At 43.5% G+C, this 57,671-nt stretch carries 47 protein-coding genes and 1 tRNA gene (1 of these 48 running past the window's edge); 27 read left to right on the plus strand and 21 right to left on the minus strand.

What is annotated here, in order from left to right; translation table 11 throughout:
• A partial coding sequence (locus tag Q1A18_RS05175; RefSeq protein WP_299577863.1) for an MBG domain-containing protein occupies positions 1-2,305 on the minus strand: 2,305 nt, incomplete at its 3' end.
• 604 nt (positions 2,306-2,909) lie between these two features.
• The gene (locus Q1A18_RS05180; protein ID WP_299577864.1) at positions 2,910-5,828 is read right to left on the minus strand and encodes an FAD-binding and (Fe-S)-binding domain-containing protein; all 2,919 of its coding nucleotides are present in this window, start codon (positions 5,826-5,828) and stop codon (positions 2,910-2,912) included.
• A gap of 465 nt (positions 5,829-6,293) precedes the next feature.
• Here Q1A18_RS05180 and pta point away from each other — a divergent pair, with 465 nt between their 5' ends.
• From pta to Q1A18_RS05230, 10 genes are all read left to right on the plus strand, one after another.
• Positions 6,294-7,298, plus strand: a complete 1,005-nt coding sequence (gene pta, locus Q1A18_RS05185; RefSeq protein WP_299577865.1) for a phosphate acetyltransferase — start codon at positions 6,294-6,296, stop codon at positions 7,296-7,298.
• Positions 7,299-7,310: 12 nt separating this feature from the next.
• The gene (locus Q1A18_RS05190) at positions 7,311-8,282 is read left to right on the plus strand and encodes a 3-hydroxyacyl-CoA dehydrogenase family protein (RefSeq protein ID WP_299577866.1); all 972 of its coding nucleotides are present in this window, start codon (positions 7,311-7,313) and stop codon (positions 8,280-8,282) included.
• Positions 8,283-8,311: 29 nt separating this feature from the next.
• The gene (locus Q1A18_RS05195) at positions 8,312-9,523 is read left to right on the plus strand and encodes an acetate kinase (protein WP_299577867.1); all 1,212 of its coding nucleotides are present in this window, start codon (positions 8,312-8,314) and stop codon (positions 9,521-9,523) included.
• 186 nt (positions 9,524-9,709) lie between these two features.
• A complete protein-coding gene (locus Q1A18_RS05200) occupies positions 9,710-10,615 on the plus strand; it encodes a phosphate acyltransferase (RefSeq protein WP_299577868.1) in 906 nt (301 codons plus the stop codon).
• Positions 10,616-10,619: 4 nt separating this feature from the next.
• Complete coding sequence (gene buk, locus Q1A18_RS05205; RefSeq protein WP_299577869.1) at positions 10,620-11,708, plus strand: butyrate kinase; 1,089 nt, start codon at positions 10,620-10,622, stop codon at positions 11,706-11,708.
• 517 nt (positions 11,709-12,225) lie between these two features.
• Positions 12,226-14,340 carry an amino acid permease gene (locus tag Q1A18_RS05210; RefSeq protein WP_299577870.1) on the plus strand — a complete coding sequence of 705 codons (2,115 nt, stop codon included), beginning with the start codon at positions 12,226-12,228 and terminating at the stop codon, positions 14,338-14,340.
• A 152-nt stretch (positions 14,341-14,492) separates the two neighbouring features.
• Positions 14,493-15,773: a cation:proton antiporter gene (locus Q1A18_RS05215; protein ID WP_299577871.1), complete on the plus strand. Its 1,281-nt coding sequence runs from the start codon at positions 14,493-14,495 to the stop codon at positions 15,771-15,773.
• Positions 15,774-15,918: 145 nt separating this feature from the next.
• Positions 15,919-17,229, plus strand: coding sequence for a hypothetical protein (locus tag Q1A18_RS05220; RefSeq protein ID WP_299577872.1), 1,311 nt, complete (start codon positions 15,919-15,921; stop codon positions 17,227-17,229).
• Between the two features lie 76 nt (positions 17,230-17,305).
• Positions 17,306-18,772: a rhamnulokinase gene (gene rhaB / locus Q1A18_RS05225; RefSeq protein WP_299577873.1), complete on the plus strand. Its 1,467-nt coding sequence runs from the start codon at positions 17,306-17,308 to the stop codon at positions 18,770-18,772.
• A 489-nt stretch (positions 18,773-19,261) separates the two neighbouring features.
• On the plus strand, positions 19,262-22,063 hold the full coding sequence (locus Q1A18_RS05230) for a M16 family metallopeptidase (RefSeq protein WP_299577874.1): 2,802 nt from the start codon (positions 19,262-19,264) through the stop codon (positions 22,061-22,063).
• Between the two features lie 105 nt (positions 22,064-22,168).
• Here Q1A18_RS05230 and Q1A18_RS05235 read toward each other — a convergent pair whose 3' ends face one another.
• On the minus strand, positions 22,169-22,912 hold the full coding sequence (locus Q1A18_RS05235) for a nucleotidyltransferase family protein (RefSeq protein ID WP_299577875.1): 744 nt from the start codon (positions 22,910-22,912) through the stop codon (positions 22,169-22,171).
• A gap of 178 nt (positions 22,913-23,090) precedes the next feature.
• Here Q1A18_RS05235 and Q1A18_RS05240 point away from each other — a divergent pair, with 178 nt between their 5' ends.
• Positions 23,091-23,501, plus strand: a complete 411-nt coding sequence (locus tag Q1A18_RS05240) for a Spy/CpxP family protein refolding chaperone (protein ID WP_299577876.1) — start codon at positions 23,091-23,093, stop codon at positions 23,499-23,501.
• A gap of 248 nt (positions 23,502-23,749) precedes the next feature.
• Here the strand turns inward: Q1A18_RS05240 and ribH are convergent, their stop codons facing one another.
• Both ribH and Q1A18_RS05250 read right to left on the minus strand, forming a co-directional pair.
• Positions 23,750-24,244, minus strand: a complete 495-nt coding sequence (ribH, locus tag Q1A18_RS05245) for a 6,7-dimethyl-8-ribityllumazine synthase (protein WP_299577877.1) — start codon at positions 24,242-24,244, stop codon at positions 23,750-23,752.
• A gap of 75 nt (positions 24,245-24,319) precedes the next feature.
• Complete coding sequence (locus Q1A18_RS05250) at positions 24,320-25,009, minus strand: tetratricopeptide repeat protein (protein ID WP_299577878.1); 690 nt, start codon at positions 25,007-25,009, stop codon at positions 24,320-24,322.
• Positions 25,010-25,256: 247 nt separating this feature from the next.
• Here Q1A18_RS05250 and Q1A18_RS05255 point away from each other — a divergent pair, with 247 nt between their 5' ends.
• Together Q1A18_RS05255 and Q1A18_RS05260 are read left to right on the plus strand one after the other, a co-directional pair.
• Positions 25,257-26,366 carry a DNA replication/repair protein RecF gene (locus Q1A18_RS05255; protein WP_299577879.1) on the plus strand — a complete coding sequence of 370 codons (1,110 nt, stop codon included), beginning with the start codon at positions 25,257-25,259 and terminating at the stop codon, positions 26,364-26,366.
• On the plus strand, positions 26,363-26,653 hold the full coding sequence (locus tag Q1A18_RS05260; protein WP_299577880.1) for a DUF721 domain-containing protein: 291 nt from the start codon (positions 26,363-26,365) through the stop codon (positions 26,651-26,653). The genes Q1A18_RS05255 and Q1A18_RS05260 overlap by 4 nt, the downstream gene beginning before the upstream one ends.
• Here the strand turns inward: Q1A18_RS05260 and ndk are convergent.
• Entirely contained in the window at positions 26,650-27,075 is a 426-nt protein-coding gene (ndk, locus tag Q1A18_RS05265) for a nucleoside-diphosphate kinase (protein ID WP_299577881.1), read from the minus strand. The two genes, Q1A18_RS05260 and ndk, sit on opposite strands and share 4 nt — an antisense overlap.
• Before the next feature lie 73 nt (positions 27,076-27,148).
• On the opposite strand from ndk, the gene Q1A18_RS05270 reads away from it, so the two are divergent.
• Genes Q1A18_RS05270 through Q1A18_RS05285 form a run of 4 tightly spaced genes read left to right on the plus strand, consistent with a single transcriptional unit; the run spans position 27,149 to position 30,366 of the window.
• Complete coding sequence (locus tag Q1A18_RS05270; RefSeq protein ID WP_299577882.1) at positions 27,149-28,231, plus strand: bifunctional oligoribonuclease/PAP phosphatase NrnA; 1,083 nt, start codon at positions 27,149-27,151, stop codon at positions 28,229-28,231.
• Positions 28,232-28,239: 8 nt separating this feature from the next.
• Positions 28,240-28,743 carry an FKBP-type peptidyl-prolyl cis-trans isomerase gene (locus Q1A18_RS05275; RefSeq protein ID WP_299577883.1) on the plus strand — a complete coding sequence of 168 codons (504 nt, stop codon included), beginning with the start codon at positions 28,240-28,242 and terminating at the stop codon, positions 28,741-28,743.
• 17 nt (positions 28,744-28,760) lie between these two features.
• Positions 28,761-29,267 carry an FKBP-type peptidyl-prolyl cis-trans isomerase gene (locus tag Q1A18_RS05280; RefSeq protein WP_299577884.1) on the plus strand — a complete coding sequence of 169 codons (507 nt, stop codon included), beginning with the start codon at positions 28,761-28,763 and terminating at the stop codon, positions 29,265-29,267.
• Between the two features lie 37 nt (positions 29,268-29,304).
• Positions 29,305-30,366: a septation protein IspZ gene (locus Q1A18_RS05285; protein ID WP_299577885.1), complete on the plus strand. Its 1,062-nt coding sequence runs from the start codon at positions 29,305-29,307 to the stop codon at positions 30,364-30,366.
• A 104-nt stretch (positions 30,367-30,470) separates the two neighbouring features.
• Here the strand turns inward: Q1A18_RS05285 and Q1A18_RS05290 are convergent, their stop codons facing one another.
• Complete coding sequence (locus Q1A18_RS05290; RefSeq protein WP_299577886.1) at positions 30,471-31,172, minus strand: SAM-dependent methyltransferase; 702 nt, start codon at positions 31,170-31,172, stop codon at positions 30,471-30,473.
• Between the two features lie 79 nt (positions 31,173-31,251).
• Between Q1A18_RS05290 and Q1A18_RS05295 the strand changes: the two genes are divergently transcribed.
• Positions 31,252-32,031 (plus strand): MBL fold metallo-hydrolase, encoded by a 780-nt coding sequence (locus Q1A18_RS05295; protein WP_299577887.1) that lies wholly within the window; start codon positions 31,252-31,254, stop codon positions 32,029-32,031.
• 1 nt (position 32,032) lies between these two features.
• On the opposite strand, the gene Q1A18_RS05300 is transcribed toward Q1A18_RS05295, so the two are convergent.
• Positions 32,033-33,205 (minus strand): MFS transporter, encoded by a 1,173-nt coding sequence (locus tag Q1A18_RS05300; RefSeq protein ID WP_299577888.1) that lies wholly within the window; start codon positions 33,203-33,205, stop codon positions 32,033-32,035.
• Between the two features lie 203 nt (positions 33,206-33,408).
• Here Q1A18_RS05300 and asnA point away from each other — a divergent pair, with 203 nt between their 5' ends.
• Both asnA and Q1A18_RS05310 read left to right on the plus strand, forming a co-directional pair.
• Positions 33,409-34,443, plus strand: a complete 1,035-nt coding sequence (asnA, locus tag Q1A18_RS05305; RefSeq protein ID WP_299577889.1) for an aspartate--ammonia ligase — start codon at positions 33,409-33,411, stop codon at positions 34,441-34,443.
• Positions 34,444-34,532: 89 nt separating this feature from the next.
• A tRNA-Arg gene (locus tag Q1A18_RS05310) sits at positions 34,533-34,606 on the plus strand.
• Positions 34,607-34,720: 114 nt separating this feature from the next.
• Here Q1A18_RS05310 and Q1A18_RS05315 read toward each other — a convergent pair.
• The 3 genes from Q1A18_RS05315 to Q1A18_RS05325 all read right to left on the minus strand — a co-directional run bounded on the left by Q1A18_RS05315 (position 34,721) and on the right by Q1A18_RS05325 (position 38,347).
• On the minus strand, positions 34,721-35,827 hold the full coding sequence (locus tag Q1A18_RS05315; RefSeq protein WP_299577890.1) for an MBL fold metallo-hydrolase: 1,107 nt from the start codon (positions 35,825-35,827) through the stop codon (positions 34,721-34,723).
• Between the two features lie 97 nt (positions 35,828-35,924).
• A complete protein-coding gene (locus Q1A18_RS05320) occupies positions 35,925-36,785 on the minus strand; it encodes an RNA polymerase sigma factor RpoD/SigA (RefSeq protein WP_159519064.1) in 861 nt (286 codons plus the stop codon).
• Positions 36,786-36,901: 116 nt separating this feature from the next.
• A complete protein-coding gene (locus Q1A18_RS05325) occupies positions 36,902-38,347 on the minus strand; it encodes a Do family serine endopeptidase (RefSeq protein ID WP_299577891.1) in 1,446 nt (481 codons plus the stop codon).
• 306 nt (positions 38,348-38,653) lie between these two features.
• Here Q1A18_RS05325 and Q1A18_RS05330 point away from each other — a divergent pair, with 306 nt between their 5' ends.
• A complete protein-coding gene (locus Q1A18_RS05330) occupies positions 38,654-40,696 on the plus strand; it encodes a cache domain-containing protein (RefSeq protein ID WP_299577892.1) in 2,043 nt (680 codons plus the stop codon).
• A 22-nt stretch (positions 40,697-40,718) separates the two neighbouring features.
• Here the strand turns inward: Q1A18_RS05330 and Q1A18_RS05335 are convergent, their stop codons facing one another.
• The 5 genes from Q1A18_RS05335 to Q1A18_RS05355 form a co-directional block, all read right to left on the minus strand.
• Positions 40,719-41,252 carry a TlpA disulfide reductase family protein gene (locus tag Q1A18_RS05335; protein WP_299577893.1) on the minus strand — a complete coding sequence of 178 codons (534 nt, stop codon included), beginning with the start codon at positions 41,250-41,252 and terminating at the stop codon, positions 40,719-40,721.
• Positions 41,253-41,352: 100 nt separating this feature from the next.
• Positions 41,353-42,300, minus strand: a complete 948-nt coding sequence (locus Q1A18_RS05340; protein WP_299577894.1) for a phosphoribosylaminoimidazolesuccinocarboxamide synthase — start codon at positions 42,298-42,300, stop codon at positions 41,353-41,355.
• Positions 42,275-43,294, minus strand: coding sequence for a PhoH family protein (locus tag Q1A18_RS05345; protein WP_299577895.1), 1,020 nt, complete (start codon positions 43,292-43,294; stop codon positions 42,275-42,277). Before Q1A18_RS05345 ends, Q1A18_RS05340 begins: the two co-directional genes overlap by 26 nt.
• Before the next feature lie 84 nt (positions 43,295-43,378).
• On the minus strand, positions 43,379-44,860 hold the full coding sequence (gene dacB / locus Q1A18_RS05350) for a D-alanyl-D-alanine carboxypeptidase/D-alanyl-D-alanine-endopeptidase (protein ID WP_299577896.1): 1,482 nt from the start codon (positions 44,858-44,860) through the stop codon (positions 43,379-43,381).
• A 16-nt stretch (positions 44,861-44,876) separates the two neighbouring features.
• Positions 44,877-45,014 (minus strand): hypothetical protein, encoded by a 138-nt coding sequence (locus Q1A18_RS05355; protein ID WP_299577897.1) that lies wholly within the window; start codon positions 45,012-45,014, stop codon positions 44,877-44,879.
• 251 nt (positions 45,015-45,265) lie between these two features.
• On the opposite strand from Q1A18_RS05355, the gene Q1A18_RS05360 reads away from it, so the two are divergent.
• Together Q1A18_RS05360 and Q1A18_RS05365 are read left to right on the plus strand one after the other, a co-directional pair.
• The gene (locus tag Q1A18_RS05360; protein ID WP_299577898.1) at positions 45,266-45,592 is read left to right on the plus strand and encodes a hypothetical protein; all 327 of its coding nucleotides are present in this window, start codon (positions 45,266-45,268) and stop codon (positions 45,590-45,592) included.
• Positions 45,593-45,783: 191 nt separating this feature from the next.
• Positions 45,784-47,124 carry a sigma-54 dependent transcriptional regulator gene (locus Q1A18_RS05365; protein ID WP_299577899.1) on the plus strand — a complete coding sequence of 447 codons (1,341 nt, stop codon included), beginning with the start codon at positions 45,784-45,786 and terminating at the stop codon, positions 47,122-47,124.
• A gap of 11 nt (positions 47,125-47,135) precedes the next feature.
• On the opposite strand, the gene Q1A18_RS05370 is transcribed toward Q1A18_RS05365, so the two are convergent.
• Positions 47,136-47,507: a hypothetical protein gene (locus Q1A18_RS05370; protein WP_299577900.1), complete on the minus strand. Its 372-nt coding sequence runs from the start codon at positions 47,505-47,507 to the stop codon at positions 47,136-47,138.
• Between the two features lie 299 nt (positions 47,508-47,806).
• Between Q1A18_RS05370 and Q1A18_RS05375 the strand changes: the two genes are divergently transcribed.
• Together Q1A18_RS05375 and eno are read left to right on the plus strand one after the other, a co-directional pair.
• Entirely contained in the window at positions 47,807-48,172 is a 366-nt protein-coding gene (locus Q1A18_RS05375) for a DUF190 domain-containing protein (protein WP_299577901.1), read from the plus strand.
• Positions 48,173-48,450: 278 nt separating this feature from the next.
• A complete protein-coding gene (eno, locus tag Q1A18_RS05380) occupies positions 48,451-49,752 on the plus strand; it encodes a phosphopyruvate hydratase (protein WP_363322880.1) in 1,302 nt (433 codons plus the stop codon).
• A gap of 148 nt (positions 49,753-49,900) precedes the next feature.
• Here the strand turns inward: eno and Q1A18_RS05385 are convergent, their stop codons facing one another.
• The 3 genes from Q1A18_RS05385 to Q1A18_RS05395 all read right to left on the minus strand — a co-directional run bounded on the left by Q1A18_RS05385 (position 49,901) and on the right by Q1A18_RS05395 (position 53,710).
• Positions 49,901-52,009, minus strand: coding sequence for a tetratricopeptide repeat-containing sensor histidine kinase (locus tag Q1A18_RS05385; RefSeq protein ID WP_299577902.1), 2,109 nt, complete (start codon positions 52,007-52,009; stop codon positions 49,901-49,903).
• Positions 52,010-52,140: 131 nt separating this feature from the next.
• Entirely contained in the window at positions 52,141-52,488 is a 348-nt protein-coding gene (locus tag Q1A18_RS05390; RefSeq protein WP_299577903.1) for a hypothetical protein, read from the minus strand.
• Positions 52,489-52,774: 286 nt separating this feature from the next.
• The gene (locus Q1A18_RS05395) at positions 52,775-53,710 is read right to left on the minus strand and encodes a formylglycine-generating enzyme family protein (RefSeq protein ID WP_299577904.1); all 936 of its coding nucleotides are present in this window, start codon (positions 53,708-53,710) and stop codon (positions 52,775-52,777) included.
• A 201-nt stretch (positions 53,711-53,911) separates the two neighbouring features.
• On the opposite strand from Q1A18_RS05395, the gene Q1A18_RS05400 reads away from it, so the two are divergent.
• A complete protein-coding gene (locus Q1A18_RS05400; protein WP_299577905.1) occupies positions 53,912-54,520 on the plus strand; it encodes a hypothetical protein in 609 nt (202 codons plus the stop codon).
• Positions 54,521-54,557: 37 nt separating this feature from the next.
• Here the strand turns inward: Q1A18_RS05400 and Q1A18_RS05405 are convergent, their stop codons facing one another.
• Complete coding sequence (locus Q1A18_RS05405; RefSeq protein ID WP_299577906.1) at positions 54,558-56,024, minus strand: aminotransferase class V-fold PLP-dependent enzyme; 1,467 nt, start codon at positions 56,022-56,024, stop codon at positions 54,558-54,560.
• 193 nt (positions 56,025-56,217) lie between these two features.
• Here Q1A18_RS05405 and htpG point away from each other — a divergent pair, with 193 nt between their 5' ends.
• Positions 56,218-57,671 carry the 5' portion of a molecular chaperone HtpG gene (gene htpG, locus Q1A18_RS05410; protein WP_299577907.1) on the plus strand. The gene runs 598 nt beyond the window's last position, so 1,454 of the gene's 2,052 nt are visible here — the first part of the coding sequence; it begins with the start codon at positions 56,218-56,220; its stop codon lies off the right edge, out of view.

Here is a 57,671-nt window from a genome sequence, read left to right on the forward strand (position 1 = left end):
AGGCAGCCGGATCGGCTTCTCCATACACTTTGGTTTGTCCGGCATCGGCTGTAATGGTGATTGGCCGTGCTGTAATGCTAAAGTCATCTGAGATGTAAGTTACCGTGTAGTTGCCTTCCTTGTTGGTAGCTGCATCCACAATGGTGAGCGTTCCCTGGTTGATGGCATAGCTGCCGACTGTTTCACCAGCATCACGGCTTAGTGCTCCGTCAAAAGAATCACCAGTTGCGAGACCATCACCTCCAACCGTATAGGTAAATGCTGCCGGATCAGTTTCTCCATACACTTTGGTTTGTCCGGCATCGGCTGTGATGGTGATTGGACGTGCTGTAATGGCAAAGTCGTTTGAAACGTAAGTCACGGTGTAGTTGCCTTCCTTGTTGGTAGTTCCTTCCACAATGGTGAGCGTTCCCTGGTTGATGGCATAGTTGCCGACTGTTTCACCAGCGTCACGGCTTAGTGCTCCGTCAAAAGAATCACCAGTTGCCAGACCGTCACCTCCAACCGTATAGGTAAAGGCAGCCGGATCGGCTTCACCATACACTTTGGTTTGTCCGGCATCGGCTGTGATGGTGATTGGACGTGCTGTAATTTCCAGCGTTACCTCTGTCCGCTCTGCACTCACGCAGCCGGTTGTTGTATTTCGGGCTTGAGCCCATGCGGTGTAGGTGCCAACATTGATACCGGCAGGCGCAGTCGTTGTTTCTGATCCGGTTTCGGTGGTGTACCAGTCGATTTCGATACCGCTTGGAGCACTGGCGGAGGCCGATTGCTCATTACCATTATAGCTTGTGTTTACATTGTTGGCAGTTGGGGCAGCAGGCAGTTCATTAATGGTAACTGTTACTAAAGTGCGGGTTTCACTTTCGCATCCTCTTAAACTATTTCTTGCTGCCGCATAGGCTGAATAAGTTCCTGGTTCAGTTCCTGATGGAGCGGAGATTATCGTGCCATTGCTTACTTCTGAATACCATACTATTTCTTCGCCTGTGCCTGCAGAGGCACTGCCTGTATGTATTTGTCCGTCGTAGCAAACGTTCATGTCTGTAGCCGTCGGAGCTTCCGGTAATGCATAAACGGTAATTTGCGCGGTTGCATCCATTATGTCCTCTGTTCGTAAGCAGCCGTTTCCGTTGGTGATTGAGACAAGGTTATACTTCGTAATTATAGTAGGATTAACTTCAACATCAAAGGTAAATTCTCCGGGATCTGTTATTTCCTGTGACCAGGTTGTTGCCCCATCGGTATATTCAATGATGTAGGGCATTGAGAAACTGGCGTCCAATGCGTTGAATGTAAGTTGGCCAATTTCTCCGACGCATATTAAGTTGCCTTTAAATCCTCCCGAAGTATTATTAGGTGGCGTATCTATGGTTACGTATCTAGAGCTGGGGCTTCCGGTTCCACATCCATTGGTTGGAGTAACTTTTATATTGCCGTTGGTTTCCCCGAAATCAACCAGAATACTCGGAGTGCCCTGTCCTTCTGTTATTGTTGCCCCACTTGGCACGGCCCAGGTGTAGGTTAGTGCCCCATCGATGGGCGCAACAGAATAAGCTATTCCTGTTGCATTGGCACAAACATTTGTTTCGCCACTAATGGGACCTGCATCAGCTACTGTGCTTGTGACAAGGATTGAAATTGATTCATTTTCTTTTTGCAAAGCGGTGTTTTCACTTCCCGAACCTGCATAATCTACTTCCAATTCGGTGGGGGCCGGGTTTGGAATTGTCATGGTGGTTGTTGCAATCCCATTGGCATCAGTAATGGCGGGTGCTGTCGTTGAGCCGAGAATGAATGTTAGTGTTTCTCCAGCAACATTTTGCCAGGAGCCTCCGCCTTGCTTATATTGAAGCTGTGCAGTGACTTCAATGTTTTCACCACAAATTCCTTCCGTAGGACCCAAATTGATTAGTTGAGTCTGATAGGCATCGGTAAAAAAGGTTTCTGCAAACCAGCCGGTGTTGTAGCCCAAGGCCGTAAGTTGAAAGGCAGTTCCCAATTCTTGTTCCAGGACGTACCACTCATCGTAGATGTCGCCGTTGGCATCGGGAATAAGGTACCAGGGATCATGCGTATGAGACGGAATGTTGGGATCGATGTGCGTAAGTGTTACCAGTACACTGTCGTCGTCAACCCAGCCGGAGCCGGTGATGATAACCCATTCGCCGGGCCAGTAGTCGTCTTTGTCCGTAAAGATCGTTACCTCCTGTGCAGTACCTATGAGGTTGAGCATCAGAAAAACGAAGGAGAAGAACACAAAGCGCAAAAACGCTGGGAGTTGAGGTAAAGATTTTTCTTTCATAAGTATTTTGTTTTTTAGTTTATCATTCAGCAGTTTGTTTTTTAGAAAGCACTTGGGCGTATTGGCAGATTGTTTTATTCGACGGTCAACCGTCTGTTGTGGAGTGCGTAGATATAAATGATCTGATCTTTTATCAGATTCAGTATTTCATCTTTATAATGAGTTGGTACTCATTATAAAGATGTCTGCAAGGCACTTTTTCAGGGAGTAAGGATGGTGGCTTCACCTTTGCAAGGTGCGTTTAACTTCCCTGAAAAACGGGCAGGTCCTTCATCGTTCATGGTTAGTTCCTTGTTTGCAGGAAAAGCATTGAACGTGATTAAAAACAGAATAAAAAGTTATGACAATTTTTAGTTAGGGGCAATGGCCTGTTCGTGATGTTGTTAAAGAGCGTGCTGGAATGCCATGATTAGTTTTCAAACAGGCTTTTTAGATGAGCGAATGGTTGTTTCTACTGTTCGAGTAGGATGGAAAATTCCGCCTTAACTTTTAGGTTATAAAGTGTTTTAGGGGCTGCAGCTTGTTGTGGCAGGGCAAAAAAAAGAATCAGGAAGGTGAATTCCTGATTCTTACGGTTTCTGATCGTTTATTTCGTATGCCTTCCTTATTTTATCAAGGCGTCGTAAAGTATTTCTATCGGATGCATGGCTTCGCGTCCGGTTCCTTCAGCAATATGATGACGGCAGGATGTTCCTGGAGCAGCAATCAGCTCGTCGGACTGGGCTTCGCGCACAGCAGGAAACAAGACCAGTTCGCCAATTTTCTGGCTGAGTTCGTAATGCTCCTTTTCATAGCCAAACGAGCCGGCCATGCCGCAACAGCCGCTGGCAATTTCGCTAACGGCATAGTTGGCGGGTATTTCCAGCATCTTCTTTGTACTGGTAGTTGAGGCTACTGCTTTTTGTTGGCAGTGTCCGTGCAGTTTTACCTGTTTTTTCTCCGGGGTAAACAGTTCCGGATTGATGTGTCCTTTTTCAAATTCAGCAGCAATAAACTCATCCAGCATGAAGGTATTTTGGGCCAGCGCTTTGGCTTTTGGTTGTAATTCTTTGGTCACCAGTTCCGGATATTCGTCTCTGAAAGCGAGGATGGCCGAAGGCTCAATACCCAGAAGAGGAGTTTGTTCAGTCACGAGTTGATGAAGCAGCTCAACATTTTTACAGGCAATTTTCTGAGCCGTTTTTACCAAACCTTTTGAAAGGAACGTTCGTCCGCTTTCACGGTGCGTGGGAATGGCGACTTCATAACCCAGTTTATTCAGCAACAAAATGGCTTTTACTCCAATGTGGCTTTCATTGTCGTTGGTAAATTCGTCGGCAAACAGGTAAACTTTGCCTTTGGCTGAGCCATTGAGCTGAATCGGTTTTTTGTACCACTGGCGCAGGCTGAGCTTCGACAGTTTAGGAACCTGCCGTTCGGGAGCAAAGCCCACCAGCTTTTTAAAGGTGGTGGTGCCTGTTAACCAGTTGCTCATGGGAAGTGCCAAACGGGCGAGTCGGTTCAGTCGGGGAAGATAGGCAATAAGCCATGATCGAAACGGAATGCCATGACTTTCATAATAGTGCTGCAGAAACTCGGCTTTTAACTTCGCCATATCGACACTGGACGGACATTCGGACTTGCAGGCCTTGCAGGAGATACACAAGTCAAGCACTTCCTTTATTTCTTCATGGTCAAAAGGATTGGGCTTTTCGGATCGGGTTAAAAATTCGCGGAGGATATTGGCTCGCCCACGCGTCGTTTTATCTTCGTCCTTGGTGGCCATAAACGTTGGACACATGCTGCCGCCAATAGCTACACTCTTGCGGCAATCGCCTGACCCATTGCATTTTTCCACGGCCCGTAACAGGCCTTTTTGTTCCGAAAAGTCGAAGGTGGTTTCCAGCTTACGGGTTTCACCAAGCAAAAAGCGCAAGTTCTCGGTAATTGGAGGGGTGTCCACAATTTTTCCCGGGTTCAGAATCTGATGCGGATCCCAGGTTTGTTTCAATTCTTTGATCAGTTGGTAGTTGTGTTCGCCCAGCATGAAAGGAATGAATTCCCCCCTGAGCCGGCCATCGCCATGCTCCCCGCTTAATGATCCTTTGTATTTTTTGACCAGAGCTGCTATTTCGCGGGCAATGGTATGATAAAGCTGGACGTCAGTTTCTTCTTTTAAATTCAGAAGTGGGCGCAGGTGAATTTCGCCTGTGGCAATGTGTGCGTACTTCACACAACTTAGCCCGTAATTGGCCAGAATTTCGTCGAATTCACGCATGTAGTCCGGCAGGTATTCGGGTGCAACGGCTGTATCTTCAATCACGGTTACGCTGCGTTTGTCGCCCGGAATGTTGGAGAGCAAACCCAGTCCGGCTGTGCGCAGTGCCCACACGCGTTTGATGTTGTCGGCTCCCTGAACCAGCGGGAAATGGTAGCCAAGCTTGGCTGAACGAAAATCCGCCTCCAGTTGCTCGGCAATTGCATGAATTTCAGCTTCTGTTTCCCGGGCAAATTCAATCATCAGCATGGCTTTCGGATCGCCCTGAATGAAAAAACGGTTTTTGCGCTGCTCAATATTTCCTTTGGTGCAATTCATAATGATGTCATCCATTAATTCAATGGCACCAGGATTGTGTTTCAGGGCAATCAGGTTGCCGTAGTAGGCTTCCTGCAGGCTGCTGAAATGAGCGCAAACCAACCCTTTGTGTTTGGGCGGAAGCGGAATAAGGTTGAGCTTTAGCCGGGTGGAGAAGGCCAGTGTTCCTTCACTTCCGGCCAGTAACTTACAGAGGTTTATTTGTTCGCCATTGCCGGTAAACGGATCGGTTTCAAGAAGCACATCCAGGGCATAGCCATTGTTGCGGCGCTTTACTTTTGGGTCAGGGTATTCTTTTCGGATGTTTTCCTGGTTGACCGGATTGGACAGAATGGTGTTGATGTTTTGGTAAATCCGGGTTTCCAGGCTTTCGGGATTGCCGGCACATTTCGCCTGAAATTCTTCGGTGCTCAATGCTTTGAAAAGGACGGAGGAGCCATCGGCCAGCAAACAGTCCGCTTCCAGGATATGATCGCGGGCACTGCCATAAATGAGCGAATGCAGTCCGCAGGAATTGTTGCCCACCATGCCACCAATACAGCAACGGTTGGCTGTTGAGGTTTCCGGTCCGTATTGCAAACCATGAGGTGCCAGGTATTGGTTGAGTTCAGTCAGGTTAACACCCGGTTCAACGATAACCCATTTTTCCCCGACATTCAATTCAAGGATTTTATTCAGGTACTTTGAAATATCCACAACAATCCCTTTTCCTACCACCTGGCCGGCTAGTGAGGTGCCGCCTGCACGCGGAATGACCGACGTTTGATGCTTATGGGCAAAAGCAATAATTTTTTGAAGGTCGGCCTTCGACTTGGGCTTACATACCGCCTGTGGGATTTCCCGGTACGACGAAGCATCGGTTGCGTATATGATGCGTTGAACGTTGTTGGTATAGATTTCTCCTTCCAGGCTTTGCTTGAGCGGGTAAAACAGATCGGATTCCTTCATGGCTGATTGGTGTTTGTAAACGAACAAAAATATCAATTTATTTGGTGAGTTGAAGCCTTGCTTTCATGTTTTAGAAAAGCAGGATCATTCGTTTTTTTCCTTCGATTATTTCCAGGTAGAATCAACTGGGAAAATCCGTGCAATCGATTGTCTTGTTTTCGTTTGAAGCTTAAAAACAATGGGTTCAAAAAATGACGATTTCAGAAGATTAACAAATAATTATCCTTGCCGAGGGGTTTAGACAGGTTATTTTCGCTACTTTTGCATTTTGAATCTTTTACTCAAAAGTTAGAAATCTTAACCCTTAAGCCCAAACCATCGTACCAGTTAATCAGGCACTGGCTGAGAGGGTGTGTGAAAGATCAAAAGTATATCAGAAAACAACTTGCTTGTTTGTCGGTTTCTGCCCTTTGACAGGAAAAGCATGGCAAGCAGATATTAATAAATCAGATAAGTTTTTTTCGAATGAAATTACTTGAACGTGTTATTAAGAACTCTCAGAGTTATCAAAAACGGATTGTTCTTCCGGAAGGAACAGAACCACGCACTTTGAGAGCCACAGAAATCATTTTAAATGAAAATATTGCCCGGATCATCCTTTTGGGAAATCCGGTAGAAATTATGCAGGCAGCCGAAGAGTGTGGCGTAAACATCAAGGGGGCTGTTGTAGTTGATCCAAAAACTGATGATCGTCGGTCGCACTACGCTGACATGATGGTTGAAATCAGAAAATCAAAAGGGCTGAGCAAGGAAAAAGCATTGGAAATGTTGAATGATCCTTTGGTATTTGCTCCTATGATGATTAAAAATGGCGATGCTGACGGTGAAATTGCCGGAGCCGTTAATTCAACAGGCGACGTTTTGCGTCCCGCTTTTCAGTTTGTAAAAACTTCACCCGGGGTAAGTGTCGTTTCAGGCGCTTTCCTGATGTTTGTGAATGATCCTCACTTTGGACATGACGGAATTTTGGTATTTGCCGACTGTGCTGTTATGCCCGATCCGAATGAGCGTGAATTAGCTGAAATTGCTGTAACAACAGCCAAAACAGCCAAAGCCATTGTAGGTATGGAACCCCGCGTGGCCATGCTGAGCTTTTCAACCAAAGGGAGTGCCCAGCACGAGCGGGTAAACAAGGTTGTAGAAGCGACAAAGATTGCCAAAGAAATGGCTCCTGAATTGAAAATTGACGGCGAACTGCAGCTTGATGCAGCTTTGATGCCTGATGTAGCCCGGTTGAAAGCGCCTGAAAGCGAAGTGGCCGGACGTGCAAACATATTGGTATTTCCAGGCTTGGAAGCCGCCAATATTGGCTATAAATTAGTACAACGACTGGGAAAAGCGGAAGCAATTGGGCCGGTTCTGCAAGGAATGGCAGCTCCAATTAACGACTTGTCCAGAGGTTGTTCGGTAAGTGATATTGTTAATATGGTAGCGATTACCTCTAATCAGGCAGCTACCTCGTTCGAATAAATTTAGTTGCAAATGGCTAGTGAAGTTATTTATGAACCAATTGAAGAATTTGGTTTAATTAAGAAACAAGTTTCAAAGGCGCTTTTCTCTAAAATCGGCTTGGTAGGCTGTGGACTCGTAGGACAAAACATTGCCCGCGTGGCCAGCTACTATGGCATTGAAGTGGTTTTTATTGAAGTAAGCGAAGACAAGATTAGGGAAGCCTACCGGAATATTGAAAAAATTCTGGATAACCGGATTGAACACTGGGGCTTGACGCAAGGTGAAAAAAGAGCCATCCTTTCGCGAATCAAAGGTTCGTTGGATTACAAGGATTTGGCCGGTTGTGATTTTGTGGTGGAAGCCATCCGTGCGGTTAACCGTGGCGGAAAAATCAAAGAACGGAAGAAAATCTTCCAGAAGATTGAAGAAGTGGTCGACCGCGATTGCATTATCGCAACGAACTCGACCACAATCATCATTACCGAACTGTCGTCGGAAATGAAATATAAAGATCGCTGCATCAGCTTTCATTTTTCTGTTTCGTCGCGCGAATCGCGGATCATGGAAGTTGTCAAAGGACTTTATACCTCTGAAGAATCTTATGCCAAAGTTTGTCAGTTTGTCAAACTCATCAACCGGACAATTATACCCGTTGAAGAGTCTGCAGGGCTGGTAAGCGTTCGTCTTTTTGTGGTTTTACTCAATGAAGCTTGTGAAATCCTGATGGAAGGGATAGCCACGATGGAAGATATTGATACCACAATGAAAATTGGGCAGGGAATGAGATTGGGGCCATTTGAATTGGCTGATAAAATGGGCTTGGACAAAATTGTCCGCTGGATGGAAAACATCTATGCTGAATTTGGTGACGTACATTTTAAACCGTCTCCATTTATTAAGCGCTTGGTACGTGCCAAGCAACTGGGCGTTTCTACAGGAAAAGGTTTCTATGAATATGATGAAGATGGAAACCGGATCTCAAACAGCGCAAACATTTGTTAAAAAACAATCTCAACGAAAATTTTGAAGGAATGATAATTCTGGTATTAAACTGCGGTAGCAGTTCCATAAAATATCAACTTTTCAATATGGATGGCCAGCAAGTGGTTGCCAAAGGAGGAGTTGAAAAGCTGGGCATGAAAGGCTCATTTTTAAAGCATCAACATGCCGATGGGCGAAAAATTGTTTTCGAAGGTGAAATTTTAGACCACAAAAGTGGTGTGGAATATATTCTTGGGGTACTAACCAGTGCAAAATATGGTTGCCTGAAGAGCCTGGAGGAAATTGATGCAGTTGGTCACCGGGTCGTTCACGGGGGGGAATATTTTCACTCCAGTGAGTTGATTACGGACGAAGTTATTGACGCATTGGTAAAATGTACAGATTTGGCTCCTTTGCATAACCCACCAAACTTAAAAGGAATTCGGGCAATGGAAGAGCTGATTCCCGGAATCCCACAAGTGGGGGTTTTCGATACGGCATTCCACCAAACCATGGAGCCTAAATCATACATGTACGGCATCCCTTACGTGTTGTACGAGAAGTATGGTATTCGCCGCTACGGTTTTCACGGAACCAGTCACCGTTACGTGACCAAACGGGCCTGTGAAATCCTGGGACGCGATTACGAAACACAGAAAATTATCTCGTGTCACTTGGGTAATGGAGCATCAATTGCTGCCATCAAAAATGGTAAGTCTTTTGACACCAGCATGGGATTCACTCCGCTTGAAGGTCTGGTGATGGGAACCCGTTCCGGAGACCTCGATATTGGTGTGGTCACCTATATCATGGAGAAAGAAGAACTGGGCATCAAATCAGCCAATACGCTGTTCAATAAGCACAGCGGAATGTTGGGCTTGTCGGGCGTTTCGTCTGATATGCGCGAAATTGAGGATGCCAGAGACAAAGGCAACGAGCGGGCCTCTGTGGCACTTGATATTTACGATTATCGGGTGAAGAAATACATTGGCTCTTACATTGCTGCCATGGGTGGCGTTGATATCCTGATCTTTACCGGTGGAATTGGTGAGAATGGAGATACGACCCGTTCAGGAGCTGCTGGTGGATTAGAGTGCATGGGAATCCATTTGGATGATGAAAAAAATAACGGACTTCGCTCAAAAGAAGCAGTTATTAGTACGGATGATTCACCTGTAAAAGTAATGGTTGTTCCAACCGATGAAGAATTAATGATTGCTTTGGATACTGAAGTGAAAGTGAAAGAACTTGTGAAATCGTAAGTTTTTTAGGCTTGAATATCAGAATCCGAAAGTTCAGGATTTAAAATATTATCCGATTGACATCCGATGCAGCAATGTGTCGGATGTTTTGTTTTTCAGGGGTTTAAAAACATTTTTTTTAGATTGACATTTGTTCTGTAAATTCAACTGTTCTTAGTCTATATTTACCTCATATAAGCCGAACAAATGAATGTAAAACACTTAACGGAACTGTTGCTTTTAGCAAAAAATCAGCCAACTCAACGGATGGTTGTCGTCAACGGAGTGGATAAGCACAGCCTTGAAGCGGCCGAACACGCCCGAAAACATGGAATTGTAGATGTCCTGGTTACCGGCGATAAAAAACGGATTGAAACAACCTGCCAGGAACTGGGAATTGACATTGGCAATTTTGAAATCATTGATGCTTCTTCTGAAGAGGAGGCTGCTCTGAAAGCGGTTCAGTTGATTCAGTCCGGAAAGGCTGATTTGGTTATGAAAGGCCTGATTAGTACCGATAAGTACATGCGTGCTATTCTGAATAAGCAGTTTGCCCTGGTTGAACCTGGAGGCTTGTTGACTCATGTTACGCTGATCGACAATAAGTCGTATCACAAATTGTTAATTGTTACTGATGTGGCTATTATTCCTTTTCCAAACCTGCAACAGAAAGAGGTTATGATTCGTTACCTGGTTCAGGTGGCGCGTAAGCTAGGAATCGATCAGCCTAAAGTAGCTTTAATTGCACCCACAGAGCAAGTTATTGAATCGATCCCGGCATGTGCTGATGCGGCAAAATTGAAGCAAATGGGGGCGGATGGACATTTCCCCGGAGCATTTGTTGATGGCCCCATGGCTTTGGATGTAGCTATCGATCAGGAGTCGGCCACCATAAAAGGAATGCATTCCGAAACGGCCGGCGATGCCGATTGTTTACTTTTTCCGAACATTGATGCCGGCAATGTGTTTTACAAAACCAATACCAAGCTATGTCAGGCGGAGCAGGCTGCAGTTGTTGTGGGGGCGAAGGTTCCGGTTGTTTTGTCGTCGCGCGGCGACAGCACACAAATAAAATTGAATTCCATTGCTTTGGCTGCATTAATGAGTCATTAAAACTATGAATGAATACCGAATTTTAGCGATCAATCCAGGATCAACCTCTACCAAGTTTGCTGTTTATTACAACGACGAATGCAAATTGAATAAAACCTTGCGGCATTCCATCGATGAATTGTCCAGTTATAAAAGCATTTTAAAGCAATTTGATTACCGCAAAGGGATGATTATTGATGCCTTGGTGGAAGAAGGGTTTGAGGTGGATAGTCTAAAATACATCATTGGTCGGGGTGGCTTGACTTACCCGCTGGAATCGGGGGTGTATTTCGTCAATAATGAAATGCTGAAACATGCCAGTGATGGCGTTTATGGACAGCATGCCAGTAATTTGGGGCCGCTAATTGCTGATTTTATTGCCAACCAAATTCCGGGAGCCAAAGCTTTTATAGCCGATCCGGTGGTAACCGATGAGTTGGATGAAATTGCCCGGATTACCGGTCATCCCCAGTTTGAAAAACGATCAATTTTTCATGCACTTAACCAAAAGGCAACGGCTCGCCAACATGCTAAAAAACTTGGTGTTCCCTACGAAAGCCTGAACCTGATTGTTGCGCATTTAGGCGGTGGAATTTCGGTAGGCGCCCATAAAAAAGGTCGGGTTGTTGATGTCAATAATGGGCTGGACGGTGATGGTCCTTTTAGCCCCGAACGTAGTGGAGGCTTGCCCACCGGCCAAATTATCGACTGGTGTTTTGAGAGTGGCAGAAGCAAAGCCGACATTCGACGAATGGTGGTTGGCGAAGGGGGTTATGTGGCTTATTTGAAGACCAATGATGCCCGTGATGTGGAAGAAATGGCCCGACAGGGAAATGAAAAGGCGCGGCTTATTCAGGATGCTATGGCCTACCAGGTGGCGAAATCCATTGGCGAAATGGCAGTGGTGTTGGAAGGCCAGGTTGATGGCGTGCTGCTTACCGGAGGTGTGGCTTATAGTGAGTACATCACTTCTTTTATCAAAACAAAGGTTGAATTTTTGGCCCCTGTTTATGTGTATCCGGGGGAAGATGAGCTGGAAGCCTTGGCAAAAAATGCCTTGCGGGTTGCTCGCCAGGAAACGCAGGCAAAAACCTATCAACCCAAAATACGTTAGGCAAAAACCTTTGCGGATCAGGCAACAGCATCTTCATTTGTAAAACTTGCTATTCAAACTTGTTTTATAGGCAGCTGTCCCCAAAGTCACTTTAGTATAAAAAAACGTCAGCGTGAGTGGATCGAAATGAGCTGTTATTCAGAGGAGTGATTTAGTTATTTCTCATTCGGAATGACGAAGAATTATACCCTCAAGACTGCTTCTTTTCTCTTTCCGAAACTTATCGTTCCCACATTCAAGTCTGAATAATACGCAGCAAGGCTAAACCTTTTTCCCTCTTTTGAGCTTATTAAACTATAAGGTTTTTCACGATCAACACTTGTGAATTGGAAGCGTTAGCTCTCACTGCAATGCAAGTGCTGAAAATCCTTGAACGACAGATTGGTCAGGGGCGTAATTTATCGATACAAGTTGCCAGATAGTGCTTATCTGTTATGAATAAAGTTGTATATTTAAAATGAACATTTCCATTGTGTGCAGCTTTTCTTTTTATAAACACCACTCAGAATGAAAGCGTATGGCGAAAAAAGAAAAATTAAAAAAGGAACTGGGTCTGTTTGATGTTTTCTCAATTAGCACTGGAGCCATGTTTAGCTCTGGCTTTTTTCTGTTACCCGGTTTGGCTTCCCAATATACCGGGCCTTCTGTATTTATTGGTTATTTAGTAGCAGGTTTGCTCATTCTGCCTGCCATGTTCAGCATTGCTGAAATTTCAACAGCACTTCCGCGTTCCGGAGGCGCTTACTTTTTTTTAGACCGCAGTTTGGGCCCATTAATTGGGACAATTGGAGGACTGGGAACCTATTTGGCATTGGTGTTTAAAACGGCATTTGCCATCGTTGGTATTGGTGCTTATGCCGCATTTTTCTGGGAAGTGCCTGTAAAGACAATTGCTATTGCTGCGACTTTCTTTTTTATGGGGCTGAATTTGATTGGTGCCAAGAAAACCTCCCGTCTCCAAAATTTCTTTGTTATTTTTTTATTAGTGGTATTGGGCACTTTCTTAGTAGAGGGGCTTTACCGCATCTTTTTTACTGAGGGGATTGATAAACCTGGCGTTAACAGCCATTTTGAACCGTTTTTCACTCACGGATTTGAGGGCCTGATTACTACTGCTGGTTTCGTATTTGTTTCCTATCTGGGTTTGACGAAAATAGCCAGTGTCGCGGAGGAAATTAAAAATCCGGAGCGAAACATTCCTTTAGGCATGCTATTGTCGTTGGTTGTTACGGCAACAATTTATGTTTTGGGCGTGTTCGTTATGGTTTCCCTGATCAACCCGGCTGAGTTTGCTGAAGATTTGGCACCGGCAGCAACGGCTGCTGAGCATCTTTTTAAATGGTTGCCAGGCGATCTGGGAACTTACCTGATGATTGGTGCAGCCATGGCTGCTTTTGCATCAACCGGAAATGCCGGTTTGCTTTCTTCTTCCCGCTACCCGTTTGCGATGGGGCGAGATAAGCTTTTTCCACCGATGTTTTCCAAGGTTGGGAAAAGCGGTTCACCCATAAGTTCTATTTTACTTACGACAGCTTTAGTGATTACTTTCATTTTGGTTTTCTCGGAAGAGGGGATTGCCAAATTGGCCAGTACTTTCAACCTGATCATTTTTATGCTGATCAATTTTGCAGTGATTGTATTTCGAAAAAGTAGTATAGAATCCTATGACCCGGGGTTTAAATCACCTTTTTATCCGGGAATGCAGGTGGTGGGAATCTTTATTTCCCTGGTTTTGATTGTGTATATGGGATGGATGTCTATTTTATTCAGTGGGCTGATCGTATTTCTGGCCGTAGTTTGGTATAACTATTACGCTCGTGGAAAAGTGAAGCGGGAAGGGGCTATTTTTCATTGGTTTGCCTTGTTGGGCAAACACCAGCATGTAGAACTGGAAAATGAGTTTATGACTATTTTGAAAGAAAAAGGACTTCGGCAAGGTGATCCGTTTGATGCCACAATTATTAATTCTAAAATTATCAATACTCAACCCGGGCAGGATTTTGATGGGTTGGTGGAGCAGGTGGCTGATTCCTTATCCAGGCAAATGGACCTTGATAAAGCGGTTCTTATTAAAGAATTTCAAACTCTTTCAGCCATCGACTCGGCCTTGCTTATCCCGGAGATTTCTATTCAATATGCCCGTTATGATGGGATTGCGGAACCAACCCTACATATTGTTTTGGCAAATCCAGGCGTTGCCAAGCCTGTAGAAAAAGGAGATATTCAGTCAGTGGATCATATCCGGGTTTTCTTTTTCCTGGTCAATCCAGCCAAGGAAATTCGCTTGCAGTTGCGCATGTTGTCTCGCTTAATGAATATTGTTGAACGTGATGACTTTGTAGAAAGTATGATTGCACAATCCAACGAACGGGAAATTAAGGAATACCTGCTGCATAACGAACGTTTCATTACTGTGCGGTTGTTAAAAGATACTACGCAGGCCGACATGATCGGGAAGCAGCTGAAAGACATTAAATTTCCGGCTGATGTATTGGTTGCCATTGTTGAACGCGACGGGCGTTCGTTTGCGCCACACGGCTTTACCGTGCTGCAGGAAAATGATGTTTTGACCATTATTGGTGAACCCCGATCGATTAAGCAAATGTTTGATTTTTATATGGGGACAGCTTAACTTGTTGGTTTCGTTTCTCTTCCGGCTTTTTTAAATGAGAAAACAGGCCGAATCATGCGCTGTTAAAGGCTTGCGCACGAATCTAAAAGCAAGTATTTCGTAGGCAGTTTCAAGCTTATTTGTATCTTGGAGCTAAAAATTAAACGGAATTCATGAGTGCTTATCTTTTTGTGATCGGTCTTTGTGTGGTGGTGATTGTTTCTTTTTTCTTCAACCTGTTGGCGCAAAAAACAAACATTCCCAGCGTTTTAATGCTTATTTTGCTTGGCTTGGGACTACAGCAGGTATTGAAATACTTCGGAATTGTGCCAGAATATTACAATGCGCTGGAGGTGCTTGGTATTGTTGGGTTGATCATGATTGTGCTTGAAGCTGCGCTGGATCTTGAACTGAAGAAGGAGAAATGGCCAATAATCTGGAAGTCCTTTGTCATTGCTTTTGTTTCGCTGGCTTTCTCGTCCGTTTTAATTGCTTTTGTTACTCAGTTTTTTATCCAGAACATGGAGTTTTTTCCGGCGCTCATCTATGCTATTCCGTTTTCGATCATGAGTAGCGCCATTATCATACCCAGTGTGGCAAACTTAAGCAAAGACAAGCGTGAATTTATGATTTATGAGAGTACCTTTTCGGATATTCTTGGAATCATGCTCTTTTACTTCCTGATTGAAAATGTAAATGCCACTGGTGCCGGAGAAATTGCCTTTGCAGTTGGGAGCAATATTTTTCTCACCTTGGTTATTTCGGTCTTGTTAAGTTATGGATTAACCTATGTCATTCAGTATATTAAAACGAGTGCCCGATTTTTCCTGTTTTTAGCCGTACTGGTGCTGCTGTATGCTGTTGCCAAGTTGTTTCACCTCTCTTCATTACTGATTATTTTGATGTTTGGATTGTTGCTACGAAACCATAAAGTATTGGTGTGGGGCCGACTTAGACGCTGGCTAAACGATAAGGCGATCGATGGGCTGTTTGAAAACTTCAAGATGGTGACCATTGAAAGTTCCTTTTTGGTTCGCACCTTCTTTTTCGTTGTTTTTGGAATCAGTTTGTCCATTGAAACACTTGTTAATTGGGAAGTCTGGATGATGAGTGGAATTTTCCTGGTGATTTTGTATGTCATTCGTTTCTTTACTTTTTTTGCCGTTGAACGCAAGGACATCTTCCCACAGATCTTTCTGGCTCCCCGGGGCTTGATATCTATTCTGTTGTTTTTTGCTATTCCTGATGACTTTAAAGTTCCTGAATTTGAAAGCGGAGCCTTGTTGGTGGTTATTATCTTTTCGAGCCTGATCATGGCCTGGTCTTTGATTTCAGAAACAAGCAAGTCGCGGTCTTCGAAGAAGAACGGAGATGACGATTCGAATTTGCCAGCCGGTCCAACAGAAGAAAAGAGTAGCAGGAACCACTTTGATGAGTATTTCTACCGGAACTAATTCGGCTTGGCATGACGGCTGTTTCAGGAGAAATAAGTTTCCTGACGAATGAATCAACTTAAATTCTTTCTTTCAAAGAAAAACTCTTATTTTTAGAGGACTTCAGTATTGTCTAACTAAAAACCATAAATAAAACTAAACGGATATGAGACATTGTGTGCTTCTGCTATCTCTAATTTGTAGCCTTCAGGTTGGTGCCCAGCGAAGTGATGTGAATTACGAAGAAAAGGAGGTGCCCGGTTATAACTTACCTGAGTTATTGGTTTCAAAAAACGGTCGGAAAATTAAAAATACCAAGCGCTGGGAAAAGGTTCGGCGCCCGGAAATTTTAAAGCTTTTTCAACAGGAAGTGTATGGAAAGATTCCGGTTGAAATAGCTATCGATGAAGTTGTGGTGCATGAGCAGGCCGGCGATGCCTTTGATGGTTTGGCTAAGCGCAGACAGGTTGAGTTGGTTTTCAGAAAAGATGACAAGGAACTGAATGTAGAAATCTTAATGTATTTGCCTCAAAATACCGACAAGGTGCCACTTTTTGTGGGCTACAACTTCAGTGGAAATCATACCGTAGCCGACGATCCCGACATTCGTTTAACCGAATCCTGGGTTCGCGACAATCCTTCGTTGGGCATTGTCCATAATCAGGTTACCGAGCAGTCGCGTGGTGCTAAAAGCGAACGTTGGCCGATCCGAACCATTGTTGAAGCTGGTTATGGCGTGGCTACGATCTATTGTGGCGATGTTGATCCTGATCGGGATAATTTTCAGGATGGCATTCATCCGTTTTCTTATGAATTGGGCCAGTTTCGGCCCGGACATGATGAGTGGGGAACGATTGCTGCCTGGGCCTGGGGGTTAACCAAAGCCATGGATTATTTCGAAACGGATACTGAGATTGATTCTTCCCAGGTTATAGTGGTTGGGCATTCCCGCCTTGGGAAAGCAGCTTTGTGGGCTGCGGCCTTGGATCAGCGCTTTGCCATGTGTGTGTCCAACAACTCCGGATGCATGGGGGCAGCACTTTCCAGACGGCAATTTGGCGAAACGGTGGGCATTATCACCCATGCCTTTCCTCACTGGTTTTGCGAAAACCTGACCAAGTATTCATCCCGGGAAGATAAATTGCCGGTTGATCAGCATATGCTGCTGGCTTTAATTGCTCCGCGTCCGCTTTATGTGACCAGTGCTACCGAGGATTTATGGGCCGATCCGAAGGGCGAATTTTTATCGGCTGTTGAAGCCGGCAAAGTTTATCGCTTGTATGGACAGGAAGGCCTGCCGGTTACAGAAATGCCGGAGCCTGACAACCCTGCTTTTGGAACAATTGGCTATCATATTCGAACCGGAAAGCATAACATTACCCCCTATGACTGGCTGCAGTTTATTGATTTTGCCAACGCCCGCTTCAAGCTCGAAGAATTGTCTGAAAACAGAGCTTGGTTTAGCTTTCAGGATTGAACAGGATAGAGGTCTTTCCGAACTTGCGTTTATTTGTTTAGTCAAATAAGCATAAAACTGTCGTAAGATAAAACATATGAGAAAAAATCATTTTCTGGCTTTCGACTTGGGAGCATCAAGTGGAAGGGCGATTCTGGGAACCTTGAGTGAGGATAAATTGGAGTTGACGGAAGTTCACCGGTTCGAAAACCAGATGCAACTCATTCAGGGACATTATTTCTGGAATATTTTCAGTTTGTTTAATGAGCTGAAAACCGGCTTAAAAAAATGTATTCAGGAATTTGGTATTCAACCTGAGTCCATTGGGGTAGATACCTGGGGAGTCGATTTTGTTCACCTGAACAAGGAAGGACAGATTATTTCGCTGCCTTTTGCCTATCGCGATTCCCGAACCGATACAGCCATGGAGGATTTGTTTCAACAGGTTCCCAAAGAGGAAGTATATCGGCAAACCGGAATTCAGTTCATGCAATTCAATAGCTTGTTTCAATTGTTTTCCATGGTGAAGGATCAATCGTCCTTGCTGGAAATTACCGATAAGATTTTATTTATGCCGGATGCCTTGAACTACTTGTTTTCAGGAAAGGCCGTTACCGAATTTTCCATTGCCAGCACCAGCCAAATGATTGCTCCGGGCACGAAGAACTGGCAAGTTGATTTGTTGCAGAAAGCAGGTATTCCCACTTCGATTTTAACTGAAATTGTAGACCCGGGAACGATCATTGGTACCGTTTTAGCAGAAGTAGCAGAAGAAACCGGTAGTCAGCAAATTCCGGTTATTGCAGTAGCCGGACACGACACGGCATCGGCTATTGCCTCGGTGCCGGCCAGCGACAAAAATTACGCCTACATCAGTTCTGGTACCTGGTCGCTGATGGGGATTGAGAGTGGTCAGCCCTTGGTGTCGGACCAAACCCTGGAGATGAATTATACCAATGAGGGTGGGGTAGAAGGAACAACGCGTTTTCTGAAAAATATTATGGGCATGTGGCTTGTTCAGGAGTGCCGTCGGACCTGGCTGAAAGAGAAGAACTACAGCTGGGATGAAATGGTGCAGCTGGCCCAAAGTGCCGAGCCATTTAAATACCTGATCAATCCTGATGATTCTGTATTCTTGAATCCGGGCAATATGCCTGAAGCAATTGTTCGTTTCTGTGAGGCTAGCGGGCAGGGAAAACCGGAAACGCATGCTGAAATTATTCGATGTGTGTATGATAGCCTGGCCCTGAAATACCGCTATACCCTGGAGCAAATTCGCACGGTTAGTGAGCAGCCGATTGAGCGTATTCACATCATTGGAGGGGGCGCCAATAACCGCTTCTTAAATCAATTGACAGCTGATGCGACCAAACTGACTGTAATTGCCGGACCAACCGAGGCCACAGCCACCGGAAACATTTTGGTGCAGGCTAAAGCGATGGGCGCATTGCAGTCGCTGGATGCGATGCGGGCAGTGGTTCGGAAGTCTTTCGAAGTGGAGGAATTTAAGCCGGACCCTAAACTGGATTGGGATCGTGCCTATCAAAAATACCTGAGCCTGTAAGGCATGGGAGTAAAAGGATGACGTGTAATTGCAATATCTCATCGTTTTCAAATTAGCCTTCTTGTAAAAAAGGCAGATTGAGCAGGCTGAAGAATGGAAAGCCCTGATGAATCATTCATCAGGGCTTTTTATTGGGTTTTGGCCGTCTTTAACCTTCTGCTTGAAACTTGCTTCTTTTCCTTCTGTCTCCAGAAGGATATTTCCAGCTAGCTGGGAGACGATGCTCAAGACATCGGTTATGTGTTTGAAAAAGTCCACTATTTCCTTTTGGTATATGGCCTAAGTTCAAATCAGAAAGCCTATTTTTGATAGAAATAATTTTCCTTTAAATGATTGGATTCGTGTTTTCATCTCTTATTCTGTGAAAAACGAACGTTGTGCAGCCCTTTTAGGGAGAGATGCTTTGGCTTGTTGAAAAACAAAAAGCCATTGATTTTTGTAATAATCAACAGGAAAGACAGACCTATTTGAAATATAAATTTTAGTCCGATGAAACAACAACTCGTGATGCTTTTTTTGCTGTTTTCGCTGGCAGTAACCGCAAAAACAGGATTTGACTTAAACAGTGTAGTACCCGAATCGCCCGAAATTCGCAAAGGTGTGCTGGAGAATGGTTTGACGTATTATATTCGTCACAACCAAGAGCCAAAAAACCGGGCAAGTTTTTACATTATTCAAAATGTGGGTGCTTTGCTGGAAGAAGATAACCAGAATGGTTTAGCTCACTTTTTGGAGCACATGGCCTTTAATGGCACCGAAAATTTTGATGGCAAAGGTATCTTAAATACCCTCGAAAAGCATGGTGTGGCTTTTGGTCGTAATATCAATGCTTATACTTCTTTTAATGAAACAGTTTACAACCTGAGCGAAGTTCCGACTACCCACGAAGGCCTGGTGGATACTTGTTTGCTGGTTTTGCATGACTGGTCTGATTTTCTGCAGTTGAAAGAAGAGGAAATCGACTTGGAACGCGGCGTAATTAGTGAGGAATGGCGTACGCGTCGAAATGCTAATTTCCGCTTGTTTAATCAATGGCTTCCAGTGGTAATGAAAGGGTCGAAATGGGCTGAGCGCGACATTATTGGAGATACGACGGTGATTAAATACCATGATCCGGCGACTTTACGTCAGTTTTATCATGATTGGTATCGGACCGATTTGCAAGCTATTGCCATCGTCGGCGATGTGGATGTTGATGCAGTGGAGCAAAAAGTGAAAGCGCTGTTTTCGTCAATTGAGCCGGTTGAAAATCCCAAAGAGCGGCCGGATTTCCGTATTCCTGATCATGAAGAAACATACTATGTGCTGGCCACAGATGACGAAGCCACCCAGTCGCAAATCAACATTTATATTCTGGATGAAAACAAGGATGGACAGGAGAAAACCTATGCTGATTTAAGGGATACTTATATTACTTCGCTGTACAATTCCATGACAAGCATGCGGATTCAGGAACTGTTGCAAACAGGCACACCTCCGTTTGTTTCCGGAGCAACGCGGCGCGGAGGTTTGGTACGGGGCTATGATGCCTACAGCATCAGTGTAACAGCCAACAGCAATGAGGAGGCTAAAGCCTTGGAAGCAATCATGACCGAGACTGAGCGGGTTAAACGCTATGGTTTTGTGGAGAGTGAGCTGGAAAGAGCTAAAACCAACTTCTTGACTCGTTTTGAGAATCAATACAATGAACGAGACAAGATTTCGAACGACCGCTATGCCCGGGAATATGCCCAAAACTATCTGGTGAAAGAGCCTGTCCCGGGAATTGAGCTGGAATATGAATTTGCCAAAGAGGTGATTCCGACCATAACGGTAGAGGAGGTTTCGGCAAAAGCCAAGGAATGGATTAAGCCTGAAAACCGCACGATTGTAATTACAGGGCCAACGGATGTTGAGCATCTTTCGGAAGAAGAAGCCAAAGGCATTATTACCAAGGTGGAGACTATGGATATTGCGCCATACGAAGATCAGGTGGCGGCAGCTTCATTAATCAGTGAAGAGTTGCCCGGTTCAAAAGTAAAACAAACCAAACGCCTGGATGCCTTCGATGCGGTGGAATGGACGCTGGATAACAATGTGAAGGTCATTTTCCGCCATGCAGACTATGAAAAGGACAATGTTAGTCTGATGGCTTACAGTCTTGGTGGTACTTCGTTGTGGGATAACCAGTACGTGCCTTCTGCCAATATGGCTTCAACGTTTATGGAAGCTTATGGGGTGGGGGATTTTGATGCCATCAGTTTGCAGAAAATGCTGACTGGCAAAAAAGTTTCACTGTCGCCTACGTTGGGTTCGTTAACCGAAGGGTTTAGCGGTTCAACCACTCCCAAAGACTTTGAAACCATGATGCAGTTGACGTATTTGTATTTTGAGAAACCACGTTTTGACGAGGAAGCTCACAATGCGTTGATGTCGCGCTACCTGGCTTTTGTGGCCAATATGGAAAAAGATCCACAGAAAATTATGCGCGACTCCTTGTCTTTCATTTTTGCGGATTATAATCCTCGGGTAAGAACGATGAATACGCAATACCTGCAGGACGTTGACTTTGAGGAAATCCAGCAAATATATAAAGATAGGATTCAGGATGCCGGCGACTTCACCTTCTTTATTGTCGGAAATATTGAAGAGGAAACAGCGCTGGCCATGGCCGAGAAATACCTCGGCTCATTAACCGATTCAGATCGGGAGGAAAACTGGAAAGATCGTGGCGTCCGTTCTCCGGAAGGAAAAACCGAAAAAGTGATTCCTGTGCCTTTGACCACCCCAAAAGCCAATGTAAATGTGCGGTATGAAAACGATGTGGAATACACGCAGAAAAACCTGTTGGCCATGAAGATTCTGGAAGGAGTTCTGGATCTCCGCTATACGGAAACGATTCGCGAGGATGAAGGCGGAACCTATGGCGTAGGCATTGGTAGCGGAATGAGCAAATATCCGTTAAGCAAAGGAACCATGCGTATTTTGTTTGATTGTGATCCGGCGCGTGCCGACCAGCTGAAGTCAATTGTATACCGCGAAATTGATAAAGTTATTACCGAAGGGCCGACGGATGTTGACTTTGATAAAACAATTAAAAACTTGCTGAAAGACCGTGAGCAGGCTCGCGAGCACAATGGTTTTTGGATGAGTTCTTTGTATAACTACTATTTTACCGGAATTAATTCAGCTGACCCGGCAAACTACGAGGAAGTTCTGCAAAACATGACACAGAAGGATATTCAAGAGTTTGCAGCCCGGTTTTTTGATGATGCTGATTTGATTGATGTGGTTTTTGTTCCTTCGGAGTAAGTAAATACTTCAACTAAAAAAGCGAAGCTGGTATTGACTAGCTTCGCTTTTTTTTTGCTTTTATTTTTTGTGCTGAAACTTAGTCAGTACTCCTGTAGACCACGTTTAGTCTGAAAGTAGCTCCATCTTTTTTACCAGGCTTTCCGCTTCTTCCAACTGCTCGTATTTTCCCAGATCCATCCAAATGGATTGATTATCGACAAAGGCACTGATGGTTTGGCTCTTTGCCAGCCGCAGGTACAAGTCAATAATAGAAAACTTGCCTTGCTCTTCGATCAGGTCCAGCAGCTCGGGCTGAATAAGCTGAATGCCGCTAAATGCATAAGGCGTTGATTCTTCAATTTGCGCAATACGGGCTATTTTGCGGTCGCCTGTTTGTTGGTTTTCCCAACCGGTTAGTTGATGATTCTTGCCAAACAACAAGTAACGCGAGGTCTTTCGCTGGCGAACAACCAAGCTGGCTAGTGCCTTTTCTTTCTGATGAAAATCAAGCAAGGCGTCGAATGACAGGTTAGTCAGTATGTCGACATTCAGAATCAAAATCGGCTCATTCGGCTTAAACAAAGATTTGGCTTTCAGGATGCCGCCTCCGGTGTCCAACAATTCAGCTGTTTCGTCCGAAACCTGAATGTGCATCCCAAAGTTATTGTTGGCTTCAAGAAAATGGATGATTTGCTCTGAAAAATGATGAACGTTGACAACAACATCGTTGATGCCCTGCTTTTTTAAGTTTAAGAGGCAACGTTCCAATAAACTTTTTCCGTGAATTTCTACCAGTGCCTTCGGCTTGTCGCTGGTAAGCGGTTGAAGCCGTGTACCAAGCCCTGCGGCAAATATCATTGCTTGCATGTAAGTTCTTTTTGGGTAAAAATAATGCATTCTTTCAGGAAAGAAAATCAAATTGAATTAAACGAATGCTGATTTCGAAAGTCAATAGGTTGAATGTCAAAAAATAACCGGTGAAACAAGCGCGACGAATTTTCCCGGCACGTTTCATCAAGTCTTAACAACAGTAAATCGAACTAAAATGAAAAAGTTGTATGTATTGCTAGTGGTGTTAGTAGCTACAATTGGTGCCAGCTATGCGCAGCCCGGAGGACAAAGACAGCGCATGAGCCAGGAAGAACGCGATAAGCGGTTGATTGAAACCCTGGGGTTGGATGATGCTCAACAGAAAAAGCTGACCGTCATCAATAAGAAATACCAGAAAACATTTACCGAACTGCGTGAGCAAATGCAAGGGGCAAGTGATGAAAAACGCAGGGAATTGTTTCCGAAGATGCGGGAACAAATGGAAAGCAGAAACAAAGAAATTCGCGCGATGCTGACCAAGGAACAAGCTGAAAAGTTTGACGAAATGCAAAAGCAGCGGCAGGAACGAATGAATAACCGACGTGCTCCGGGTGAGCGGGGAGGTGCCAGAAGACCTGGAAAGTAGACCAGTGAATTAGGTTTGGCTGGTATATTAGTTAGATGTCAGAGAAGAGGCTGTTCAGTATATGGACAGTCTCTTTCATTTTAATACCATTGCGTTGCTAAGCCTTTATCTGTTTCCTGGGTTGAAACTATTTAAAGCACACGAGTTGGATTACTCTGATAAAACTTTAAGTCGGAAAAGTGTAAGGGAAAAAGCTATTGACCGAAAGAGCAGCGTTCAGTTTTTCTGCTTTTTCGGTCAGGTAGCATTTAGCGGTTGGCTTTCATTTCGTTTTGAAGGGCCACCATTTTTATGGCTGTTACTGCAGCTTCATCACCTTTGTTGCCCAACTTGCCGCCAGCGCGGTCCAAAGCCTGTTGCTCGTTGTTGGTTGTGAGTACTCCAAATATGAATGGCTTGTTGTATTTCAGATTCAAGTCTGTTGTTCCTTGCGTAACACCATCACAAATAAAATCAAAATGACGCGTGTCTCCCTGAATCACACAGCCAATAAGAATGATTGCATCGACATCAGTATATTCGGCCAGGAACTGTCCGCCAAGAGGCAGCTCAAAGGTTCCGGGAACGTGTTTTACCTGAATGTCATTGTCATCAACATCATGCTTTTTAAGTGTGTCGATTGCACCTTGTGCCAAGGCGCCTGTAATTTCATAATTCCATTCAGCAACTACGATTCCAAATTTATATCCTTTGGCTGATGGGACTGATTCCAGATCGTAGGCTGATAAATTCTTTGTTGCCATATGCTTTAATTTTCTACAAAAATAAAAAATCCCCTGCGATGAGGGGATTTTCCATGTACTATTTTCGAATGATTCTTAGTTGTTCTGTTTAATCTCCACGCGGGCGATATATTTCTCTACATTACGACCTTCCGTAGTTGTTGGATAGTTCTCTTTGATGGCCTGGTAGATTTCCAGGGCATCGCTAAGCTGTCCTTCAGACTCCAGGAGGTTAGCGGCTTTCATCATGTAAATCGGAGTTGTCAATTCGTTGTCCGAACTGATGTAAGCGGCTTTGTATGCGCTAATGGCTTTGCTTGTTTCTCCCAGTTCTACGTAAGCGTCACCTTTGGCACCTTCAACAATGGGAACCAGTAATAAGTCCTCTGTGTCAAAATCGTTCAGGTAATCAATGGCTGCTTCGTACTCACCCAAGCGAAGGTATGAAATACCTGTGTAGTAGCTGGCAAGATTAGCGGCATCAGTCATGCCATAGTCGTCAATAATGTCCAGGAAACCCAGGTAGTTTCCATCTCCGTTGATGGCCAGGTTGAAAGAATCTTTTTCAAAATACTGTTCCGCCATAAACATTTGCTCCTGAGCATCCGTTTCGCGGGGTTGAATGTATAACCTGGTGAACCCAAGGTAAACAACCACAATAGCAACAATAACACCAACCACAATGGTTAACATTTTCTGATTGTCTTCAATTAACTGTTCGGTTTTCGTTAATGTGCTTTCAACTTCTGAAAAGCTGTCTTCTCTTTGATCTTTATTCTTTGCCATCTTAAAAATAGGTTATATCCAAATTAGTTTCGCAAAAATATGTTTTTTTATAAAATAAAAGGCAGGAAAGGTTTATAAAATTTAATATTAATCAACATAGTGGTGTTATTAGCTGTTTTCCCGGCTAATACCGGTATTTATTCAGATTCTTTTCGCTGGAAAGAAATAAATTAGGCAATCGGAGGGGATTTGACTCTACCGTCATTCTTAATTTTCTTAGTTTTGTTTTTCAATTAGAATTTCACGCATGCACATTCAGAATTTATCGCTGGTTAACTTTAAAAACTTTGAAGAAGCTGATTTGAGTTTTTCGTCAAACTTGAATTGTTTTATTGGCAACAATGGCGCCGGGAAAACAAACTTGATGGATGCCATTTATTATTTGTCGTTTTGCAAGAGTTTTTCGAATGCGATTGATGGCATGAATATTCGGCATGATCAGGATTTTTTCGTCGTACAGGGAAAATATCTCCGGTTGGATCACGAGGAGAATATTTACTGCGGACTAAAGCGCGGACAAAAGAAGCACTTCAAACGCAATAAAAAAGAATACAAAAAGCTTTCGGAGCACATTGGCTTGCTGCCTTTAATCATTATTAGCCCCACAGATATTAACCTGATTATGGGAGGCAGCGAAGAGCGTCGTCGGTTTTTAGATTCGTTGATTTCACAATATGACCAGGTTTACCTGGATAACTTGATTCGGTATAACCGGGCCTTGCTGCAGCGCAATAAATTGCTGAAGCAATTTGCGGGCAGTGGCTTTTTTAATGCCGAAAGTCTGGAGGTTTGGAGCGACCAGTTGGTTCATTATGGCGAACTGATCCATACCAAGCGGGTGGAGTATCTTCAGCAACTTCAACCGGTCTTTCAGCGTTACTATGAGCTGATTTCATCGGGGAAAGAGCGTATTGAAATGGTTCACGAGTCGAGTTTGTATGAGGGTGATTTGGCTCAGCAAATCAAGGATTCAGTTGGTAAAGATCGGATGTTGCAGTATACCTCTGTCGGAATTCATAAAGATGATATTCTGTTTAAGCTGGGGGACTATCCGATTAAAAAAATTGGCTCTCAAGGACAAAAGAAAACCTACCTGGTGGCTTTAAAACTAGCTCAATTCGATTTTATAAAAGAGCTGGCCGGTATGACTCCAATTTTGCTATTGGATGATATTTTTGATAAGTTGGACAAAAACCGGGTTGGCCAAATTGTTAAATTAGTGGCCGATGACCATTTTGGTCAGATTTTTATGACGGACACCAACCGCGAACACTTGGACCAGATGATTGCGGAGGTGGAAGCCAACTTTAAAATTTTTCAGGTGGCCGATGGAACGGTAAATGAAGCAATAAAATGAGAAGAAGCAATACCCAAAAATTAAGCGAAGTCCTTCGGGATTATATCGAACAAAATAAATTGAATAAAAAGCTGACTGAAGTTGAGCTGATTTCTTCGTGGGAACAAGTGGTGGGGCGAACAATTGCCCGCTATACCGAGTCTCTGAAGATGAGCAATGGCACTTTGTTTGTAAAAACCAGCTCTCCGGCCCTGAGAAGTGAATTGGTGATGATGAAGGAGCAATTAAAAGCCCGCCTGAATGAACACGCGGGCAGTACTATTGTCCATGAAATTGTGTTTCGCTAAAAAGAAAAACGCTCTATCCGAGAGAAGAAAAAGTCACTTTCTTTAATTGCGTTTTCATCACTGTCTGAACCGTGAATTGCATTGTGGGTTTTTGATTCAGCAAAAATTTTACGAATGGTTCCTTCTTCTGCTTCCAGTGGATCTGTGGCTCCAATCAGTTTGCGAAAATCTTCAACTGCATTTTCTTTTTCAATGATGGCTACAACAATGGGAGCTGAGCTCATGAATTTCACCAAATCGTTGTAAAATGGTTTGTCTTTGTGTACAGCATAAAATGCTCGTGCTTGTTCCTTTTTCAGTTTGGTATACTTTAGCGCTTTAATGACAAAACCTGCATCGTTAATTTTTGTAATAATTGGTCCAATAAGGTTCCTTTCTACGGCACCCGGTTTAATGATCGTAAGGGTTCTTTTTCCAGTCATTTTGTTTAGTTTAATATAAGGTTTGATATAGCGAACTAATTTAGAAAATTAATTAACTAAAATTAAATAGCGGATGCATTATTTTTATATTTGTATCCGAATCAAAAAAAGTGATGTCTTGAAAGAGCTTGATAAAGAAATAATTAAGTTGTTTGGTGAATTGATTGATAACCCCAATCAAAAAGTTGTTATTCTACCACATATTAATCCTGATGGAGATGCAGTAGGCTCTGCCTTAGGCCTGTCGCGCGTTTTAAAGAACAGCGGGTTGCAGGTAGAGGTGATTTCTGCTAATGATTATCCCTCCTTTTATAACTGGATTGAAGGGCATGAGCAAGTGACCCTTTTTTCAAAAAAACCGAAAAAGGTTCAGCAATTGTTGGATGAATCGAGCTTGTTGATTTGTCTCGATTTCAATCATCTGTCGCGCACTGGGGAACTGAAGCCCTTGGTGGAAAATTATGGCAAAAGTTGTGTGTTGATTGACCATCATCCGTACCCCGAGGACTTTGCCGATGTGTTAATCTCGCATCCCGAATGTTCTTCAACGGCTGAGCTGGTGTACCATGTGCTGAAAGCTTCCGGGCTGGAGCAATACCTGGATCGGGAAGCTGCTTCGGCTTTGTTTTGTGGCATTATGACCGATACCGGGTCATTCGACTACAATGTTTCTGATCCGCAAACGTTTCAAACTGTAGGAGAGCTTTTGAAATTCGGCATTGATCAGGATTACATTCATGCACAGGTTTTTGATAACTACTCGGCCGATCGGATGCGTCTGTTAGGTTATTGTTTGAACGAGTGTATGGAGGTTTTTCCGGAATATCACGCGGCTGTGATGTATTTGTCTAAAGAAACGCAGAAAAAATTTAACTTTGTGCCCGGTGATAGTGAAGGGTTTGTCAATTATCCGCTGTCGATAAAAGGGATTCACTTTAGCACGTTATTTTCAGAGAAAGATGGAATGGTGAAAGCTTCTTTTCGTTCCAAAGGCGAATTCGCTGTGAATGAGTTTGCTTCCGAAAATTTTAATGGCGGAGGGCATCGCAACGCAGCCGGAGGAGAGGTTTTTGCATCATTAGAAGAAACACTTGATAAATATCGGCGCTTATTACCCGTTTATCAGGAAAAATTGGAAAAAACAAAATCAAAATGATGAAACAAATGAAAGGGATTAAATTTTTATTGATGGCGGTCATGCTGGTTGCCATGTACTCCTGTTTTGATGACCCCGTGCAGGATACTGTTAATTATACGCCGACTCGCGAAGCCGAATTGTTGGAAGTGTATCTGGACACGTTGGTTAATCGTGGTTACGATATCGATACAACGTCATCCGGAATTTTTTATGTGATAGAGGAGCAGGGCGAGGGACTTTATATCCAATCAGGTGATTCAATTGGAATTAAATACACCGGCTTTAGATCCGATAATGGCCAGATATTTGATTCATCGACTTATCATTACGAAGACGAGACATGGAAATTCAGATATGAACCAGGTAATTTAATTGATGGGTTTGAAGATGCGCTGATGCTGATGAACGAAGGTACTAAAGGATTGTTTATTATTCCTTCGAACCTGGCGTATGGAGCAGGTGGTTCTGGATCAATTCCTCCTTATACAACGCTTTCATTTAGCATTGAGTTGAAAAAGATATACCAATAAAACAGTTAGGATACGACATGAAAAAGATATTTTTATTTGCAGTTTTGATAGGCGGATTGATGATGACCATTGCGTCCTGCAAGGATGACGGGATTGACCTGGAAAAATTGCGCGCCGAAGAACTTGAAAAACTGGATGCATTTCTTGAAGCTAATAATATTGAAGAAGAGCCCACGGCATCGGGCATGTACTACATTGAGCGTGTAAAAGGAACCGGAGATACCATTAAGCTGGGCGATAAGGTTAAAATCTTTTACACTGGAATGTTGATTGATAGTACTGAATTTGATCGCACAGGCACGTATGAACCTTTTGAATTTATTGTAGGTAGTTCGGATGTGATTGTGGGAATGAGCGAAGGCTTAACTTACATGACACAGGGAGGCAAGGCCACTTTTATCATTCCATCAAACCTGGCTTATGGAGCTTCTTCCAGTTCCAGCGGGCTTCCTCGCTTTTCAACCCTGATTTTTGATGTTGAAGTTTATAAACACTACAAGCTCTCAGATACACAATCCGAATAACAAATTAGCCCGCTTTTGCGGGTTTTGTTTTTTATAGATGAATAATCAGCGAACACAATTACTCAAAAAGCTGCTCCCCGGTTTTGTTCCATTGTTTGTTTTTATCGCGGTGGACGAGCTATGGGGAACCAAAGCCGGCTTGATTGCTGCACTTGTCATTGGTGTGGCCGAATTACTGTGGATTGGGATTCGGGAGAAGCGTTTCGATCGGTTTGTGTTGTTTGATATGCTGCTTTTGCTGGCTTTAGGTGGCGTTTCCATTTTGCTGGAAAACGATCTGTTCTTCAAGCTAAAGCCTGCTCTGATCGAATTAATTCTCTGCATCATCCTGGCTTTATCGGCTTTTTCTAAAGTCAACATTGTTGAGCTGATGAGTAAGCGTTATCTGAAGGATGTGAGCTTGAGCGAGGAGCAAACACGAAGCATGCGAACCAGCTTAAAGCGCATGTTTTACATTTTTGCCGGTCACACGTTGCTGGTTTTTTACGCGGCCTTTTTCCTTTCCAATGAAGCTTGGGCATTTATCAGCGGAGGCTTGTTTTATATCCTGTTTGGGGTGCTTTTCCTGTTTGAATACTTCAAACAAAAGAAAGCCCGACAGGTGCTGACTGAAGAGGAGCAGCTTCCTTTGGTCAACGAGCAGGGACAGGTGGTTGGCAAAGCGCCGCGATCGGTTTGTCATAGCGGTCAAAAACTGCTTCATCCGGTGGTACACTTGCATGTTTTCAATCCCAAAGGAGCAATCTTTCTTCAAAAACGCCCGATGAACAAGCTGGTTCAGCCTGGTAAATGGGATACTGCTGTTGGAGGGCACATTGCTTTTGGAGAAGAATTGCAGGTTGCCTTGCAGCGTGAAGCCTGGGAAGAAATTGGCCTAAAGGAATTTTCAGCCAGCCTTGTCAAACAATATGTTTGGGAAAGTGAGCTGGAGTGCGAACTGGTTTACGTATTTGTTACCCACGATTATCAAGGTATTCGTTTGCATTCGGAAGAGGTAGAAGAAGGCAAGTTCTGGACCAAAAAGCAGATTGCACGCAGCCTCGGACAAGGTATTTTTACGCCCAATTTTGAGCACGAATTTAAGTTTCTTTTCGGTTAAGAAGCGGGCTTTCTGATTTTAGTGCCTATTTTCTGACTTCCGGTTTTGTCCAGCGATCGGTGCTGACCTCCGGACAAAACAGGCCTCTGATATCCCTTCAAATTCTATTTTCCTAAGACAAAAATGGCTGGACGTTTTTGAATGTCTGGTTTGTGTTTCTTCCAATCACCAATTGAGCGGGTTTTTATAAACTCTGTTTCCAGGGTCAGGTCGCAGGCAATACACAACTTGGTTTGAGGCTTGCAATTTTGCAGCAAGTCATCCAGCAGCTGGAGGTTGCGATAAGGTGCTTCAATAAACAACTGGCTTTGGTTTTCGGAATAAATCCGGTTTTCCAGCAGCTTGATTTGCCGGGCTTTTTCGCCTTTTTGAATAGGAAGGTAGCCGTTAAAGGCAAAGTTTTGTCCATTCATTCCAGAGGCCATCATGGCCAGCAAAATGGAGGAAGGTCCAACCAGAGGTATCACCCGGATATTTTGCTCGTGAGCTATTCGAACCACATCAGCACCGGGATCGGCTACGCCCGGGCATCCTGCTTCCGACATAATTCCAATTGGTTGTTTGTCCTTAATGGGGGCGAGGTAATCATGGAGCTGGTTTTTGTTGGTGTGTTTATTCAGCTCGTAAAAATGCAACGAATCAATATCAATCTCTTTATCCACTTTTTTTAGAAAACGTCGGGCAGTGCGGACATTTTCGACGATAAAATGAGAAATTGATCGGATAATCTCCCGGTGGTTTTCCGGAATAACAGTATTGAGTTCGCTTTCGCCGAGGGTAATCGGAATCAGGTACAAATGGGTCATGTGTCAAATTTTTTTCAAAATTAATTAATTTACACGGTCGGCATAAAAAAATCTATTTTTTGTAGTTTTGCCTGCATACATGAAATCAGATATTAAATTAAAAGTTGAATTTCTGGGGACCGGTACTTCGCAAGGAGTTCCGGTGGTGGCTTGCGATTGCGATGTTTGTCGCTCTGCTGATCCTAAAGATACCCGGCTGCGCTCGGCACTTTTTGTGGAGGCAAACGGACACAAGATTGTGATTGATGCTGGACCTGATTTCCGCCAGCAGATGTTGCGAATTGGGCTGCGAAAACTCGATGCCATCTTTCTGACGCATGAGCACACCGATCATATTTTTGGACTCGATGATATCCGCGCGTTCAATTGGGTACAAAAACACCCCACTGATATTTATGCCGAAAAACGGGTTCAGAATTCAATTAAGCGGGTTTTTGATTATGTGTTTGAGGAAAATAAATATCCCGGAATTCCGCAAATGAATCTTCATTTGGTTGAAAATAAGCCTTTCAGTTTAAATGGTATCGAGGTGATTCCGGTTCGGGGCTTTCACCACAAATTACCGGTTTTTGGTTTTCGCCTGGGGGCAATGGCCTACCTGACCGATGTAAACCGGGTGGAGCCCGAAGAACAGCAGAAACTGTTGGGACTTGATGTTTTGATTGTGAATGCCTTGCGATTTGAAAAACACATTTCTCATTTCAACCTCGAAGAAGCCCTTGAACTTATTGACCGGGTAAAGCCTAAGCGTGCTTACCTTACGCATGTTTCGCACCTGATGGGGAAGCATGAAGATGTGCAGCAGCAGTTGCCCGGGCATGTTTCGCTGGCCTATGACGGACTGAAATTGGAGCTTTGACCTATTCAGTTTCTTTTTTCGCTTTGCTTGAAAGGAGTGGGAGGGCAGCAACCAGGGCAACAACAACGTAGCTTAAACCGGCAGTCAGCAAGGCAGTCCCCAGATTAAACCGGTCGGTAAGATACCCCAGCAAAGGCCCAATGACGGCAAAGTTGATCCGGATCACAAAGTTTCGCAGCGATAAAATGGTGGCCCGCACTTCGGACTGCGTGTAGCGATTGATGTAATCTTTCAGAATGGGATGGGCAATTCCACGGAAAAGGTAAAATGCGAAAAGAATTGCAATGCCGGCCAGGCTGATTTTCCAGGCTGCGAGCAGATACCCAATGGTTAGTCCAAAGATGATGAGTAAAAGCGAATTTCGCTGTCCCAGACGACTTTCAACTTTGTAGCTAAGCATGGAAGAAACCCCAACGGAGAGGTTCAGCAAAGTCCATAAAATACCGTACAGTGACAACGGCAGTCCGGCTACCTTAAAATATGGCTGCACAAACCAGGCAAAGGTGAGCGAGGCGGTGCCGGTAAAAGAGGAAACCAGAATGGCAGAACGCAACTCGCGGTGTAAAAAGGTTTGCCGAATGGTTTTTAGAATGGATTTAAAGGTTTTGCTTGCCTTCTCGGTGTGTATTTGGGGTTCGTTTAGCAAAAAGGCAGCTGGAATGGCTATGGAAGCCACCGCAAACTGAACGTAAAAAGGCATTCGTAAGCTGAGGGTAGCGAGCAAGCCGCCGGTAACACCGGCAATGGCTTCCGCAAAGTTGCCCGATGACGTGATCCAGCCTTCCTGCTTGATGTATTCTTTTTCACGCTCCTGAGCCTTGAGGGTGTCATAAAGCAAGGCCGAGTCGGCACCTGAAACAAAGCTGTGACCAAGTCCCAGAACAATTTCAGCGGCGGCAAAAGCCCAAAAACCAAAGGAAAAGCTGTACATGGCAAATCCGGTGGCCCCGAGAATTGCGCCGAGTAGCAGCGTGCTCTTTCGTCCCCATACATCGGCCAGGTAGCCCGACGGAATTTCCATGACAACAATTGCAATGGAATAAATGGATTTCAACCAAAAAATTTCCTGCATGCTCAATCCATTATCCTGGTAGAAAAGGACGATGACGGGCATAACCAGGTTAAACCACTTGGAAAACTTAATGAGATAAAGCTTGACAATATTTGAGCTCATGGGCAGCAAAAATAGTAACTTTTATGAATCTGAATATTTGCTAGAAATGAAAATCATAATGGTGAATTTTGCTTGATTGGCTTTCTCTTTGATGTTTTTATGACGAATTTCAAGTCAAATTGAAAGATTCTTGCTACTTTTGCTGGCTGGAATTTATTAATAAGCTACTTAGCTGTCGTCAGGGCAGTGATATTGAATATATTATGAAACTATACTTCCCAGAAAATTATAAGTCGCATCTTGACTTAAAACAAACGGAAAGAGCGATCAAGCAGATCAAGGATTTTTTCCAGCGCGATTTGTCCTCAGAGTTGAAGTTGAGCCGGGTGACGGCACCTCTTTTTGTGATGCAAGGAACCGGAATTAACGATGATCTTAATGGGATTGAGCGCCCGGTTACTTTTCCTGTAAAAGAGTTGGATGACAAGAGGGCTGAAGTGGTGCATTCGCTGGCCAAATGGAAGCGCATGACACTGGCAGATCAGGAGTTTGCTCCCGGATACGGATTGTATACCGATATGAATGCGATTCGTCCGGACGAAGAATTGTCCAATATCCATTCGCTTTATGTTGATCAATGGGATTGGGAGCGCGTAATTGCTGATGAAGAACGCAACCTGGATTTCCTGAAGAAAATTGTTCGTAAGATTTATTCAGTTTTGCTTCGGACAGAATTCTATGTCTACGAGCATTACCCACAGATTACACCCATTTTACCCGAAGAGATTACCTTCATTCATGCCGAAGAGCTGGAAGCAAAATACCCGGACCTGAGCTCAAAGGAGCGGGAAAATGAAATTACCAAGGATCATGGCGCTGTATTCATTATTGGAATTGGCGGAGAAATGCCGAGTGGGCAAATCCACGATGGCCGTGCTCCCGATTATGATGACTGGACCACAGAAACAGTTAATGGTTACCGGGGACTGAATGGTGATATTTTGATCTGGAACCCGGTTTTGCAAAGTTCAGTGGAAATATCATCCATGGGAATTCGGGTGGATAAAGAAACACTTTTACACCAATTGAAACTTACCAATACGGAAGAACGCAAAGAATTATTGTGGCATAACCGTTTATTGAATGATGAATTTCCTTTGTGTATCGGAGGAGGAATTGGGCAGTCACGTCTCTGCATGTATTTCCTTCGGAAAGCTCATATTGGTGAAATTCAGTCGAGTATTTGGCCTGACGAAATGCATAAGCAATGCCGGGAACACAATATTCATTTGATTTAATCCGGTTGTTTTAAATCAAAGGGAAAAATATATTATTTAAGCGATTGCTGTTCTTGATATTTTTATATCTTTGCAACCGCAAAAAGGATGCCTCGGTAGCTCAGTTGGATAGAGCAACTGCCTTCTAAGCAGTAGGTCATGGGTTCGAATCCCGTCCGGGGTACTAGCGAAAAAAGAAAGCCTTGTTATCGGTAAGATAGCAAGGCTTTTTTGTGTTCTAAAAAATCTTGAGGGAATGGAAAAGCAAATATTCCGAAATCGGCTGTTCCTTCTTTTCTCAGTTGATTTCTTTTGCCCACCATCTTTTTTGAGGGAGTGTATCATCTAATGTGAAAATTTCTCCGATTGAAGGGGTGGCGATGGTGGTTTGCTGCTGGTTGCTGGCCGCCAGTAGCCGTTCAACAGGCTCAGTCCAGGGATGAATGCTGAGCTTGTATTTTGCCCAGTGAATGGGTAACACAGCCTGTGCTTTTAAGTCGGCTGCAGCCTGTAGGGTTTCTTCAGGTGACATGTGAATGAAAGGCCAGTATGGACTGTACTGCCCGCATTCCAGCATGGCAATGTCAAAAGGACCGTATTTTCCCCCCAGGGTTTTGAATCCCGGAAAATAGCCGGAGTCTGCTCCAAAGAAGAGGCGTTTGCTTGATCCTGAAATGACCCAGGAGGCCCATAAGGTCGAAAAGCGGTTGGTGAGCCCTCTTCCGGAAAAATGACGGGCAGGTGTTGCTGTCAGGCTGACTTGGTTGGTTAGCCAAAATGTTTCTCCCCAATCCAATTCTGTTATTCGTTCGGGAGCAATGCCCCAGCGTTCGAGGTGGGCACCTACTCCCAAGGCAGTAAGAAAAGGGACTTTCTTATTGCTTAATTTTTTTATGGTTTGATAGTCCAGATGATCGTAGTGGTCATGAGAGATTAAGACTAAGTCAACTTCCGGAAGGTCTTCAAGTGAATAATTTTCTGAATAAGCAAAAGCTTTGGTGCCTAGAAATGAAAACGGAGATACACGTTGGCTAAATACCGGATCGGTCAGAATAAGTTTGCCATCTATTTTAATTAGGAGCGTAGAATGCCCCAACCAGCATATACTCACTTCAGAAGGATCCTGATGAAAGCTTGACTTTTCAATAGGCAGAACCGCAATGGGACTTTGGGGGATCCGGTTTTCATTGTTCGAAAGAAATTCTTTTATTAGTTTGAAAAAGGGAACATCGTCAATTTGCATTTTGGTTTTCACCGGATTCTGGAATTGACCATTGCTGTAGTTGGGTGATTGCTGAATTCGGGACAAGCGCTCTTCCTTAGGTGCCGCTCCAAAAGAAGGATAAAGGCGAATAACCAGAAAGGCAATAACAATTAGAAAAAGGGTCGTGAGAAGAAGGATCATAATGATTTTTTTCATGATGCCTATGAAACAAGTTGGGGGCTAAAGAGTTTTTAGGGCGAAAAAAAAACCGCCTCGTGGGGCGGTTTAAAAGAATCTTTTATCCAAGATATGTTTTCAGCAATTTGCTTCTGGATGTATGACGCAATCGACGGATTGCTTTTTCTTTTATCTGACGAACCCTTTCGCGGGTTAGCCCAAATCTTTCTCCAATTTCTTCCAGGGTCATTTCCTGGCAGCCAATTCCAAAGAACATCCTAATGATGTCACTTTCACGTTCTGTAAGGGTAGCAAGAGCGCGTTCAATTTCACGGGCAAGCGATTCCATCATCAGACTACGGTCTGCATTTGGGGAATCGTTGTTGACCAACACATCGAGCAAGCTGTTGTCTTCTCCTTCAACAAAAGGAGCGTCAACAGAAATGTGGCGACCGGAAACTCTCAAGGTGTCTGCAACCTTCTCAGGTGGCAATTCCAGCGAGTCTGCGAGTTCCTCAGGAGATGGTTTACGTTCGTTCTCTTGTTCGAATTTTGAAAAAGCTTTGTTGATTTTATTCAACGAACCTACCTGGTTAAGCGGTAATCGAACAATACGCGACTGTTCAGCCAAAGCCTGAAGGATAGATTGACGGATCCACCAAACAGCATAGGAAATGAACTTAAACCCACGGGTTTCGTCAAACTTTTCAGCGGCTTTAATCAGTCCCAGGTTTCCCTCGTTAATTAAGTCGGGAAGGCTTAAGCCTTGGTTTTGGTACTGCTTCGCTACTGAAACTACGAAACGTAAGTTTGCGCGAGTCAGTTTTTCCAGCGCATGCTGATCGCCTTTTTTAATCCGCTGCGCCAACTCAACTTCCTCTTCAACTGTAATCAGATCCTCCTTGCCAATTTCTTGCAAATACTTGTCAAGTGAAGCACTCTCACGGTTGGTAATCGATTTTGTAATCTTTAATTGTCTCATATACCCTTCTAAAAAAAAATCGTGCAAATATAGACTTTTAAGGTCAATAATTCAAATGAATGCCCAGCTTTGGTTAAAGCCTTTTGGTTTGTTAATTCTATGTGAATTATGGATGATTAATTCATGCCAAACACAAAGTAGGCTGGTTCTCCGTTTGAATATAAACCTTCAATTAATACTCCGCCTTTAGCCTGACTGACAATGCGTTTAAAATCATTAACCGCATTGACCGCCTCCTTGTTCACGTCCGTGATGATAAAACCTTCCTTCAGACCAGCGTCTTTCAGTTTGCCTTTATCCAAGTTGGTGATTTTTATTCCATGGCTTAAGCGTAGTTGGTATTTCTCCTTGTCTGACAACTCATCAAATTTAGCACCAAGAAAAATATTGTCACTAGCTTTGATGATTTCTGTATCTCCGTGCATGTTACGGAGGGTCACTTCAAATTGTTTCGGTTTGTTGTCTCTTTTTATCAAAATTTTTACAACATCGCCTGGACGGTGTTTGCTAATTTGTTCCTGCAGTTGAGCAGTTGAATTGACTTTCACACCATCGACACTGATAATCACATCTTCATTTTCAATTCCTGCTTCTTCGGCAGCACTGTTTTCATTGACTTTTCCAATAAAGACGCCTTCGATTTTATCCAGCTTATATTCTTCGGCAACTTCAGCCGTTACATCGCCTATGTTAACCCCAAGTAAAGCCCGTTGAACCTGCCCGTATTGCTTGAGGTCATCCACAACTTTGGCTACAATCGAAGCGGGTACTGCAAAAGAATATCCTGTGTACGAACCGGTTCTGGAGGCAATGGCCGTGTTGATTCCCACCAGCTCACCATTCATATTCACCAATGCTCCACCACTGTTCCCGGGGTTAACAGCAGCATCGGTCTGAATGAATGATTCAATTCCCATATCGGCGCGATTAATGCCAATGTTTCGGCTTTTGGCACTAACAATTCCTGCTGTTACTGTGGAGGTTAATTCAAATGGGTTTCCAACAGCCAATACCCATTCGCCAAGTTTTAAGGCGTCTGAATTTCCGAACTTCAGGAAAGGCAGGTTTTTCTCATCTATTTTAAGAACCGCAATGTCGGTTGTTGGATCAGCACCAATCAATTGAGCTTCGAACTGTCGGTTGTCGTTCAGTACTACCTGTATGTCGTCGGCATCATCAATCACGTGGTTGTTGGTTACAATGTAGCCATCGCTGCTTAGGATCACTCCAGATCCGGCTCCTTGCCTGATTTGAGGTTGCTGTTGCTGATAGCGGTCGCCATAGAACCACTCATAAAACGGGTTACTATGGAATTGTCTGGCTTGTTGTGTTGAGCTTACTTTTACGTGAACAACAGCATGCACTGAACTTTCAGCGGCATAGGTCAGATCTGGTGCCTCTCCTTGCGGCGCCGAAGGTAAGCTGGCATATCGTATGGATTGTTCCTGTGGAACAGTTACAATTTGAGGTTTTGCAAAGAAAGTATTGTATGCCCAAACGGCAATAAAAGCACTAAAAAGTGCAACCACGAAGGTTAATCCAATTCTTTTATAATCTTTCATGTTGTGTTTATTTTAAGATTAATAGCTCTTTCTAAACGTGCTAATTTAACACATAAAGAGTGCCAGTGTTTTTCTGTTTTTGTTTCATTTGAATTGTTTAACATGTTTTAACAGCTTTGGGTGGTTTAAAGGGCTTGATTCATAGGAGTGTTTGCTGAATCTCGTACAAATTTACCTAGTAGACATACTATAAATTTCCTATTGAATAACAGGCATTTGTTTGCTTGTGATACTGACATTATTTCATTATAATAGCTTAACTTTGTATGAAAATTGAAAACTTAGTCATTTTACTTTTTAGCGTGAATGGGGGAACAGGTAACCACTAAAAAGATTACTTCCAGAAGTTTAACAGTCACAATACGCAATATTGTCATTGTTTCTACTTTGTTGATGACGGTTTTTATTGCTAGTCTCATCAGCATCCATGAGTATTTGATTTTCCGGGACACAGCACGCCAGCAGCAAGAAATGTATTTTAAAGAGCACAAGTCGTTCATTCGAGATCTGATTGATATTGAAGTTGAATACATTGTCAGTCAGCGGCGTTTTTTCGATGAGCGAATCACTCAGCGTGTCAGGGAAAATGTTTACAATGCCCATAGCTTGGCCGAGAAAATCTATTTAGAGTATGGTAGTCATTATGATGAAAAGACGCTGAAGAAGCTAATTGTTGATGCGGTTTCTGCCATAAAAACACCAAGCCCTTACATGGATGTGTTTATTAATGATCTGGAAGGGACAGGCATTTATTACCCCGGAAAACCTGACTATTCCGGTAAGGATTTGCTTGAGCATACGGATATGCATGGCAATTCAGTTGTTCAACGAGAGTTGGATGTTTTATCCGTTGGGGATGAAGGCTATGTGCGCTACGGAGAGGATGATCAGCTCATTTTAGAGGATACTTTGCCCGAGAATAAAGTCGTTTTTGTGAAGAAGCTGGAGGCCTTGAATTGGTACTTTGGCTCAAAAACTTACCTGGAAGATTATTACGATACGTTTAGAAATGAAATTGCCCGTAAGATAAGTGGTGATCACTTTCGATACGGAGGATATGTTTTTGTCAATGAAACGGATGGGACTCCCATTGTTATGGATGGGGAGGTTTATAAGGGGGATTTTAATTTTCTGGATGGAAGTGATCCTGATAAGATGGCTGTTTTCGAGCAGGAGCTGGAGTTGACCATGGCCTCTCCCGAAGGAGATTATTTGTTGTATGATTGGATTAAGGTGGGCACGGGGCAAAAAATTCCCAAAATATCATTTGTAAGATTGGTTCCTGAATGCAATTGGTTTGTTGGAGGGGGATTCTTCCTGGATGAGATTTTAAGTGAAATCAGTCACCAGAAGGAAAAGTTAAGGAATGAATTAATTAAAAATTTAGCGATCCTCTTTTTAGTTTTATTGATGATTGTCTTTGTGCAGCTTCTGGTTGTTTATCGGTTTAATGCTAATTTCTTAGCTGATTACAGCAATTTTACCAGGTTTTTTCAGACCGGAAAGCATCATTATAAAACCATTGAAGCGGGGCAATTGTACTTTGATGAGTTCAGAAGCATGGGGGAAGTAGCCAATGAAATGATTCACGAAAGACAAAGGGTGCATCGAGAGTTGGTTCAGGAGCAAAAAAAGGCAGAGGAATCGGATCGGTTAAAGACGGCATTTTTGGCCAATATGTCGCACGAAATCCGAACACCCATGAATGCAATTCTTGGTTTTTCAAGTCTGTTGAACGAGTTAGAGCTTACAGAAGAAGAAAAAAGGAATTATTTAAGGTTAATTGAGAAGAATGGCGAGGTTTTGCTTCAGCTGATCAGCGATATTATGGATATTTCTAAAATTGAATCCGATCAGTTGAAAGTTAACCCTGAGGAGTTTTTGCTTCACGAGTTGCTTGAAGAAGAATTGTGGAATTATACCGAGTTGGCTGCACATCTGGAAAATAAAGATATTCAATTCAAGCTGGAAAATAACTTGCCTGAAAATTACAAGATCCGAACGGATAAGTTACGGTTGAAACAGGTATTGGACAATTTAATCGGCAATGCTTTCAAATTCACGCAAGCAGGGAGTGTTGTTTTGCGGGTAAACAAACGTGCTTCGTGGGTACATTTTAGTATTCAGGATACCGGAATCGGTATTTCAGCTGACGACATAGACCAGATTTTTAAACGCTTTACCCAAGCCCGAACCCATGCTCAGAAAAACTATGGGGGAACAGGCTTAGGTCTGGCTATTTCCAAGCGAATTGTTCATTTGCTGGGGGGTGATATTGGAGTAAAGTCCATCCCGGGAAAAGGCTCCGATTTTTATTTTTACATTCCGGAAAGCCTGAGAAGCAAATAGAAAAAAACAGAAAGGAGCTTGATTAGATCTTTAGCTGATCTTCCAGTATTTTCTTTAATTGGTTGAATTCATCTTCGTTAAAACCAGTTGAGCTGTAAATAATTTTTCCATCCCGATCGATCAGGTAATTTCTGGGAATGAATTGCTCGGCAAATTTTGCATAGACTTGTCTTTCCGGATCAGCAATAAAATCGAGTGAAAAGTCCTTTTCGACCTTAAATGCGGCCAGCTCTTCCTTGGAGTGCTCACGTCCAATCACTAAAAGCGTGAAATTGGGGTTGTCTTGGTATTTTTCAAAAATGTCTTGTTGAATGTGTGGAAGCTCCTTTAAACAGGGGCCGCACCAGGTGGCAAAAAAGGTAACCATAACCACTTGTCCTTTTAATTCGGACACTGACTTTTCCATTCCTTCAGCATTGGTATATGTGAATGCGGGAACTTGTTGGCCAACATGGACCAAGCTGGCCTTATCTTCCGGGCTTTGACAACCAGAAAAGAGGGTGAAAACAGTTAGCAAAAGACTGGCGAAAATGGGAGTCTTGTAATGGCGTGTCATAATAAAGATGTATTGAATGGACAATTGGTGCTAGGGTAAAATCATAAAAAACTTCCGGATTTTTACCCGGAAGTTTCAGCGGTGTGTATGTCGTTTTTAGTTACAGCGACTTTAGAAATGCATTCACGTTTTTCTCAATGCGATCGTTGATTGCTTCGGTTTCTGACTTAACAAAAGAATCTCCCGTGATGTTTTCAAACAATTCGATGTAGCGTTCAGAAACGGAGCTGACAAAAGCTTCATCCATTACAGGAATTTGTTGCCCGTCTTTTCCCTGGAAACCATTCTCAATCAGCCATTGGCGAACAAATTCTTTGGATAATTGCTTTTGATTTTCTCCTTTTTGAAGACGTTCTTCGTAGCCATCAGCATAGAAATAGCGGGAAGAGTCTGGGGTGTGAATCTCGTCAATCAGGAAGATTTTGCCATCTTTTTTTCCAAACTCATATTTGGTGTCGACCAGAATCAGTCCTTTTTCTGCTGCTATTTCGGTACCGCGCTGGAATAATTTACGGGTGTAGTCTTCCAGCATTTCATATTCTTCTTTGTTCACCAAACCTTGGGCAATAATGTCCTCGCGCGAAATATCCTCATCGTGGCCTTCGTCTGCTTTGGTTGTTGGTGTTAGGATCGGCTGGTCGAACTTCTGATTTTCAACCATCCCATCAGGCATCGGAACGCCACAGAGGGTGCGTTTGCCATCGCGGTATTCCCGCCAGGCATGGCCTGTCAGGTAGCCCCGGATCACCATTTCTACCTTGAAAGGCTCGCAGTGGTGGCCTACGGTTACATTGGGGTCCGGAGTCGCAATTTTCCAGTTTGGAACAATGTCGGCAGTTGCATCCAAGGATTTGGCTGCAATTTGGTTCAGCACTTGTCCTTTGTAAGGAATTCCTTCAGGCAATACCACATCAAAAGCTGAGATGCGATCAGAAACAACCATCACCAGGTATTCATCGTTGATGTTGTAAACATCGCGCACTTTGCCATGATAGACATTTTTTTGCTTCGGAAAGTTAAAATCAGTTCTTGTTAATGCTTTCGTCATTTTTGTCGTTTTTATCTTTTTTATATGCTTCTTTCTTTGCTAACTCTTTCTGGTAATATTGGTCGTAGGCATTGACAATGTCACGCACTAGTCGGTGACGAACAATGTCATTGGCATCAAACTGAACAAACGAAATGTCCTTGATGTTCTTCAAAATTTTCTTAGCCTGAACCAAGCCGGATTGGTGAACCGAAGGCAGGTCGATCTGCGTCTCGTCGCCGGTTATAATGAATTTGGCATTCATCCCCATTCGGGTTAAAAACATCTTCAGCTGATTGAGCGTTGTGTTTTGCGCCTCGTCCAGAATCACAAAGGCATCGCTCAGTGTACGTCCGCGCATAAAGGCCAGCGGGGCAATCTGGATGATGCCGTCTTTCATAAATTCTTCCAGCTTTTTGGCGGGTATCATGTCCTGCAAGGCATCGTAAAGCGGTTGCAGGTACGGATCAATTTTCTCCTTTAAATCTCCGGGCAGAAAGCCCAGACGTTCGCCGGCTTCAACGGCCGGCCGGCTTAAAATAATTCGTTTGATTTCCCGGTTTTTCAGTGCCCGAACAGCCAATGCAATGGCCGTATAGGTTTTGCCGGTACCGGCAGGGCCAATGGCAAAAATCAGGTCAGCGGTTTTGCTTTCTTCCACCAACACCCGTTGGTTAGGGGTTTTAGCACGAATGGGTTTCCCGTTGATGCCATGCAGCAGCACTTCTTTGGGATTTTCAAATTCAACCTCAAGCTGAGAGAAATCGTTGTTCATGACCTGATTAATGGTGTCCAGGCTTAAAACATTAAATTGGTGATAATGATCCATTAAAAGGTGAAACTTTTTTTCAAAAGCTTCGCTTTCGGTCTCATCGCCTTGTATGATTAACTGATTGCCTCGGCTGACAATGTTTAGTTTTGGAAAGTATGTTTTGATCAGGTCGATTTTGGTGTTGTTTACACCGTAAAACTCCAGAGGGTCAACTCCTTCGAGATATATTTGTTTTTCAAACATTAGAATTGTTTCAAGTCACTTACACTAACAGCAAAAATAGCAAAAATGTTGGTAGTTGCCGGAAAAATATGAGGGTGCATACGGTCATTTTTGGGAAGGTAGTTCCGGAGTTTGTGCAATCCGAATCAGTAAGTTTTCAATCAACCTGATGGCATTCTGCTGGCTGCCGGAAAAATTATTCAGGAAAATGGCAAACAGCATTTTTTGATTGTGATAACTGGTTAGCTCTCCGGCATAGCAACGCACCCGGGTCATACTGCCGCTCTTGGCCCGCAAGCTTTCTCCCGGGAAGTTGACCGGATTGAAGAAGTAAAGTGTTCCGTTGGGTACCGAAGGAAGCGTTTGAAAAAAATCTTGGCCATAGCTGCTGTTGGATTTCATCTCGTACAAGATGTTAACCAGTTGGTTGGTTGTTAAAGCATTGAAATGGGATAAGCCGCTGCCATCAGCCATGAAAAAGCCTTTGGTGTCGATACCTCTTTTTTCCCAGAAATCGGAAATCACGTCAATTCCTTTTTGCGTTGAACCTTCTCCATGAATTAAAAAGGCCAGGTATTTTAGCAAATGCTCCGAAAAGAGATTGACACTTTCGTGGTTGATTACCCGGATGATTTCCAGTAGCTCAGGGGAGCGGGTGATGGCAAGTGGTTGCAACTGACGATTGGCCTGCCGCTGGGCTTGGTTTTGAATGAACCCATTTAGGCTGATGTTGGCTTTTTTCATTCGGTCCAAAAGATCCCAGGCCAGCAAAAACGGGGGATTGGGGATAGCTGCTTTGATCTTGAAATCGGTTCTGCCTTTCGGAATGGTTCCCCGAATGATTTGTTGGTTCGACCGGGGGGCTCCGTAAACATAGGCCAGGTCGCGATTGCGGTTGGACGATAGCACCTTGTTTTGTAATTCCAGGCCCGGAATAAAAGGCGTGGTATAGTTTACCGAAGTTGGCTGTCCGGCTTGGTTGGGTGAGCTGAAATGAATGGTGTACAGGTTGTCGTAAACAGAAAGCGCATAGGTTCCGGCACCATAATAGTTCCCCAAGTCTTCCCAGATCCAGGTGTCAGGGATGGGCTGTTCTTCAAAAATAGTCGCGTCAGTAATGAGGTTGCCGGTGATGTGGGTAATGTTGGCTTTTTTTAACTGATCGACCCATTGATCCAGAAAGTGGTTTTGTAGGTAATGCTCCTTGAAATAGGCAGACCCTAAAGCCGGGTCGCCTCCACCCACAATGACCAGGTCGCCCCAAAGCGTGTCGTTTTTGATTTCGCCGGAATAGGCCAGGCGGGTTTCAAAACAAAAGTCGGGGCCGAGCATTTCAAGTGCGGTGGCTGTGGTTACCAACTTTAGGGTTGACCCTGGCACCAGGCTTAACTGGGGCGATGTTTGTGCCAGAATTTTACCGGTTTCAGAGTCTTTTAAATAAATGCCAACGCTGGCATGTTCTAAGTTTGGATTCTTCAGCCATAGGTCGATCTCATGCTTCAGTGAATTCTGAACTTCCTGCGATCTGCTAATCCCGCTAAGGCAGGTAATGAGCAAACTTATAAAAACGAACCTGATTGTGATCATGGATGTAGTTTGTAAATCAGTGACTTTGTTGGTGATAGTCGGTGCTGACTGTCAATTTGGGACGGAAGGTATTGATTTCGCCTGAATAAATAAAAAAATCGATCTCGAAAACCCGCTTGGTTACTTTTTCTTCAACTACAGCAATTGAATGCATGAATCAAGAGGACTTTTTAGGAGCCATTCCTGGTTCATTTTTGTAGAAACTTTCTACAGCGTAATGGGTAATCCACATGCTTGAATTTTCAATTAAGGCTTATGTATTTGTGTTTGGCATCCTTGTAGTGTTTTGTTTGTGAGTGTTTTGGGGTATTTTTGGTTTTCTGGCTTCTTTTTTTGGCACACTTATTCCTTATAAGAAGGTCATAGAAACAATTATAAATGTAAAATCCTTAAAAATTAGAAGCTATGAAAAAAGGAATGATAATTACAGCAGCCGTAGTGGTAATGGGAATGAGTATGCCAGCTGGCCTTATGGCCGCAAACGCACAACAGTTTGCAACAGTTGCACAGGAAGAGGTAACTTACGAAGAAATGGAAGTGGAAAACCTGCCTGAAGCAGTCACCAAGGCAATTTCGGATGGTTATGCCGATTATACGCTGGCTAAAGCTTATCAGGGATCTGATGGTAGTTACAAAGTAAAGTTAACCAAAGATGATGAAAAGGTTGCTGTTTTCTTCAATGCCAGTGGCGAGTTCCTGAAAATTGAAACGGTTGAAGACCCTATGGAATAAACGAAAAGTAAATCATCAATTCGATGAATGCTGGTCATTGTTGACCAATTTGAACCCTTATCAAGAAGAAGAAATTCTGATTGATAAGGGTTTTTTTATAAACCTTTTAGTCGGTGAATACTTATAACAGAGTAGACAATTAAGCGAGGAAAGACTCGTTTAAGCAAGATGAAAACGCATGATGAAAATTTATGGCAAGCATTCTTATAATAGATGATGATGTAACTTATGGTTTGATGCTGAAAACACTGTTGGAGAAGAATAACTATGAAGTAACAACGGTGGCCTCGCCTGTTGAGGTGAAGCAACTGATTCGGAACAACCGCTTCGATGTGGTGTTGACTGATCTGCGGATGCCGGATATCAGTGGGATGGAACTTATTCACCTGGTGAAAAAGCAAGCGCCTCAAACACAGATTGTAATGATGACCGGTTATGCCGACATTGCCACAGCCATTGAGTCCATCAAAAAGGGAGCATTTAGTTATATTCCCAAGCCTTTAAGTCCGGATGAACTGTTGAATGTCATCCGGGAAGCCCTGAGCGCTTCGGCTGAAACGAATACAGCGGAGGCGCCTGTTACTGCCAGAGGGCAGCTGGTTGATTATCGGGAAGGCGTAAGCAAACCGGCGCGGAAATTACAAGAACATATTGAATTGGTGGCTCCTACGCCCATGTCAGTGCTTATTGTTGGGGAGAGCGGAACCGGTAAAGAATATGTTGCCAAGTTGATTCATGCCAAAAGTAAGCGTGCCCACAAACCTTTTGTAGCCGTTGATTGTGGAGCCATTCCCAAGGAGTTGGTGGCCAGTGAGTTTTTCGGTCATGTAAAAGGATCTTTCACCGGAGCAGTGGCCGATAAGGTGGGCTATTTCGAGGCGGCCAATGGGGGCACTTTGTTTCTGGATGAAGTGGGCAACCTCAGCTACAACACCCAGATTCAGTTGTTACGCGTTTTGCAGGAGCGGCTGGTAAAGCCGGTAGGCAGCAACAAGGAAACGGCAGTGGATGTGCGGGTAGTTGCAGCTACCAACGAACAGCTTACAGAGGCGCAGCAAAAGGGCGATTTTCGCGAAGATTTATACCATCGGCTCAATGAATTTCAAATTAGCGTTCCTCCGCTGCGCGAACGACAGGAGGATATTTTGTACTTTGCTCATCATTTTTTGGAACAGTCGAATCAGTATTTAAATAAAGATGTTCGGGGCTTTGAAAAAAGTCTGGAGACGGTATTGTTAAATTACTCCTGGCCTGGCAACCTGCGCGAGATGAAGAATATTGTAAAACGTGCGACACTTTTAGCCAAGGGAGACTGGATTACCTGGAATGAAATTCCAACGGAGCTATATGCTGATGCTGAAAGAAGTCAATTTGCTTTGCGCAATGAGCACGATGAAAATCAACTTATTTTGAAGGCCTTGAAAGCCACTAACTACAACAAAAGTCAGGCGGCCCGTTTGCTGCAAATTGACCGAAAGACTTTGTACAATAAGTTGAAAGAGCATAAGATAATCTTGCCTGAGCGTAAATAAGCCAATCGCTGCTAGTCTTCTAAGGATTGCTCTGCTACAAGTGTGCTGAGAAGGGCTTCAATTTGAACGATGGCATTCCGGCTCAGGCTTTCCCGTTCCAAACGTGTCAATCGGCCTTCTTCCAGCTGACTTAAAAGAGTAACCACTTCACGGGCTTCCAGCTGTTTAAACAGAGGCAGCATTTTATGAGCCAGCTCGGTCAGCGCTTGTTCATCGCATTGTTGCAAATGTTGCCTGAAAAGTTCCAGGTTTTGCCGGCTTGATTGCACCAGAGAGTTCAAAATCAAGCGCAAGCTTTCTGCGTCGCTGTCAGCAAAAGCCTTGATCTTTTCAAGGGTGTAATTGGGCTTTTGATTTTCCATGCTATTCGTTCGTGTTGTCATAATTCCTGCTGTCTTTTTTTACGTTTGGTTAAAACGTGTTCGTGATGATAACAAGTTGCGTGAACTGATTGTTAATTCGGGCGCTTTTTCAGCTTATTTTATGCTCTTTGAAGTAACTTGTTTGACGCCTCACGTATAATTTGAAGAGCACAGATCTGCCACTTTTTATTGGGTCATTTCAGCGTCGGGACGATAATGTTTTTGGTTTGTTTTTTCTTCAGTGACAGCTGAATCGACTGAATGTACTGTCCAGGATGAGTGAGACAGGATCAATTAGCGTTATTCCAAAAACTTCGATTATGAAAGGTAAGGCCAGTTTATTAAAAGTATATATATCAGAATTCGATAAAATAGGAGCAGTTCCTTTGTATGAAGAAATTGTTACTGAGGCGCGTAACCGTGGGTTAGGAGGAGCAACTGTGCACCGGGGAATTCTTTCCTTTGGTGCGAGTCACTCCATTCATTCTATGAAAATGTTTGCTTTGTCAAGTCATCTGCCCGTTGTTGTTGAAGTGGTTGATACAGATGATACTATCAAAGAGTTTGCCGATCGGGTTGTTGAGTTGATTGAACAATCCAAAAGGGGAGCCTTGGTTATCATTCAGCCGGTTGATGTTGTGCACTACAAGCCAGGAGAAAAGTATAACCAGTTTAAGACCTTTTAACTGTTTGTTATTTCGGTTATTCTGTTGCTTTTTAGGCGACCAGATGAGGCTTTTTATACTTTTTCGGTCATATGATCAGAGTTCGTTTTTGTTAAAACCACAGTAGAATGGGAAACGAGGCAGTGTTGAGCTGATTTTACTGGTTAAATTTAGGTTATCCATAGTAGGTAGACCTCTTAATTCTCGGTCGGATTTTGTACCTTTGCCAAGGTTTTTTTAAGGTTTCTAAAAATCAGAAATTTAAGATAATTACTAAGTTTAATTCAAAACCATAAATCATGTTAATTAATAACGTCGTTGGTAGAGAAATTTTAGATTCTCGTGGTAATCCTACAGTAGAAGTTGAAATCACGCTGGAGTGCGGAGCTATTGGTTTAGCTGCTGTTCCTTCTGGTGCTTCAACCGGTGAAAACGAAGCTCTTGAGTTGCGTGATGGCGATAAAGGCCGTTACCTTGGAAAAGGAGTGTTAAAAGCGGTTGAAAATGTGAACAACGCGATTGCCAAAGAAATTATTGGTATGGACGCTTCAAACCAAGTTGCTATTGACAGCAAATTGTTGGAATTGGACGGTACCAAAACCAAATCAAAATTAGGCGCTAACGCGATGTTGGGTGTTTCTTTAGCTGTTGCCAAAGCTGCTGCTAATGCACTTGATTTACCGTTATATCGTTACATCGGTGGAACCAATGCGAAAACATTGCCTGTTCCTATGATGAACATTATCAATGGCGGATCTCACTCTGATGCTCCGATCGCTTTCCAGGAATTCATGATTCGTCCTATTGGTGCTCCTTCCTTCCGTGAAGGTTTACGCATGGGTGCTGAAGTATTCCACAGCCTGAAAAAAGTATTGCACAAGCGTAACCTGAGCACTGCAGTAGGTGACGAAGGTGGTTTTGCTCCTGCTTTGGACGGAACTGAAGACGCTTTGAACTCAATCATTGAAGCAATCAAAAACGCTGGTTATAAGCCAGGTCGTGCTGAAGACGGTGGTGATGTATCTATCGCTTTGGACTGTGCTGCTTCTGAGTTCTACAGCAACGGAGTTTACGATTACAGCAAATTCGAAGGCGAAGGCGGTGCAAAACGTAACTCAAAAGAACAAGCTGCTTATTTGGCTGAATTGGTTGCTAAATTCCCTATCGATTCAATCGAAGACGGAATGGACGAAGGCGACTGGGATGGTTGGGTTGCTTTGAACGCTGAAATCGGCGACAAATGTCAATTGGTTGGTGACGACTTGTTCGTAACTAACGTTGAATACTTGCAAAAAGGTATCGAGTTGGGAGCTGCTAACTCAATCCTGATCAAAGTAAACCAAATTGGTACTTTGACTGAAACATTGGATGCAATCGAAATGGCACACCGTGCTGGTTATACTTCTGTAACTTCTCACCGTTCAGGTGAAACAGAAGATTCAACTATCGCTGACATCGCTGTTGCAACAAATTCAGGTCAGATCAAAACTGGTTCATTGAGCCGTTCAGACCGTATGGCAAAATACAACCAACTGCTTCGTATTGAAGAGCAATTGGGTGATGCTGCTATCTACGGATACAAAAAAATCTACAAGAAGTAATTTTTACGACTGAATAGTATGGAAGCCACTTTCTGAAAAGAGAGTGGCTTTTTTTATTGTGTAAAATGATTGTCCGTACGAATCTTTTGGCACTGCCAATTGATGCCGTTGAGGGGCTTACTTCAATGTATGATTATTGAATGAAAGCCTAGTTGACAGCGGGTTTTACTCGTACTTTTCGGGAGCTTTTCAGTTTAGGGTGGTGGATTTCCGGATTGAATAAGGTCAGTGTCAAACAAAAACGGCTGCCATTGCCCGGACTGCTTTGTACTTTGATTTCACCGTTCAGAGCTATGGTAAATTCCTTACAAACGGTTAAGCCCAAACCCGAACTTTTCTCGCCCTCAGTTCCCGGCGTAATCTTTGCCCGGTCAACCTGAAACAGGATAGGAAGTTTTTCAGGAGGGATGCCAATCCCGGAATCCTGGATGCAAAGCTCAGCAACGCGATCGCCGGAACAGTAGCTTAACCGGATTGTGCCTTCTTTAGGAGTGAATTTAACGGCGTTGTTGATCAGGTTGCGGCAGATGGTTCTCAGCATATTTCGGTCAGCCCAAACCTGCACATCTTCCACGTCTTCGCAAACTAAACGAATGGCTTTTGTTTGCGCAATTGGCAGGTACAGGTCAAAGCATTCTTCAACAATTTCCTGTAAACTAACCTTCTCAAAGAACGGGCTTAAGCCCTCCGACTGGCTTTTTGCCCAGTTTAGCAGGTTGTCGGTTAACTCTAAAACCTGATCATTTTTTTGCTCCATCATTTGAGCAACGGTTTCCAGATCGTCGTAACGTTTGTCTTCCAGGTAGAAACCAATGAGTTTGGCAACATTGGCAATGGATACCAACGGGCTGCGTAAATCATGGGCAATAATTCCAAACAGCTTATTTTGCGTATCAATCGATTTTTGCAATTTTTCATTCTGATCCGAGATCTGATTGTTCTGTTTCAGAATGCGTTTACCTTGCACTTGTAAAAGCCGGTTTACCTTGCGGTAGTAATAATAGAAGTAAATGAAAATAGCCAGGATGCCCGAAACTAAGAAAATGACAATGAACAGGTAGTTTCGCTGGGCGCGTTGAATGTATAGTTCATCTTCCTTCAGCTGATTGTCCTGCTCAAGCAAGGTGATTTGGGTATTCTTTTTCTCGGTTTCGTATTGCTTTTCAAGTTCCAGGATTTTTTCGGTGGTTTCAAGTTGATAGATGGTGTCGTTGAGCTGGCGGAAAAGATCCATGTAGTTAAGGGCCTTATCTAGATCCTCAACCGATTGGGTTTCGTACCCACGCCCCCAATAGTTGAGGTAAAGGTTTTTATAATTACCCAGGATCGATTTTTTGTGATCGATTGCTTTGGCGATTTCCAGCGCTTTTAAAAAATAAACTTCAGCCTTGGAGTATTGATCCTGATCTACCTGGATTGCTCCCAACACCCGGTAACAACGTTCAATTTGCGTTTGATCTCCAATCGTCATATAAGCTTCCAACGACTGATTGATGTAGTCTTCAGCTTGCTGATAGCGCTTTTGCCGGTAATACAAGGCCCCCAGGTTATAGGTAATTGATGCCAGATTGGCTGGGTGGTCAGCTTTTTTAATTTCCTGGTACGCTTTGCTGTAAAGTGCTTCGGTTTTGTCATATTTCCGTTGTACCGCATACACATTGCCTTGATTCATGAAAAGGCTGAAGCGCTGAAGAGGAGTTAACTGGAAAAAATAGTTTTCTTCCAACTGGCTGAAATAACTTAAAGCCACATCATAATTCTTCATTTTCCGATGAACCATACCCAAGTTATTTAAAATACTAAAGCGAAGGTCAATGGCATCGGTGCTCGTTAATAGTTTTTGGGCAGCAATCAAATGCTCAATGGCAAGCTTAAAGTTGTAATCATCCTGAAAATTACTGGCTAGCTGAATGTGTGTTTCAATTTCTGCAATCCGGTTAACCTGTTGTTGGGTTTGGCCTAATAGCTGATTCAGGATGGTATAAGCGGTATCTTTTTTCCCAGCCTGGTAATAGGCTTTGCCCTGGATCAGTTGGGTTTCCCAAATTCCCTGCTGATAATCGATTGTTGTTGCTTTTTGGAAAATCTCCTGCCCTAAGAGTAGCGCGCTGTCCAGGTTGCGATTGGTCAGTTCATCAAGTTGTTGCAGTAAATGGTTGATCTCAGTTGTGTCAGCCTGCTTTATTCCGGGAACTTGAGCGTAAGTGTCCGTCAAGCCCAGAAAGAGTAGTAAGGATAGAAAGCATTGCTTTGGCATGATCACCAAGGATTAGAGAAATATTACATAAGCACAGTGAAAGTTACAAAAAAGGCTTGGTATTATAACGATTGTTTAGAAAAAGGTAACCCGAAATTTGTCAGGTTACCTTTATCGGGTTGGTTCTGGAATTATTCTGATGAATCAATAAAGTCAATATCGGTTTCTTCGTCTGGTGGAGGGCCCATTAGACCTTTGGCAACAACTTGCCGGCCCAGGCACTTGATGGTTTGGTACTTGCTTGCAGTTTCCAGCGGAATGCTGACTGACGTGGAGAAAATAGGAGTCTCCGGTCCATTCATGAGTTGGGTGGTTGTCGATAATTCGATGATGACACCCCAGTAGGCTTTTTCACCCTTTTTGACTTCCTGCTGTGTGATCGAGGAAATGGTTTGTGTTTTACCGGCTGTCAGAACCACATCCAGCACGTAGTCCTCTGCGGTTTTGCTTAAGCTTAAGTAAGGTTTGTAGCTTTTCATAAATTCAATTTTTGGAATTTTTCAGTAGTGAAGTTAAAAAATAATCTGCTTATTTTCTATAAGCCTCTATAAATCTTTTCATTAAATGAAACAAACAGGCTTTTCTTCAATTTGTTTCTTTCAATGAAAAATAAAATTTGAAAAGCTGTATAGACTGGTTAGCTTACGGATGTAAGCTTTAGATTAAAAATTGACTTTGTGAGGAGCAAAAAGGAGGGGCTATAAGAAAAAGAAGAGCCCCGAACTTTGTAATAGAACGGTGCTCAACCTTATGTTTGGTGTAGATTTATTTTACATCAGCAGCACAACGAAATCCGGTATTGAAAAGCGATGTTTCGTGTGAGTTGAATGACCGTCCGGAAACGGTAAAACTCGCTTCGCCATTTTGGTCAAAAAAGAAAGAGCCGCCACGGATTACTTTCACATTTTCATCTTTGCGGAAAGGCATGCTGTTTCCCGGATAGAGCTGATACGTGTCGGCACACCAGTTCCAAACATTGCCGCCCATATCGGTCAGGCCGGCTTCGTTTTTGCCAAAGGCACCAACGGGCGAAGTCAACCGGTAACCATCTTCATTGCTATTGTGGTTTACCTCGTCACCTTGCCAAACATTGGCTTTGTACTGTCCGTTTTTAACGAGCTGGTCGCCCCAGCTGAAACGTTGCTGGTTGTTCTTGCCGCTACGGGCAGCCACTTCCCATTCGGCCTCGGTGGGCAGTCGTTTGCCGGCCCATGAGGCGTAGGCTTTCGCATCGTTCCAGCTCACATGCGTTACCGGGTGGTTATTGGTAGCTTTATCATGATCCGGCCCCAAAGGATATTCCCAGTTGGTGCCTTTTTTCAACTCCCATTGATTGGTTGTGAAGTTAAATACGCCGGAATCACCAAACTTTTCAGCTTCTGTTTTATAACCAGTAGCCTCAATAAATTGTCGGAACTGCGCCACGGTTACGGGTGATTGGTCGATATAGAAGGCATTGAGGTCAATAGCATGCACCGGTTGTTCATTGGGCAAGCCCTTATCGCTGCCAATAAAATAGCTTCCGGCAGGAAATTGCACCATGTTGGTGAAATCGGGAGTTGCCTGTTCGGCAACTTGGGCAAGTTCTTGTTTTGGAGACTCAGGGGCTTGGTTCGTTGCTTGTTTCGAGTTGGTTGAGGAATTACTGCAGGAGGCGATCAGGCATCCGGTAATGGCGATGGTTGCTAATTGAATTTGCATGTTGAGCTTGTAAAAATTGAGCCTAAAATTGCTGAATTCTATTGGTTATTCAAAATAAAAAAACGGCTGATTGGAGCACTTATGCAGGTGAATCGAGTTGGCGTTTTGACGAAGAAAAGATTGTTTACTTGTCGAATAAATTTTCGTATACCAAAAAGTTGTTGTTCTTTTAGTATTGTAAAACCTTAAAAACCAAAGATCATGAAACGGAAAGCATTTCTATTGACAGCTATTCTTTTGGTCGCGATATCCGGCTGTGTGATTGTTTCATTCTACCCCTTATATACTGAAGATGATTTATTTCCCAATGATTTGTTGCTTGGAGAGTGGATGGATTCGGACTCTGCGGTGTGGGCTTTTGAGTTTAATTACAACGGAGAGCATGTGCCTGAAAACCTCGACAGTACAGCTTATATTTTACGCATTAAGGATGAGGGAGAGGAGGGTTTTTCCAAAGAATCCTTCCTGGTTCACCTGATTAAGCTTGAAGACCACTATTTCCTGAATTTTAAACTGGATGATTATTTTGGGAAAGATCCTGATTTTTTCGATATGCATCTGGTGTCTGTCAACAGTTTTGCCCGCTTGAAGCTGACAGACAAGGGGGCTCAAATCAATTGGTTTGATTTGGAATGGCTGGAAGATTTGATTGAGCAGGACCCAAGCTCAATTGCACATGAAAACAATGGCGATCGTATTCTGTTGACCGCCAAAACACCAGAACTTCAAAGGTTTGTTCTAAAATATGCCAATTCGGGAGCTGCTTTTGAAAATAGCCTGTCTGCAACATTGACCCGGATTGAGAAGTGATCAGCCCATTGGCTGAATCACCCCGGCATTCCGGGCTTTACAGTTCAAACCATTCTTCGGCTTTCAGATGATAGTCTTTTTCATCTTTATGGCGGAAGGTGTTGGTGCGGGGAACAGGCTCATAATTTTCGCAGTAGCTGCTGCTGTTAGTAATGATGTCTTTCAAGGCTTCAATAAATAAATTGACTTCCGCATTGGTCATTGTCGGATGGAGCGACCAACGCACCCAGCCGGGCTTCTCGGACATGTCGCCCAAGTTGATTTGTTCGGTAATTTCAGAAGAACGCTCGGCCGTTACTTCCAATAAGAAATGGCCGTAGGTGCCTGCACAAGCACAGCCGCCACGCACCTGAATGCCATATTGATCGTTGAGCAGCTGAACTAACAGGTTGTAATGAATTCCGGGCACATAAAATGAAATGACCCCCAACCGGTCACGATCCTGATCGGCCAGAATTTTGACTTCCGGAATGCTGTCCAGCCCTTCGAAAGCAAGTTGCAACAACTCTTCCTCGCGGGCGCGGATGTTATCCATACCCATTTGATCTTTTAGTTGAAAGCAGAGAGCGGTCTTAATGGATTGTAAAAAACCCGGTGTCCCACCATCTTCACGAGCTTCAATATTGTCCACATACTTGTATTTTCCCCAAGGGTTGGTCCAGTCTACCGTTCCGCCTCCGGGGTGGTCGGGTACGGTGTTGTGATACATCGATTTGTCGAATACCAGAACGCCGGAAGAGCCGGGACCCCCTAAGAATTTGTGCGGCGAAAACAGAATGGCATCCAACTTCATCATCGGGTCTTCGGGATGCATGTCTATCTCGTCATACGGGGCCGAAGCAGCAAAGTCAATGAAGGCTACGCCCCCAAATTCATGCATAATTTTAGCCAGTTCGTAGTAGGGCGTACGAATTCCTGTTACGTTGGAACATGCCGTAAATGAGCCGATTTTAAACGGCCGGTCTTTATATTCTTCCAGTTTCTTGCGCAAATTTTCCGGTTTTACCAGCAGGTTTTCATCCGGCTCAATAATGACCACGTCAGCAATGGTTTCGTACCAGCTGGTGTGGTTCGAATGGTGCTCCATGTGCGTAATAAAAACCACTGGCTTTTCGCGTTCGTGGATACACTTTTTCCCCGATATTTTACCGCAGACCTTCAACCCTAGAATACGCTGAAACTTATTAATAACTGTAGTCATTCCGAAGCCGGCGGTAATGATGACATCATTGGGCCCGGCATTGACATGTTTTTTTATGATCTGATGAGACAACTGATAGGCCTTGGTCATTAAGGCACCAGTTTCGCTGGTTTCGGTATGGGTGTTGGCTACAAACGGGCCAAATTGTTCCTGAAGCTTCTGTTCAATGGGACGGTACAAACGTCCGCTGGCAATCCAGTCGGCATAAAGTATTTTTTGGGTTCCAAACGGGCTTGTAAATGATTGGTCAATTCCAATGATGTTTTCCCGAAATGTGCTAAAATAGTTTTCCAGTTGACTCATCTTTCTTTTATATTCTACCACGGCAAAATAAGGTGTTTCAACTGACATATGAACAGAAAAAAGTCATTTTTTTTCATTCAAAAAAGCAGGTGGGGGAAAACGATGGTGACAATTCGTCATTTTTTGGAAGTGGCACAGGCTTTGAAAATATGCAGCCGTAAAATTCGATGTTAAACTAAAAAAATAAATAGCGATGCAAAAAGGTAAAATTGGCGTTTCAAGTGACAATTTATTCCCGATCATCAAAAAGTTTTTATACTCAGATCACGATATTTTTCTTCGTGAAATTGTGTCAAATGCTGTTGATGCGACTCAAAAATTAAAAACATTGGCTGGCCGTGGCGAAACAAAAGCTTCAGTAGAAGATGCAAAAGTGCGGGTTTCGTTGGACGAAGAGAAAAAGACCATCACCGTTTCGGACAACGGGATTGGAATGACAGCCGATGAAATTGAAAAATACATCAACCAGATTGCTTTCTCGGGAGCCAATGAATTCCTTGAAAAATACGAGAACGATGCGAATGCGATTATTGGACATTTCGGATTGGGTTTCTATTCTTCTTTCATGGTTTCGGACAAGGTGGAAATTGTCACTAAGTCGCACCAGGAAGGAGCTACTGCCGTAAAATGGTCATGCGATGGAAGTCCGGAATACAGCATTGAAGAGGCTGATCGTGATGGTGTGGGAACGGACATTATCATGTATGTGAATGAAGATTCCAAAGAATTCCTAAATAAGGAGAGGATTTCTGAAATTCTGAATAGATATTGTAAGTTTTTGCCGGTGCCAGTAGTGTTCGGAAAACAAACCGAATGGAAAGATGGCCAACAAGTGGAAACGGAAGAAGACAATCAGATCAATGAAACAAACCCAGCCTGGACCAAAGCTCCGGTTGATTTGAAAGAGGAAGATTATGCTTCGTTTTACCGCAAGCTTTACCCCATGGGCGATGATCCGTTGTTTAACATTCACCTGAATGTGGATTATCCATTCAACCTGACCGGAATTTTGTATTTCCCAAAATTGAAAAACAGCATCGAGGTTCAGAAGAATAAGATTCAACTGTACTCGAACCAGGTTTTTGTAACCGATTCGGTAGAAGGAATTGTACCCGAATTCCTGACCTTGCTGCATGGGGTGATTGACTCGCCGGATATTCCGTTGAACGTATCTCGTTCGTATTTGCAGAGCGATTCAAATGTGAAAAAGATTAGCAGCCACATCACTAAAAAAGTGGCCGATCGTTTGAACCAGTTGTTTAAAGACAACCGGGAAGATTTTGAGAAGAAATGGGATGACCTGAAGATTTTTATCGAATACGGAATGCTGACCGATGAAAAATTTGCTGAACGGGCGATGAACTTCTTCCTGTTTAAAAATACCGATGGAAAGTATTTCACTTTTGAAGAATATGAAAATCTGATTAAGGAAAACCAAACCAACAAGGACAACAACCTGGTTTACTTATATACCAGCAATATGGACGAGCAGTACACCTTTGTTCAAACGGCTAAAGATAAAGGATACGATGTGTTGGTGATGGATAATGTGCTGGCAACTCCGCTGCTGAATAAGTTTGAGCAGCAATACTCCGACAAGCGCTTTGTACGGGTTGACTCGGATGTGGTTGAAAACCTGATTCAGAA

The sequence above is a fragment of the uncultured Sunxiuqinia sp. genome (assembly GCF_947495665.1).
Classification (GTDB): Bacteria; Bacteroidota; Bacteroidia; order Bacteroidales; family Prolixibacteraceae; genus Sunxiuqinia; species Sunxiuqinia rutila.

Coding starts and splice junctions, on each gene's coding strand:
- Q1A18_RS05180 (WP_299577864.1), bottom strand. CDS start 5,828: ATGAAGGAATCCGATCTGTTTTACCCGCTCAAGCAAAGCCTGGAAGGA.
- pta (WP_299577865.1), top strand. CDS start 6,294: ATGAAATTACTTGAACGTGTTATTAAGAACTCTCAGAGTTATCAAAAA.
- Q1A18_RS05190 (WP_299577866.1), top strand. CDS start 7,311: ATGGCTAGTGAAGTTATTTATGAACCAATTGAAGAATTTGGTTTAATT.
- Q1A18_RS05195 (WP_299577867.1), top strand. CDS start 8,312: ATGATAATTCTGGTATTAAACTGCGGTAGCAGTTCCATAAAATATCAA.
- Q1A18_RS05200 (WP_299577868.1), top strand. CDS start 9,710: ATGAATGTAAAACACTTAACGGAACTGTTGCTTTTAGCAAAAAATCAG.
- buk (WP_299577869.1), top strand. CDS start 10,620: ATGAATGAATACCGAATTTTAGCGATCAATCCAGGATCAACCTCTACC.
- Q1A18_RS05210 (WP_299577870.1), top strand. CDS start 12,226: ATGGCGAAAAAAGAAAAATTAAAAAAGGAACTGGGTCTGTTTGATGTT.
- Q1A18_RS05215 (WP_299577871.1), top strand. CDS start 14,493: ATGAGTGCTTATCTTTTTGTGATCGGTCTTTGTGTGGTGGTGATTGTT.
- Q1A18_RS05220 (WP_299577872.1), top strand. CDS start 15,919: ATGAGACATTGTGTGCTTCTGCTATCTCTAATTTGTAGCCTTCAGGTT.
- rhaB (WP_299577873.1), top strand. CDS start 17,306: ATGAGAAAAAATCATTTTCTGGCTTTCGACTTGGGAGCATCAAGTGGA.
- Q1A18_RS05230 (WP_299577874.1), top strand. CDS start 19,262: ATGAAACAACAACTCGTGATGCTTTTTTTGCTGTTTTCGCTGGCAGTA.
- Q1A18_RS05235 (WP_299577875.1), bottom strand. CDS start 22,912: ATGCAAGCAATGATATTTGCCGCAGGGCTTGGTACACGGCTTCAACCG.
- Q1A18_RS05240 (WP_299577876.1), top strand. CDS start 23,091: ATGAAAAAGTTGTATGTATTGCTAGTGGTGTTAGTAGCTACAATTGGT.
- ribH (WP_299577877.1), bottom strand. CDS start 24,244: ATGGCAACAAAGAATTTATCAGCCTACGATCTGGAATCAGTCCCATCA.
- Q1A18_RS05250 (WP_299577878.1), bottom strand. CDS start 25,009: ATGGCAAAGAATAAAGATCAAAGAGAAGACAGCTTTTCAGAAGTTGAA.
- Q1A18_RS05255 (WP_299577879.1), top strand. CDS start 25,257: ATGCACATTCAGAATTTATCGCTGGTTAACTTTAAAAACTTTGAAGAA.
- Q1A18_RS05260 (WP_299577880.1), top strand. CDS start 26,363: ATGAGAAGAAGCAATACCCAAAAATTAAGCGAAGTCCTTCGGGATTAT.
- ndk (WP_299577881.1), bottom strand. CDS start 27,075: ATGACTGGAAAAAGAACCCTTACGATCATTAAACCGGGTGCCGTAGAA.
- Q1A18_RS05270 (WP_299577882.1), top strand. CDS start 27,149: ATGCATTATTTTTATATTTGTATCCGAATCAAAAAAAGTGATGTCTTG.
- Q1A18_RS05275 (WP_299577883.1), top strand. CDS start 28,240: ATGAAAGGGATTAAATTTTTATTGATGGCGGTCATGCTGGTTGCCATG.
- Q1A18_RS05280 (WP_299577884.1), top strand. CDS start 28,761: ATGAAAAAGATATTTTTATTTGCAGTTTTGATAGGCGGATTGATGATG.
- Q1A18_RS05285 (WP_299577885.1), top strand. CDS start 29,305: ATGAATAATCAGCGAACACAATTACTCAAAAAGCTGCTCCCCGGTTTT.
- Q1A18_RS05290 (WP_299577886.1), bottom strand. CDS start 31,172: ATGACCCATTTGTACCTGATTCCGATTACCCTCGGCGAAAGCGAACTC.
- Q1A18_RS05295 (WP_299577887.1), top strand. CDS start 31,252: ATGAAATCAGATATTAAATTAAAAGTTGAATTTCTGGGGACCGGTACT.
- Q1A18_RS05300 (WP_299577888.1), bottom strand. CDS start 33,205: ATGAGCTCAAATATTGTCAAGCTTTATCTCATTAAGTTTTCCAAGTGG.
- asnA (WP_299577889.1), top strand. CDS start 33,409: ATGAAACTATACTTCCCAGAAAATTATAAGTCGCATCTTGACTTAAAA.
- Q1A18_RS05315 (WP_299577890.1), bottom strand. CDS start 35,827: ATGATCCTTCTTCTCACGACCCTTTTTCTAATTGTTATTGCCTTTCTG.
- Q1A18_RS05320 (WP_159519064.1), bottom strand. CDS start 36,785: ATGAGACAATTAAAGATTACAAAATCGATTACCAACCGTGAGAGTGCT.
- Q1A18_RS05325 (WP_299577891.1), bottom strand. CDS start 38,347: ATGAAAGATTATAAAAGAATTGGATTAACCTTCGTGGTTGCACTTTTT.
- Q1A18_RS05330 (WP_299577892.1), top strand. CDS start 38,654: ATGGGGGAACAGGTAACCACTAAAAAGATTACTTCCAGAAGTTTAACA.
- Q1A18_RS05335 (WP_299577893.1), bottom strand. CDS start 41,252: ATGACACGCCATTACAAGACTCCCATTTTCGCCAGTCTTTTGCTAACT.
- Q1A18_RS05340 (WP_299577894.1), bottom strand. CDS start 42,300: ATGACGAAAGCATTAACAAGAACTGATTTTAACTTTCCGAAGCAAAAA.
- Q1A18_RS05345 (WP_299577895.1), bottom strand. CDS start 43,294: ATGTTTGAAAAACAAATATATCTCGAAGGAGTTGACCCTCTGGAGTTT.
- dacB (WP_299577896.1), bottom strand. CDS start 44,860: ATGATCACAATCAGGTTCGTTTTTATAAGTTTGCTCATTACCTGCCTT.
- Q1A18_RS05355 (WP_299577897.1), bottom strand. CDS start 45,014: ATGCATTCAATTGCTGTAGTTGAAGAAAAAGTAACCAAGCGGGTTTTC.
- Q1A18_RS05360 (WP_299577898.1), top strand. CDS start 45,266: ATGAAAAAAGGAATGATAATTACAGCAGCCGTAGTGGTAATGGGAATG.
- Q1A18_RS05365 (WP_299577899.1), top strand. CDS start 45,784: ATGGCAAGCATTCTTATAATAGATGATGATGTAACTTATGGTTTGATG.
- Q1A18_RS05370 (WP_299577900.1), bottom strand. CDS start 47,507: ATGACAACACGAACGAATAGCATGGAAAATCAAAAGCCCAATTACACC.
- Q1A18_RS05375 (WP_299577901.1), top strand. CDS start 47,807: ATGAAAGGTAAGGCCAGTTTATTAAAAGTATATATATCAGAATTCGAT.
- eno (WP_363322880.1), top strand. CDS start 48,451: ATGTTAATTAATAACGTCGTTGGTAGAGAAATTTTAGATTCTCGTGGT.
- Q1A18_RS05385 (WP_299577902.1), bottom strand. CDS start 52,009: ATGCCAAAGCAATGCTTTCTATCCTTACTACTCTTTCTGGGCTTGACG.
- Q1A18_RS05390 (WP_299577903.1), bottom strand. CDS start 52,488: ATGAAAAGCTACAAACCTTACTTAAGCTTAAGCAAAACCGCAGAGGAC.
- Q1A18_RS05395 (WP_299577904.1), bottom strand. CDS start 53,710: ATGCAAATTCAATTAGCAACCATCGCCATTACCGGATGCCTGATCGCC.
- Q1A18_RS05400 (WP_299577905.1), top strand. CDS start 53,912: ATGAAACGGAAAGCATTTCTATTGACAGCTATTCTTTTGGTCGCGATA.
- Q1A18_RS05405 (WP_299577906.1), bottom strand. CDS start 56,024: ATGAGTCAACTGGAAAACTATTTTAGCACATTTCGGGAAAACATCATT.